Raw genomic sequence first — 43,117 nt, forward strand, 5'->3', positions numbered from 1 at the left:
GGGCGGGGCGCCGCGGGGCCTCCGCCGGGCGGCGTCAGCAGCACGCGGCCGATGCGCCGCTCGCTGACGTCGGTCACTTCCAGGCGCCAACCGCCCAGTTCCAGTGTGTCGCCCTTGGCCGGCAACCGGCCAAGGTGCTTGAGCGCCAACCCGCCAAGGGTCTGGTATTCCGCCGTCGGGCGGGCGTGGAAGCCGACCCGCTCGGCCAGCGCCGACAGCGTCACGGCGCCATCCACCCGGTAGGCGCCCGCCTCCACTTCGATATCGGTGCCCGACACCTCGCTGGCGTCCGGCAACTCACCGGCGATGGCCTCCAGCACGTCGGTCATGCTCAGCATGCCCTCGAAACCGCCGAACTCGTTGACCACGAAGGCCAGGTGGGTCGAGGCCTCGCGCATCAGCTCCAGCGCGCCGAGCACCGAGCTGCTGTCCGGCAGGCTCAGCGGCTCGCGCAGCAGCGGCAGGATATCCAGCTCGCGGCCCTGCAGCAGGGCGGAAAACAGCTCCTTCTTGTGTACGTAGCCCAGCGGCTCGTCGATATTGCCTTCGCGGATCACCAGCAGGCGCGAGTACGGCGACTCGAGCAAGGCGCGGCGGATGTTCTCCGGGCTGTCCGCCACGTCCACGCGGTGCACACGCTGGCGGTCGATCATCACGGCCTTCACCGGCCGCTCGGCCAGGCCCAGCACGCCGCTGATCATCACCCGCTCGCGGCGGTGGAACGGCGCGTCGGCGCCATCGTCCTCACCCACCAGGTCTGCGATGTCCTCGCCCACTTCGTCGGCGTCGACCTTGCCGCCCATCAGGCGCAGCACGGCATGGGCCGTGCGCTGGCGCAGGCCACGCTGACCGCGCTGGCCCTTCTGGCGCTTCCAGCGCACCAGCTGGTTGGCCATCTCGATCAGCAGGCTGAAGCCGATGGCGGCGTACAGGTACCCTTTCGGGATGTGGAAGCCCAGGCCTTCGGCGGTCAGGCTGAAACCGATCATCAGCAGGAAGCCCAGGCACAGCATGATCACCGTGGGGTGCTCGTTGACGAAGCGGGTCAGCGGCTTGCTGGCCACCATCATCAGGCCGATGGAGAAGATGACCGCGATCATCATCACTTCCAGCTGCTCGACCATGCCCACGGCGGTGATCACCGCGTCGAGGGAGAACACTGCGTCCAGCACCACGATCTGCGCGACCACCGGCCAGAAGGCAGCGTAGACACGCTTGCCATTGGAGGTGTGCACGCGGCCTTCCAGGCGCTCATGCAGCTCCAGGGTGGCCTTGAACAGCAGGAACAGACCGCCGAACAGCATGATCAGGTCGCGGCCGGAGAAACTCTTGCCGAAGACGTCGATCAACGGCTCGGTGAGCGTGACCAGCCAGGAAATGCTCGCCAGCAGGCCCAGGCGCATCAGCAGCGCCAGCGACAGGCCGATCAGCCGCGCGCGGTCGCGCAGATGCGGCGGCAGCTTGTCCGCAAGGATCGCGATGAAGACCAGGTTATCGATGCCGAGCACCAGCTCGAGCAGGATCAGGGTGAGCAGGCCGAGCCAGGCCGTGGGGTCCATCAACCATTCCATGTCGAACGACCTCGCAGGGCGCGCGCCAGGGCAGGCTGGGAAGGCTTATCCGCGAGCGCGGATGCCGGGGGAGGTTCGCTGACTGCCGGCTCTACGGGGGTAGGCACCGGGGTCAGCGTCATACTGTGACTGTCCATAAGGTCCGAAAAAAGGGAAACGGACGCCCATCCTAAGGGCAAAGTGGCGCCGCCCTAAGGGGACAATCTTTTCAAAATCTATCGGACCGGGCTTACCAATAGTTTTCCACGGCGATCTGGCCGGGCTTGCGCGTCAGCGCCAGGCTCATGCCGCGGGCCTTCAGCACGGCGCGGGTGTCTTCGATCATCTGCGGGTTGCCGCAGAGCATCACCCGCGAATGCTCCGGCGTGAGTTCCAGACCGGCGGCGCGTTCCAGCTCGCCGTTCTCGATCAGCGTGGTGATCCGCGCATTCAGGCAACCGGGCACCTGCTCGCGGGTGACCACCGGGATGAACTGCAGCTTGTGGATATGCTCGGCCAGATGCTCCATCGCGCCGAAGCTGGCGATCAGGTCGCGGTAGGCCAGCTCCTTCTCCTCGCGGGCGCTGTAGACCAGCTTGATGCTCTCGAAGCGCTCCCACACCTCGAAGTCCTGCAGGATCGACAGGAACGGCGCAAGGCCGGTGCCGGTGGACAGCAGCCAGAGGTCGCGGCCATCGGGGAAACGGTCGAGGGTGAGGAAGCCGAAAGCCTGGCGATCCACCAGCAGTTGATCGCCGACGCGCAGTCTGCTGAGCTCGCTGGTGAATTCACCGCCGGGAACGACGATGGAGAAGAATTCGAGGAAGTCGTCGTGCGGCGCCGAGACCATCGAATAGGCGCGCCAGACGATGCTGCCGCTGGGCTTGTACACGCCCAGACGGGCGAACTGCCCGGCGCGGAAGCGGTAGCCGCTGTCGCGGGTGGTGCGCAGGGTGAACAGGCTCGGGGTGAGCGTCTGCACCTCCAGCAGGGTCTGGCGGGTGAACTTCTCTTCGCTGGCGGTCATCGTCCGCTCCTTTGCAGGCAACGGCTCATTTTCCCGTATTCGCGGCGAGAGAAACACCCGCAAGGCTTGTGGCTATCCGGGCAGATCGCCACAAGCCTGCGCTGGATCAGTGCTTGCGGTTCACCACCTGGGCGGCGCGCAGCACGTCGGTGCCGATCTCGCCCTCGAACTGCTTCCACAGCGGCTGCATGGCGCTGCGCCAGGCTTCGCGCTCGGCGGGAGTGAGGGCGACGATGCGCGCCTTGCCGTTGGCCACCACGTGCTCGCGCTCCTTCTGGTTCAGCGCCTCGGCGTCCTTGTTCACCTCGACGGTGACCTCTTCGATGATGCTTTCCAGCTGGGTGCGCACCGGGTACGGCATGCTGTTCCAGAACTTCTGGTTGCTGATCACCATGTAGCTGAGCACACCGTGGTTGGTCTCGGTGATGAACGGCTGGGCGCTGTCGAGCTTCTGGCTGCCGATGTTCGACCAGGTGTTCTCGGTGCCCTGCACCTTGCCGTCCTGCAGCGCCTTGAGCGTCTCGGCGAAGGGCATCTTCACCGCCGTGGCGTCGAGCAGGCCGAACTGAGCGTTGATCACCGAGGACGGTTGGATGCGGAAGGCCAGGCCCTTGGCGTCGGCCGGCGCGCGCAGTTCGCGGTTGGCCGAGAGCTGCTTCATGCCATTGTTCCAGTAGGCCAGGCCGTAGATGCCCGAACGTGCCATGGAATGCAGCAGCTCGCGGCTCTTGTCGCGCTTCTGGAAGCGCTTCACCGCCTCCAGGTCGTCGAACAGGAACGGCAGGTCGAAGACTTCCAGCTGCTTGGTGTAACCCTCGAACTTCGACAGCGACGGCGCCAGCATCTGCACCTTGCCGTCCTGCAGCGCCTGCAGTTCGTCGGCGTCGCCGAACAGCGTGGAGTTGGGGAACACCTCGACCTTCACCTGGCCGGCCAGGCGCTCTTCCACCAGCTTCTTGAACAGCAGCGCGCCGCGGCCCTTGGGCGTGTCATCGGCGACGACATGGGAGAACTTGATCACGATCGGCTCTTCGGCGAAGGCCGGTTGAGCCACGAGGAAAAGGGCGGACAGAGCCACCCCGAGCAACGACTGGTACATCGACATCCTTATGCAATGGCAATAGCCCGGCGCGCGAACGGCTGTCGCGTGTCGAGGATTCGTGAAGACTTGGAGTGGTGGCCGTCGGTCGGCGGAGCGCAGCTCCGGGATCGGGCCCTACCGGGTCGCATGGACCGCCCGGTTATTATTGGGAAGCCGCCGCGCAGACGAAGGCGGGCGGATAGGTCATAATTTTTCGGCATAACGCTGGCCCGCACAAGCCATAGCGCGTCAACCACGTCTCAAATTGATGACAAACTCGTTGCAATCAGCCGTATCTCATTGCCAACGAAGCAGCGTATCTATCTCAGCCATTTCCGTCGTTTCGAGAGTCCCATGCCCGTCCTTGCCAGCCCCTTCGCCCAGCTCGACCTGGTCCGTCACCCTGAACAGCGCGAAGACCCGCTGCAGGCCTTCGATGCGGCCGACGAGTACCTGCTCAGTCATCTCCACGAGCAAGGCGTTGGCGCGCAAAGCCGTGTACTGGTGCTCAACGACAGCTTCGGCGCCCTCGCCGCCAGCCTCGCGCCCCACGTGCGCCTGACCAGCAGCGGCGATTCGCACCTGGGTTTCATCGCCCTCCAGCGCAACCTCGAACGCAACAGCCTCGCCGAAGCGGCGCTGACCTTCGTCCCGGCCAGCGAAACCCCGCAGGGCCCGTTCGATCATGTGCTGATCCGCGTGCCCAAGACCCTGGCGCTGCTGGAGGAACAGCTGATCCGCCTGCACGGGCAGCTCGCGCCGGGCGCGAAAGTGGTCGCCGCCGGCATGATCAAGCACCTGCCCCGCGCCGCCGGCGACCTGCTTGAAAAATACATCGGCCCGATGCAGGCCTCGCTGGCAGTGAAGAAGGCCCGCCTGCTGGTGGCCACGGCCGAGGAGCGCCCCGCGCCCTCCTCGCCCTACCCCAGCCGCTACCGCCTGGACAAACCGGCGCTGACACTGCTGAACCATGCCAACGTGTTCTGCCGTGAAGGCCTGGACATCGGCACCCGTGCCTTCCTCCCGCACCTGCCGCAAGTGCATCACGCCGTGCGCGCGGCGGACCTGGGCTGCGGTAACGGCGTGCTCGGCATCGCCTTCGCCCTGCTCAACCCGCAGGCCGAGCTGACGCTGGTCGACGAGTCGTACATGGCCGTGCAGTCCGCGCGGGAAAACTGGCAGGCCGCCCTCGGCGACCGTCCGGTGGACATCCACCCCGACGACGGCCTCGCCAGCCAGCCCGCCGACTCCCTGGACCTGATCCTGTGCAACCCGCCCTTCCACCAGCAGCAGGTGGTCGGCGACTTCCTCGCCTGGCGCATGTTCCAGCAGGCCCGCGCCGCGCTGGTCACCGGCGGCGAGCTGTGGATCGTTGGCAACCGCCACCTGGGCTACCACGCCAAGCTCAAGCGCCTGTTTCGCGGCGTCGAGCAGGTGGCGGCGAATCCGAAATTCGTGGTGCTGAAAGCGACCAGATAGTGGGCAGCGATTGCTCAATACTTGAGCAGACGGCAGAATACACACGCATACGTACACACAACGGAGGCGAGTACCCATGCCGACTTCCACCCTCACCACCCGCGTGTTCATGAATGGCAACAGCCAGGCGGTAAGAATTCCCCAGGAATTCCGCTTGGACGTCAGCAGTGTGGAGATCACGCGCAAGGATAACGGCGACCTGGTCATTCACCCCATTGCGCAGGATCGCGGCACCGCGCTGATGGAAGCGCTGCAGGGCTTCGATGACGATTTCATCGAAGCCCTGGAAGCAGAACAACGCGAACAGCCGCTGGCGCAGGACCGGGACGAGCTGTGAAGTACCTGCTCGATACCAACATCCTCATCTATCTCCTGAAGAACCGGCCGGAGTCGGTCGCGCAGCGCGTCAGCGCCCTCCCGCCCGAGGCTTCGCTGAACATGTCGTTCTTCACCTTTGCCGAACTCCTCAAGGGCGCCGAACGCAGTTCGCGCAAAGCCGAAGTGGTGCGCCAACTGGAGCGCCTGACCCGCCAGGTGCCGGTGATCTACGACGGCACGCCTCGTCTTTGCGAACACTACGCCGTGCACTTCACGCGGCTGAAACTGGCCGGTACGCCAATTGGCGCCAACGACCTGTGGATCGCCTGCCACGCCCTCGCCCTGGACGCCACGCTGGTCACGCACAACACCCGTGAGTTCGAGCGCATCGACGGTCTTGTCCTGGAAGACTGGGCTGACTGAGCCATCGCAGCGGATTGCCTTGTGCGCCGGCTGATAGCAGCATGAACCGCCCCCACCCGGATGCTCGCGATGACCGCCCAAGAAGCCGCCCTGCCTGAACTGATCCGCACCGCCGACGGTGTCGATCTGGCCCTGCGCCGCGTAGGCCCGGCGGACGGCGTGCCGGTGGTGCTGACCCACGGCACCTTCTCCAACCATCGCAGTTGCCTGGGACTGGCCAATTACCTGGGCAGCCAGGGCTTCGCCTGCTGGCTGTTCGACTGGCGCGGGCACGGCGACAGCGGGCGCAACGACTTCCGCCACAGCTTCGATGACGTGGCCGAGCAGGACGTGCCGGCGATCCTCGACGCAGTGAGCCAGCGCAGCGGGCAGGCGGCGCTGCACTGGGTGGGCCATTCCGGCGGCGGGCTGATCGTCTCGATGTGGGCGGCGCGCCATCCCGAACTGGCGCAGCGGCGGCTGCGCTCGCTGGTCCTGATCGGTTCGCAGGCCACCGCGGCAGGCGCCAGCCCGCGGCACTGGCTGATGCTCCAGGCATTCGAGTGGATGCTGCGCTGGCGGCGCATCGCGCCCAGCCGGGCGAAGAGCGTCGGGCCCGAGGCGGAGAGCGCACGCCTGATGCGCCAATGGTGTCAGTGGAATTTCCGTCGGCGTTTCGATTCGCTGGATGGCTTCGACTATCTGGCCGGGCTGGGCGGCGTCGAGCTGCCAGTGCTCGGTGTGGCGGGCGGCGGCGATATCTTCATCGCCCCGGTCGCGGGGTGCGAGGCGCTGGTGAAGGCTTTCGGCGGTGCAGAGGCGACGCTGGAGCTGTTCGGGCTGGCGACCGGCGCGCGAGAGGATTACAGCCATAACCGTCTGCTGCTGTCGCGCAATGCCAGCCTGGAAGTCTGGCCGCGCATCGCGCAGTGGCTGGCGCAGCGCCGATCAACGTAGGGCGCATGACCTGGAACAGGTGATCCGCCGATGGCTTTGGCGACGGATAACGCTGGGGCGTTACTCGCGCTACGGGGATGGGGTTCGGGTGTCGCCGGGGTTCGCGAGCAAGCTCGCTCCTACAGTTTGACGCCGGCGTTTCCCCTGTAGGAGCGAGCTTGCTCGCGAACCCGGTCAGGAGCGCAAGGCGTCCGGCGTGTCGACATCACGGAGCACGCCCGCATCGGCGACCTCCAGGGTGACGCAACGATCGCGGTTCGCCTGAACAACGGTCCGTGCGCCTTCATCGCCGGTGAGCTGCGTCAGCGCCGGCCAGAACTCGCGGCCGAACAACACGGGGTGCCCGCGCTGGCCGTCGAAAATCGGAAAAAGAATGCTCGAAGCGCTGGCTGCGTCGCTCAGCGCACGCAGGGTCTCAGGAGCGATCCACGGCATGTCGCCAAGCAGGATGGCCACGGCCTGAGCCTGGGATTCGCCCAACGAAGCCGCGCCCGCCGCCAGGCTGTGCCCCATGCCGAGCGCCGCTTCCGGGCTGTGGATAACCCGGCAACCGGCAGGTAGGCCAAAATCCTCAGCCCGCTCATCATCACGCAACACCACGCGCACTTCATCGAACACCGCCTGCGCACGTTCGACGCTATGGGCCAGCAGGCTGCGCCCGTCAGCCAAGGTCGCGCGGCGCTTGTCCGCGCCGAAGCGCGAGCCCTGGCCGGCAGCCAGGACCAGCGCCACGACGGTCACAGCGCCTCGCGGGCGATGCCGCTGCGGGTGCGCAGGATGTCGGCGAGCACGGCCAGGGCGATTTCCGCCGGGGTCTTGCTGCCGAGATTGAGGCCGATAGGGGCATGGATGCGCGCCAGCTCGGCTTCACCCAGGCCGCCGATGCGATGCAGGCGTTCGCGGCGCTTGTCGGAGGTGGTGCGCGAGCCCATCACGCCGATGTAGAAGGCCTCGGTGCGCACGGCTTCGAGCATCGCCAGGTCGTCGATCTTCGGATCGTGAGTCAGCGCGACCACGGCGGTGTCCGCGTGGCAGCCACCGTTGGCGATGAAGATCGACGGCAGTTCGCGGCGGATTTCGATGCCGTCCAGCACCACGCCGTCCAGCGCTTCTTCGCGCGGATCACAGAGGATGACTTCGAAGCCCAGGCCCTTGCCGAACTCCGCACAGAAATGCGCGACGCTGGAGTAGCCGGCCAGCAGCAGGCGCTGCGCAGCACCCACGCGTAGCAGCACGCGGGCTTCATCACGCTCGACACGCGGGCCGTGCTCATGGTCGTCGCTCAGGCGGCGGCTGCCGTCCTGCAGGTTCACTTCGCGCAGCAGGCGGCGCTGGCCGAGCAGAGCCGATTCCAGCTCGCGCAGGTGGGCCTGCACATCGCAATCGGGCGCGAGGTTTTCCACCAGCACGTCGAGGATGCCGCCGCAGGGCAGTCGGATGTTGCTGCGGGTATCGGTGCCGTCGCCGTAGCGCACGACGACTACCGGTTCGCTGAATTCGCCCTCGGCGACGCGTTCGAGGAAGTCATCCTCGACGCAGCCGCCGGACAGCGAGCCCACCCACTGGCCGCTGGCGTTGACCGCCAGCAGCGAGCCCGGCGCGCGGGGCGCCGAGCCGTAGGTGAAGAGCACGCTGCACAGCCACACACGCTGCCCGGCGTTGGACCACTGGAGCGCCTGCCGGACCACTTGCAGATCGAGATGCTGCACGACTCACTCCGCTTTGAGTTGAGCGACCTGTTGTACGCCCATGTCGCCCGGCAAGCCACCCCAGGCCTGACGCAGGTAGTTGATCAGGTCGGTGAGCTGCTCGTCGCTGAGCTTGTCGGCGAAGCCCGGCATCGGCTGCATGCGCTCGAAACCGGTGAACTGCTGCTCGCGGATGCCCTCGACAATCACCTTGGCCAGGTTGCGCGAATCGGCCAGGCGCAGGGTGGTGTTGCCCTGCATGGCCACGGCGATGTGCGGCTTGCCCTCGCCGTCGTTGCCGTGACAGCCGGCGCAGACGTTGAGGTACTGCTGGCGGCCACGCTTGGCGCTGTCGCTGAGCTGGTTCTCGGGCACCGCCTGCACCACCTTGGCCTGCGGTGGCTGCTCGCCGAGCAGGTAGGTGGACATGGCGGCCAGGTCCTCGTCACCCAGGTGCTGGGTGCTCAGGTGCATCACCGGGAACATCTCGTTGAACATGCTGCCCTGCGGGCTCATGCCGTGCTTGAGGAAGCCGGTGAGGTCGGCGCTGGTCCAGCCGCGCTCGGCCAGGTCCTGGGCCAACAGGCTTGGGGCGCTGTAGCCGTTGAGCAGGCCGCCGGTCAGGCGCTTGTCCTGCTGCAACGCGCCGATGCTGTTACGCGGGGTATGGCACTCGCCGCAGTGGCCGAGCACTTCCACCAGGTACTGCCCGCGCTGGTACGCCGCACTCTTGCCCTCGGCGTTCTCCAGCTGGACGCTCTTGCCGTAGAGCATGTTCCAGCCCGACAGGCCCATGCGCACGTTGAACGGGAAGCTCAGGCTGGTTTCCGGCGCGGCGCGGTGCACCGGCGTCTGGCTCATCAGGTAGGCGTAGAGGGCATCGCTGTCCTCGCGCTTGATGAGGTGGTACGAGGTGTAGGGCATCGCCGGGTAGAGATTGGCGCCGTCCTTGCGCTTGCCTTCGGTGAGGGCGGCGAAGAAGTCGTCGGCGCTGTAGTTGCCGATGCCGAAGTCCTTGTCCGGGGTGATGTTGCTTCCGTAGATGGTACCGAACGGCGAGTGGATCGGCAGGCCGCCGGCGAACGGCGCGCCGCCCTCGGCGGTGTGGCAGGCCATGCAGTCGGCGGCGCGGGAAACGTACTCGCCGCGTTTGACCAGCTCCTGGTCGGCTGCCTGGGCACTGACAGCAAGGCCGAGGCCGACAGCCAGCGTGAGGCCGGAAAGAATGCGCTGCATGCTCAGCCCTCCCTGACCAGGCCGAGATCGGTCAGCACTTCGCGGGTGGCGTCGTAGTAACGCACGTACCCGGTGCAGCGACAGATGTGGTGGCCGAGACTCGCCTCGATGGTCGACTCCAGTTCGCTCTTCTTCAGCGGCTGGCGCTGGGCCTTCTCCACCAGCACGGTGGCTGCGTTGACGAAGCCCGGTGCGCAGTAGCTGCACTGGAAGGCGAAGCGGTCGACGAACTTCTGCTGGATCGGGTTCAGCTCCTTCACCGAACCATCCTCTTCACGCTTGGCGTGGCCCTCGATGGTGCGCACCTTCTTGCCTTCGAAGTAGTGCGCGCCAGTGATGCAGGTACGCACTTCCTCGCTGGTGCCGTCGGGGTTGTCGACGATCACCACGCAGGCGTGGCAGATGCCCTGGCCGCAACCCAGGCGCGAACCGGTGAGGTTCTGGTATTCGTGCAGGTAGTCGATCATCGGCAGGTCCTCGGGAACCTCGACCGGACCGACGGTTTGACCATTCAAGGTCAGGTTGAGCTGACGGTTAGCCATTGAGGGCCTCCTTGATGCGAGCGGGGGTGATGGGCAGGTCGCGGACGCGCTTGCCGATGGCGTGGGCCACGGCGTTGCCGATGGCGCCGACCACCGGGATCATCACCACCTCGGCGATGCCCTTGGACGGGTCGCTGGGCGAGAGCGGCGGGAGGATTTCCGAGCTCTGCTGCCAGACGGCCACGTCTTTCGCCTTCGGGAGACGGTAGCGGTTGAAGTTCCAGTCGCCCTCGCCCGGGCCACCCTCGTACAGCGGCATGTCTTCGAGCAGCGCATGGCCGATGCCCATGGCGGTGCCGCCCTCGATCTGGCCTTTCACCAGTTCCGGCACCAGCACGCGGCCGCACTCGATCCAGCTGTGGTGGTTGAGCACGCTGACTTCGCCGCTGCCCTTGTTCACCTTCAGCTCGACGATGGTCGCCACCGGGCTGTAGTAGGTCACCGCGGCGTTGTTCAGCTGCACCGGCGGATAGGCCACGTTCTGGCGATCCAGCAGGTGGAAGCCGGCGCTGTTCATCTGCGCCTTCTTCACGCCCGGTGCGCCGTCGCCGTACTTCACGGCCAGGGCGTCCAGCGGCAGGCGGTCGCGCACGCCGTCGATGACGAAATCGCACTCCGCCCAGCTCCAGCGGTTGAAGCCGTGGACGCTGGCGCCGGTGACCAGGCCCTTCTCGTGGGCGACCTTGGCCAGCTCGGCGAACGACAGCGGCTCCAGGCCGTTGGCGGTGAGCTTGCCGTCGACCCAGTGGGCGTCTTCGCGGCGCACCACCAGCGGGTTGGCCGCGCCGTTGAACGGGCCGCGACGCCAGATTTCCAGGGCCGCCGGCCACAGGCCGTGGTTGAACAGCACGCGTGCCGCTTCACGGGTGGCGTGGCTGAAGTAGTAGGCCGAGTTGGTTGCCGAAGACGCCGAGGCGTACTTGCCGACCCAGCGCGGGTTGCGCAGCTTCTCGTCCTGGGTCGGCTGGCTCATGGTGTAGGGGTCCTCACCGCTCACCAGTTGCAGCTCGCCCCATTCGGTTTCGGCGGTCTTCATCTCGTCCGCCGGCTTGCCGAGGAAATCGGCCACCACCAGCGCCTGGGAGGTGGACATGCCGGTGCCGATCTCGATGCCGATGTGGCGCATGTGCACCTTGCCCTGCGCATCGAACTCGATGCTCGCCATGGGCGCTTCGGAGCCGGTGCCGAAGTCCTTCTGGCAGATGGCTAAGCCGACGCCGTACCAGTGGTCCGGGTCCTTGGCGTCCATCTCTTTCTTGCGCGCGTCGCGGGTCTTCCACCACTCGTGAGCGGCAGCCTTGTCGAGGATCTCGTGCAGGCGCAGGGCACCGGCAGGGATCGCGCCCTGGGTGTTCTTCATGCCGGATTTGAGCGCGTTGACGCGGCGCAGCTCGATGGCGTCGACGCCCAGGCGACCGGCGATCTCGTCCACCATCATCTCGGTGGCGGCCATGCTCTGCAGGGTGCCGTAGCCACGCATGGAACCGGCCTCGACGGCGCGGGAATGGTAGGCGGTCACCTGCAGGTCGTTCTGCGGCATGTAGTAGATCGACTGCGCAGCGGTGGCACCCACGGCGGCCACGGACGGGCTGTAGTTGATGCGACCGCCGCCATCCACGCTCATCTCGGTGCGGAAGATCTTGAAGGTCATGTCCTTCTTGTCCACCGCCAACTGGTAGCGAATGTCGAACGGGTGGCGCTTGATGCCGCTCTGGAACTGCTCGTAGCGGTCATTGGCCAGGCGCATCGGCACGCCGTTGCCGTACAACGCAGCCAGGGCCGCGTAGAAGACGAAGATGTTGTGGTCCTTGGAGCCGTAACCCACGGTGTAGCCGGGATGAATGTTCAGCTTGGCCAGCCCGAAGCGCGACGGGGCGATCATGTGCGCCGTCTCGTAGGCGGCCTCGAACGGGCACTGGGTGGCGACCACGAAGTGCAGGGTCTTGCTCGCCGGGTCGTACCAGCCGTTGCCGTTGTCCGGCTCCATGGCGGCCGGCTCGATGGACGGGGTCTTGTAGCGCTCGTCGAAGACCAGCCAGTTTTCCGGCGGGTTGTCGATCTGGTCCTTGATCTTCTGCGCGTAGAACAGGCCCTGCTCGGTGAGGTCGCCGTGCTGGTTGGGCTGCTGGTTCCACACCGGTTTGCGCTCGCGGATCATCGGGAAGAGGATCGAGTCCTTGAGGCTGGAGAACTCGTCCGGATCGGCCGAGGTCGCACCGCCGACGCGCACGTAGCGGAAGCTGCCGTAGGGATCGCCCTGGTACAGCGGGGCCTGGGCGCCGTAGCGGATCGCCTTGTCGTTGAACTTCATCTTCAGCTTGGCTTTGCGGAAGCGTTCGAAGTCGTTCCAGATCAGGATGGCGACCGGGTGGCCGATGAACATCGGCACCTTGCCGCGCGGCAGCAGCGGGTCCGGGGCGTGGGCTTCGGGGAAGACGATGCCGTCCTTGTCCAGGTCCTCGGCGGTGACGATGCGGTCGGGCTGCAGGTCGGCGCCCAGCCAGGCGAGGTCGATGCCGTCGAAGATGCGGTCGGCCTTGATGGTCTTGAGCAGCATTGCGTGGCCCTGCTGCTGCGGCCAGCCGGGCATGTCCCTGGAACGGATGTCGCGGGCGAACACCTTGTTGCCGCAGACCTTGGACAGCGCGTCGTTACGGAAACGCGCCTTGCCGTCGTGGCCCATCCACTGCTGGGGGGAGACGGTGACGGAGTTTTCCATCAGGGCAGCGAAGGCCCGGCTGCCGAGCGGCGCCATGGTCACGCTGACACCGGCAATCAGCCCGCCCTGCAGGAAGGCGCGCCGGGAAATATCACGGTTGGACATGGTTCATCCTTGGGACGGTGAAGGCCGCCCATGTGGTGTTTTTTCTGTGCTGGGGAGAGTTCGGAGGCCGCACAATCGCGGGCGTCTCGGGGATGGCGCCGAAGGAAGGATCCTGCAGTAAAACCTGACTCTTCTGTCAACTTTAACGCACCTCAATAGTGCGAAGCAAAGTCAATCGGGCAGCTTGTCGCGGCGATGAAAATTTTAGTCGACGGGTCGAGACTATTCGCCAATAGCGCAATCCGCCGACGACCAGCAGAAAAGTGTTACGCCGTGCTACGCTGCGCAGCCCTTGCTTAGCCCCCTAACGAACCCTCCGGACAAAGCCCTGAACATGAGCGCCGAAGCCACGTCCCTGCTGCGCCACCGCCCCTTCCTCGCCTTCTGGCTCGCCCGCGTCTGCACCGCCAGCGCCTTCCAGATGATCACCGTGGCCATCGGCTGGCACATCTACGAGCTGACCCACAACGTGCTCGACCTCGGCCTGGTGGGACTGGTGGAGTTCACCCCGCGCGTGCTGTTCATGCTGCACACCGGTCACGTCGCCGACCGCTACGACCGCCGGCGCATTGCCTCGCTCTGCCAGATCGGCCAGGGCCTGATCGCCGTGGCACTGGTGGTGGGTGCCAGCACCGACAACGTGACCCGCGAGATGATCTTCGTGATGGCCTTCCTGCTGGGTACCGCGCGGGCATTCGAGATGCCGACCACCCAGGCGCTGCTGCCGAACATCGTGCCCACCGCGCTGTTCCCCCGCGCGGTGGCGGCGTCCGCCTCGGCCATGCAGGCGGCGACCATCGCGGCGCCGGCCTTTGGCGGCTTCCTGTATGCCTTCGGCGCGTTCTGGGTCTACACGCCTACGGCGGTGCTCTACTTCATCGCCTGCGCCCTGGTGCTCACCCTGCCCTCGCGTCAGGCGCCGGCCGCGCAAGGCAAGGCCACACTGGAATCGCTGCTGGCCGGCATCCGCTTCATCCGCAGCCGCCCGGACATCTTCGGCGCCATTTCCCTCGACCTGTTCGCCGTGCTGCTGGGCGGCGCCACTGCGCTGCTGCCGGTATTCGCCAAGGACATCCTGCTGACCGGCCCCTGGGGCCTGGGCCTGCTGCGTTCGGCACCGGCGGTGGGGGCGTTGCTGATGTCCTTCTGGCTGGCGCGCTTCCCCATCGAGCGCAATGTCGGGCGGATCATGTTCCTCGCCGTGGGCATCTTCGGCGTCACCACCATCGCCTTCGGCCTGTCGACCTCCTTCTGGTTCTCCCTGGCGGTGCTGGTGGTGCTGGGCGCGGCGGACATGATCAGCATGGTCATCCGCGGCGCCTTCGTGCAGCTGGAAACCCCGGACGAGATGCGCGGCCGGGTCAGCGCGGTGAACGGCCTGTTCATCGGCGCCTCGAATCAGCTGGGCGAGTTCGAGTCCGGCCTCACCGCCCACTGGCTCGGCACCGTGCCGGCGGTGGTGCTCGGCGGCGTCGGCACACTGGTCGTCACCGGCGCGTGGATGAAGCTGTTCCCCACCCTGGCCAAGCGCGACAAGTTGCACTGACTGCCCCCGCTGCTTTTGTAGGAGCGAGCTTGCTCGCGAACCCTGGCTGATCGCGGACGGAGTCCGCTCCTGCAGTCACCGGATGCCACGTCCGTAGGATGGCGTGGAGCGAAGCGATACCATCGAGAGCGCCAAAACGCTGATGGGTATCGCAAGCTCCACCCATCCTACGGGCTGACCTGCCATTGTAGGAGCGAGCTTGCTCGCGAACATTCGCGCGAGGCGCGCCGCTCCGGCAGAAGAGGGTCGCGCAGGGTGAAGCCACAACACCAGCCGGCACGGATGGCCCCCTCTCCCTTCAGGGAGAGGGTTGGGGAGAGGGAAATACAGCGATGTCCCGATGTTAGGGCGACTGCCCCCTCCCTAGCCCTCCCCCTGAAGGGAGAGGGGACCGTTCGGTGCAGGGCTGCAAGATGGCGTTAGCCGGGAATTCCTGTTCGCGAGCGAGCTCGCTCCTACAGAAAGCACCGGAATCCCGGACAAAAAAATCCCCCGCTGGAAGCACCGGCGAGGGATGTGGGAACGGGCGCTGCGAGCAGCGCCCGGATGGGATCGATAGTGCGGCTAGTGCGGCGTGCCCAGCCCTGCCGCGCTCATGAACAGGCGCATCAGCCAGGCCGCCACGCCAAGGGCGGCGACGCTCAGTACCCAGATCAGCACCAGCCAGCCCAGGCGCTTGCGCAGCGGCGCCTTCTCCTGCTCTTCACCGGTCATCGCGCGCACCTCTAGTGGTAGCCATCGCCGTGCTTCACCTTGCCGCGGAACACGTAGTAGCTCCACGCGGTGTAGCCGAGGATGAAGGGGATGATGAACAACGCGCCCACCAGCATGAAACCCTGGCTCTGCGGCGGCGCGGCGGCGGCCCAGATGGACAGCGACGGCGGCACGATGTTCGGCCACAGACTGATGCCCAGGCCGCTGTAGCCGAGGAAGATCAGCACCAGGGTGAGCACGAAGGGTTTCACGTGGTCGTTGTTCGCCACCGAGCGCAGCAGGCTGTAGAAGGTCAGCAGCACCAGCAGCGGCACCGGCAGGAACCAGAACAGGTTCGGCAGGCTGAACCAGCGCTGGGCGATTTCGTCGTGGGCCAGCGGCGTCCACAGGCTGACGACACCGATCACCGCCAGCAGCACCAGGGCCAGCGGGCGCGCCAGGTCATGCATGCGCTCCTGCAGTTGTCCCTCGGTCTTCATGATCAGCCAGGTGCAGCCCAGCAGGGTGTAGGCCACCACCAGACCGAGGCCGCAGAACAGCGGGAACGGCGCCAGCCAGTCCAGCGCGCCGCCGGCGAAGGCGCGGTTCTCGACCGGGATGCCCTCGATGAAGGCGCCCAGCGCCACGCCCTGGAAGAAGGTCGCAACCAGCGAGCCGGCGATGAACGACTTGTCCCACAGGTGACGCTTGTTGGCCCGCGCCTTGAAGCGGAACTCGAAGGCCACGCCACGGAAGATCAGCCCGACGAGCATCAGGATCAGCGGCAGGTAAAGCGCCGAGAGCACGGCCGAATACGCCACCGGGAAGGCGCCGAACAGCGCCGCGCCGCCCAGTACCAGCCAGGTCTCGTTGCCGTCCCAGACCGGCGCGACGGTGTTCATCATCACGTCGCGGTCGCCCTCGTCCTTGAAGAACGGGTAGAGCATGCCGATGCCCAGATCGAACCCGTCCATCACCACGTACATCATGATCCCGAAGATGATGATGATCGCCCAGATCAGCGGAAGATCGATGCCCATCACTCAGTTCCTCCCTTCCAGGCTGTCGCTGTCGCCATCTTCCAAGCCCTCATCGGCCGCCGACAGCGGCCGCGCCGGAGTACGTTTCTGCCCGGCGCCGCCGTGGCTGGTTTCGCGGCCTTCGTGGGTGACCGGGCCCTTGCGTACCAGGCGCATCATGTAGCCGATACCCACGCCGAACAGCGTGAAATACACCAGCACGAACATCACCAGGGTCAGGCTCATCTGCGTGACGCTGTGGTTGGACACGGCATCGGCAGTGCGCATCAACCCGTACACGACCCAGGGTTGGCGACCGATCTCGGTGGTGAACCAGCCGGCGAGGATCGCGATCAGGCCGGACGGCCCCATCCACAGCACCAGGTGCAGGAACGCGCGGTTCTCGAACAGGCGCTTGCGCCAGCGCAGCCAGACGCTCCACAGACCCACCAGGATCATCAGCAGGCCCAGGCCGACCATGATGCGGAACGACCAGAAGATGATGGTCGAGTTGGGCCGGTCGGCTTTCGGGAAGTCCTTCAGCGCGGGGATCGGCTCGGTCAGGCTGTGGTTCAGGATCAGGCTGCCGAGCACCGGGATCTCGATCTTGAAGCGGGTTTCCTCGCGCTGCATGTCCGGCCAGCCGACCAGGATCAGCGGCGTCGGGCCGCCTTCGCTATTATCCCAGTGGCCTTCGATGGCGGCGATCTTCGCCGGCTGATGCTTGAGCGTATTGAGGCCGTGGGCGTCGCCCACCATGGCCTGGATGGGCGCAACGATCAGCGCCATCCACATGGCCATCGAGAGCATCTTGCGGATCGCCGGGTTGTCGCGGCCGCGCAGCAGGTGCCAGGCCGCCGAGGCGCCGACGAAGAAGGCGGTGGCGACGAACGAGGCGATCGCCATGTGCAACAGGCGATAGGGGAAGGACGGGTTGAAGATGATCGCCAGCCAGTCCACCGGCACCACGATGCCGTCGACGATCTCGTGGCCCTGCGGGGTCTGCATCCAGCTGTTGGAGGCGAGGATCCAGAAGGTCGAGATCAGCGTGCCGATCGCCACCATCACCGTGGCGAAGAAGTGCAGGCCCGGGCCGACGCGGTGCCAGCCAAAGAGCATGACGCCGAGGAAACCGGCCTCGAGGAAGAACGCCGTGAGTACCTCGTAGGTCAGCAGCGGGCCGGTGACGCTCCCGGCGAAGGCCGAGAAGGCGCTCCAGTTGGTACCGAACTGGTAGGCCATGACGAGGCCGGAGACCACGCCCATGCCGAAGTTGACGGCGAAAATCTTCGACCAGAAGTGATAGAGATCGCGATAGACCTCATCGCTGGTCTTCAGCCACAAGCCTTCGAGCACCGCCAGGTAACTGGCGAGGCCGATGGTGATGGCCGGGAAGATGATGTGAAAGGACACGGTAAAGGCGAACTGGATCCGAGCCAGGTCGAGCGCCTCCAATCCGAACATGACAATTCCTCTTCAGGCTGACGCCGACCTCACGTAAAGGGTCGGGCACCGTACCTTGCGCATGCGCAGGGCGTTCTTGCGTGACGTGTTTTCGAGCCCGCCGGTCTGCTGCCGGTTCGACTTCATTTCGCTACAGACAGAATGGCCTGCGTTGCGCATTGACGCCGCTCAATGAAGCAAACAGATATTACGCCGCAGCCCCGCGCCAGCCGCCGTGGTGGGTTGCCGCGCGACCGGGTGTCGCGCGACAGCTTGTCCCAGCCCCCCGCGGCGGCGAGCCATATGAACAAAATCGAATATGAAAATGAAAAATTAATATTTTATTGGAATAAAAAATCCCGCTAACTTTCGCCTCAACCGCCGCCATGTGAGCAGCGGAACAAGAATCCACCGCCCGTACGAAGGCCCCATCCCGGCCGGCCCGGACGCCAGCGGTCATCTGCCCCACAAGGACATCGCAATGAAAAAGCTGCTGCTTCTGACCGCCCTCGCCGCTGCCTTCACCACTTCTGCTTTCGCCAACGAGAAGCTGGTCGTCGCTGCCACTCCGATTCCCCACGCCGAGATCCTCGAGCTGATCAAGCCGACCCTGGCCAAGGAAGGCGTGGACCTGCAGATCAAGGTCTTCACCGACTACGTACAGCCCAACGTGCAGGTCGCCGAGAAGCGCCTGGACGCCAACTACTTCCAGACCAAGCCGTACCTGGACAACTTCAACGCCGGCAAGGGCACCAACCTGGTCACCGTGACCGGCGTGCACGTCGAGCCCTTCGGCGGCTACTCGAAGAAGTACAAGTCCATCGACCAGCTGCCGGACGGCGCCACCGTCGCCATCCCCAACGAAGGCAGCAACAGCGGCCGTGCCCTGCTCCTGCTGCAGAAGGCCGGCGTGATCAAGCTCAAGGACCCGAGCAACGCACTGGCCACCCCGAAAGACATCGCCGAGAACCCCAAGCACCTGAAGTTCAAGGAGCTGGAATCGGCCCTGCTGCCGCGCGTGCTGGACCAGGTCGACCTGGACCTGATCAACACCAACTACGCGCTGGAAGCCAAGCTCAACCCGGTGAAGGACGCGCTGATCCTCGAAGACCGCAACTCGCCCTACGTGAACTACCTGGTGGCGCGTCCGGACAACAAGGACAGCGATGCCCTGAAGAAACTTTCCGCCGCCCTGACCAGCCCGGAAGTCAAAGCCTTCATCGAGAAGAAGTACAACGGCGCCGTGGTGCCCGCCTTCTGATCCGTCGCCCCGCCGCGCGCCGGGCGCAACGACTCCCACGCTGGGCGCGCCTTGGGCGCACCCGCTTCGACGCCGGTGGGCAGGTTCCACCGGCGTTTTTCTTTCCCAAGGACCTGCCATGAGCGACCACGCCAAAGGCCCCTCCACCCGCTCCGTGCACGCCGGCCACGACGCCGACCGGCGCATGGTCACCCGCGCCAAGAGCCAGCCGATCTACCAGAGTTCGGTGTTCGTCTACGACTCCCTGGAACAGGTCGATGACTTCCTCGCCGGCAACCCCGACAACTACATGTACACGCGCATCGGCAATCCCAACCACAGCGCAGTGGAAGAGCTGCTGCGCGAACTGGAGGGCGGCGAGGATGCGCTGTTCTCCGCCTCCGGCATGGCGGCGATTTCCGCCGCCCTGCTGGGCGTGCTGGGCGCCGGCGACCACCTGATCGCCAGCCGCGAGCTGTACGGCACCACCCAGAGCCTGATCGAGAAGGAACTGACGCGCTTCGGCATCGCCTCCACCCTGCTCGACCTCAACGACCTGGCAGCGGTGGAAGCGGCGATCACCCCCACCACGAAGCTGATCTACACCGAGACCGCCTCCAACCCACTGGTGCGCGTGAGCAATGTCCCGGCGCTGGCCGACCTTGCCCACCGCTACGACCTCAAGCTGCTGGTCGACAATACCTTCCTCTCGCCGGTGCTCTACCAGCCGCTGCGCGACGGCGCCGACCTGGTGGTCCACAGCACCACCAAGTACCTCAACGGGCACAGCGATGCCATGGGTGGCGCACTGATCGGCGACGCGAAGTGGATCGCCGCCGCGCGGCGCTTCCAGATCAACGCCGGCGGCAGCGCCAGCCCCTTCGAGAGCTGGCTCAACTTCCGCGGCGCCAAGACCCTGGCCCTGCGCATGAAGGCCCACTCGCAGAACGCCCAGGCGCTGGCCGAAGCCCTCGAGGCGCATCCGCAGGTCGAGCGCGTGTTCTACCCCGGCCTGCCCTCGCACCCGGACCATGAACTGGCGCAGCGGCTGTTCCGCAAGGGCCATTCGGGCATGTTGAGCTTCACCCTCAAGGGCGGCCTCGACCAGGTCGACACGCTGATCGGCGAGCTGCAACTCGCCGCCTTCGCCCCGTCGCTGGCCGGAGTCGCCAGCAGCATCACCCACCCCGGCAAGACCTCGCACCGCGCGTTGTCCGCCGAGGCCCTGACCGCGCTGGACATCCACGACGGCACCATCCGTGTGTCGGTGGGCATAGAGGACAGCGAGGACATCGTCCGCGACTTCCTGCAGGCGCTGGACGCGCTGTAGAAGCAGAAGGAGAAACACCATGAATGCACCCCACGCGCCGCTACCGCTGCTGACCTTCCCCGACGCCGACAAGAGCCCGCTGAGCATCCGTGCCAAGGCCCTGGTGTTCTTCGACCCGCGCTCCCATGAAGTGCGCGACGAGGTGGAGCGCCTGGCGCCGTTGCCGCAGCCGGTGCTGATCCACGGCGAGACCGGCACCGGCAAGGAGCTGCTGGCCCGCCACATCCATCGCGCCAGCGAGCGCCCCGGCCTGTTCGTCGCGGTGAGTTGCAGCGCATTGAGCCGCAACTACGCTGACGCCGAGCTGTTCGGTTACGCGCCCGGTGCGCACAACGGCCCGGTGGGCAGCCGCGCCGGCTGGTTCGGCTCGGCCAACGGCGGCACCCTGTACCTGGACGAGATCGCCGACCTGCCGCTGTCGCTGCAACAGAAGCTGCTGCGCGTGCTGCAGGAGCGCGAGGTGCTGCGCGTCGGCGCGCGCGAGCCGGTCCCGGTGGACGTGCGCCTGGTTGCCGCCACCAGCATCGACCTGGGGCAGGCGGTGAAAGCGGGGAAATTCCTCGAAGGGCTGCAGCAGTACCTGCACGACGGCAACCTCACGCTGCCGCCGCTGCGCGAGCGCATCGGCGATATCCAGCCGCTGGCCGAATACTTCCTCGGCGTGCACGCGCAGCGCCTGGAACTGCCGGTGCCGCAGATCGCCAGCGACACCCAGCGCGCGCTGGAGGGCTATTCGTGGCCGGGAAATATTCGCGAGCTGGAGAATGTCATCCACTTCGCCCTGCTGGTCAGCCCGGACGAGGAGATTCTCCCGGAGCACCTGAACTTTTCCGGCGGCGTGGCCGAGTCAGGCGGCGTAACGGGAGTGAGCGAGGAGGCACTGGAGCGTCTGGTGCGCCAGCCCGGCGTCGAAGCGCAGCTGCGTGCGCTGCTGCAACGCCTGGAGCACGAGCGCGGCTGAGTCGCCGCGCCGCAGTCGCCAGCGCGACCCGACGGGCCGCGCAGGGGCGACTGTACGTCTTACTTGGTAGCGGTGTTCGAGTGCGCAACCACCGGGGTGCACGACGGGTTGGTCAGCTTGGCCGGATCGGTCAGCAGGCCCGGCATCATGCGCGAGGTGCAGTTGAACACGCGGCCTTTGGTGGTGGTGGCGACGTAGGAGAGTTCCTGGCCACCCAGGGCGTCCGGCTGACCGGCCTTGACGTCGCTGACGACCAGCTCGTCGGAGGAGGCCAGACCGATCATCTGAGCGGTAGCGGCCTGCAGCGGAACGATGGCCTGGTTGGTGGTCATGGTCTGGCAACCGGCCAGCGAAGCGAAGAGTGCAGTGGCAATAGCGATGCGTTTGAAGTCCATCTCGTGATGCTCCCTGTTGGTGGATTTTTGTCCTGCGGGTGGGAGACTAACGGAACCGACAAGTCAATCGCCATACTCGCTTCACAACTTTTTCACAAAATATTGCACGCGTGTTCAGGTTTTTCGGCGCTGCCCCGCTCTATTTCGGGAATTGTGCTACGCGAAGTGCTGTATCACCGTGCTGACAGCCGGTAAATCGCAGCAAGGCCAGCCGCGGCGCTGAACCGTTTCACCTTAAGCGACGAACGGTCGCAGTGAAAGGCTTCGCCGACCTGAAGATCCGCGAGAGGGAATCCTGAGCAACAAGTCAAAAACAGGACTATTTACCGAAACATTTCATGAAAGCAGTCTCATCGACCGCCTCAATACCTCTCATCAAGACCATTCACTTCTTTTTGTCACAATCTTCAGGGAAAATGGCTATTAGGCGGTCGGGACCCATTTTCCCCGGCGCCATTGGAGACTACCGTGACCAGCTTTGCCGCTCTTGCCAACTTCTTCGCCGCCACCGCTTTCCTGACCGCGCCCGCGAAGGCCGACCCGGAACGCCGTGAGATCCGTGAGGCGAAAAAGAACCGCCGCAAGTAAAGCAGTACCCGCTCCGCTCGGCCCTCGACCAGGGCCGGCGGCGGGACCATCGGTCCCGCTGATTGGCCTTTCAGGGCTCAATCGTGTTTTCATTGAATGCTTGTTCAAGGAAAATCTCGAGGGACCCCGCCCGTTTTGTCCGTTGCACAATCCTCCCCGTCCGTAACACCTTCCTCCGCCATGCGCATGAACCCGCCGGTCTTCTACGGTGCGGCCGCGCTGATCCTGCTCTTCGCCCTGATCGTCATCGCCCAGCCGCAACAGGCCGGTGAATGGCTGCTGGCCGCCCAGTCCTGGGCCGCCGACACGGTCGGCTGGTACTACCTGCTGGCGATGACGCTGTACCTGATCTTCGTGGTGGTCACCGCGCTTTCCGGCTACGGAAAGATCAAGCTCGGTGCCGACCACGACGAGCCGGAATTCAGCTACCTGTCCTGGGCCGGCATGCTGTTCGCCGCCGGCATCAGCATCACCCTGTTCTTCTTCTGCGTGTCCGAGCCGCTGACCCACTTCGCCCAGCCGCCGCAAGGCGAGGCCGGCACTCCGGAAGCCGCGCGCCAGGCCATGCAGCTGCTGTTCCTGCACTGGGGCCTGCACGGCTGGGGCGTGTTCGCCCTGGTGGCGATGGCGCTGGCCTATTTCGCCTATCGCCACAACCTGCCGCTGGCGTTGCGCTCGGCGCTCTACCCGCTGATCGGCAAGCGCATCAACGGTCCCATCGGCTACGCGGTGGACTGCTTCGGCATCATCGCCACGGTGTTCGGCCTGGGCGCGGACATGGGCTTCGGCGTGCTGCAGCTCAATGCCGGCCTGGATTTCCTCTTCGGCGTCGCCCACAGCCATCCGGTACAGATGACCCTGATCGCGCTGATGATGGGCGCGGCCATCCTGGTGGCCGTCTCCGGCGTGGACAAGGGCATCCGCCTGTTGTCGGACATCAACATGCTGCTGGCCTGCGCGCTGCTGCTCTTCGTGCTGTTCGCCGGTCCCACGCAGCACCTGCTCAACACGCTGGTACAGAACATCGGCGATTACCTAGGCGCCCTGCCAACCAAGAGCTTCGACCTCTACGCCTACGGCAAGGACGGCAGCGACTGGCTGGGTGGCTGGACGGTGTTCTACTGGGCCTGGTGGATCGCCTGGGCGCCCTTCGTCGGCCTGTTCATCGCGCGCATCTCGCGCGGACGGACGATCCGCGAGTTCGTCTTCGGCGTGCTGTTCATCCCGCTGGGCTTCACCCTGGCGTGGATGTCGATCTTCGGCAACAGCGCCCTGGACCAGGTGCTCAACCACGGCTTCAGCGAACTGGGCCGCGTGGCCATCAGCGATCCGTCCATGGCGCTCTACCAGATGCTGCAGAACTACCCGGCCAGCCGCGTAGTGATCGCGGTAACGGTACTGGTCAGCTTCGTGTTCTTCGTCACTTCGGCGGACTCCGGCACCGTGGTGCTCTCCACCCTGTCCGCCCACGGCGGCAGCGCCGACGACGACGGCCCGAAGTGGCTGCGGGTGTTCTGGGGCGTGGCCACCGCGCTGGTCACCGGCGGCCTGCTGTTCGCCGGCAGCATCGATGCGCTCAAGTCCGCGGTGGTGCTCACCTCGCTACCCTTCTCGCTGATCCTGCTGCTGATGATGTGGGGGCTGCACAAGGCCTTCTACCTGGAATCCCAGCGCCAGCGTGCGCGCACCCACTCCCTGGCGCCGCCCTCGGCCAAGCCCGGCGGCTGGAAGCGGCGCATCTCCCAGGCGGTGCACTTCCCCACCCGCGACGAGGTGTACCGCTACATGGTCGACGTGGTCAGCCCGGCGATCACCGAGGTCTCCGAGGTGTTCCGCGAGAAGGGCCTGCAGGTGGATTCCGACCTGGACCTGGGCAACCTGGAAATCGGCCTGGAGATCGGCCACGGCGCGCAGCATCCATTCCTCTACCAGGTGTCGATGCGCGGCTACTTCACCCCGTCCTTCGCCCGCGCCGGCATGGGCGGGCTGCACCTGAAGAACCGCCGCTACTTCCGCGCCGAGGTGCACCTCTCCGAGGGCAGCCAGGACTACGACCTGATGGGCTACAGCAAGGAGCAGATCATCAACGACATGCTTGACCAGTACGAGCGGCACCTGCAGTTCCTGCATCTGGTGCGCTGATCCCGACATGCTCTGGTAGGAGCGGACCTTGTCCGCGAAATCGGCGTGACCCTGCTGGACTTCGCGGACAGGGTCCGCTCCTACGCCGGGCAGGTACCCCTGTAGGAGCGAGCTTGCTCGCGAACGGATTCACCGGCAGCTCCGATGCTGGGCGGTTCGCGAGCAAGCTCGCTCCTACAGGTCGTCCTGGATACCGCAAATCCATACGCGACGAACAAGCGAATCCTCCGACAACGAAAAAGGCGCCCGCAGGCGCCTTTTTCACTTCAGGACGAAGGATCAGCCGCGAGTGCCGGTCAGGACCTTGCGGTAGAACAGCACGCAGATCGCCACGAAGACCACCAGGCCCAGCCACTGCGCGGAGTCCTCGAAGCCGCCGCCGACCAGCGCCAGCGGCGCGTCCTTGCCGGTGGTGCCGATCACCGCTGCGAGCAGGATGCCCATCAGGCTTTCGCCGACGATCAGCCCCGAAGCCAGCAGCACGCCCCGTCGCTTGGGCTCGTCGGAATACTTCTCGACGTCCTGGCCGGCGGCCTGTGCGCGCTTGGCCAGGGCGGCTTCCAGCAGCCAGGCGATGACCGCGCCGACCACCAGGGTCATGCCAATGGTCGGTGGCAGGTAGATGCCCAGGCCGACCGCCAGCACCGGCAGGCTGGCCTTGCCGGTGCGGCGCAGCAGCACGTCCACCAGGATCAGCGCGATGCCCAGCGCCACGCCGATCAGGATCATGTTCCAGTTCAGCGCGTTGTGGAAAATCCCGCTGGCGATCGCCGTCATCAGCGTCGCCTGCGGCGCGGCCAGCGCGGCGTTCGGGTCCATGCCCTCGCGCGGCAGGGCGCCGGTGAAGCCGTAGGCGTTGAACAGCAGTTCCAGCACCGGCGGGATCACCAGCGCGCCCACCAGGCAGCCGACGATCAGCGCCACCTGCTGGCGCCACGGGGTCGCGCCGACCAGGTAGCCGGTCTTCAGGTCCTGCAGGTTGTCGTTGGAAATCGCCGCGATGGCGATCACCACTGAAGTGGTGAACAGCGCCAGGGCGATGGCCAGCTTGCCGCCCTGCTGGTCGAGGAAGCCGGTTTCCAGCGAGCCGACGCCCAGGATCAGCAGCGACACCAAGATCACCGCGATGATGCCGATGCCGGAGATCGGGCTGCTCGACGAACCGACCAGGCCGGCCATGTAGCCGCAGGCGGCGGCGATCAGGAAGCCGAAGAAGAAGGCGAAGATCACGCAGACCGCCACCAGGCCCCAGAAGCCGAAGCCATGCAGGTCCGGCGCGGCCTCGCCGAGGAAGACCGAGAACACCACGAACAGCGCCACCAGCAGCAGGCCGGCGATGGCGACGATCCACTTCGCCGACAGGTCCTGCTCGGTGCGCAGGTCGCTCGCTTCACCGCGCCCGCGCACGGCGCTCAGCGACGACCAGACGCCCTGCACCATGGGCTTGAACAGGGTGGCCAAAGTCCACAGCGCGGCGATGCCGATGGTGCCGGCGCCGAGGAAGCGCACCTGGCTGCTCCACAGTTTGGTGGCCAGCTCCGGCAGGCTCTGCCCGGCGGCCAGCACGCTGTTCACCGAGAGCAGCGGCACGGCCACGCCCCAGGCAATGACCACGCCGATCAGGATGGCGATGCCGGCGGTAATGCCCATCAGGTAACCGGCGCCGACCAGCGCCAGGGAGAAGCCGGTGGACAGGCGGAACGCCGCCTGCCCGGCGGTGAGCCAGAAGCTGAAGCCTTCGGCGAGCACCTTGAAGCCGCTGCTGAGCAGGCTGAAGGCAGCGGCGACCACACCACCGGCGAGGATGTCGCGCAGGCCCGGCGCTCCGGCCTTGGCGGGCTTGCCGGCCTTCTCCTCTTCCTCGTCCTGGCTGCCGACGCGGAGGATCTCCGCGGCCGCCACGCCTTCGGGGTACGGCAGGTTGCTCTGCACCACCATCACCCGCCGCAGTGGAATGGTGTAGAGCACGCCAAGGATGCCGCCGATGGAGCAGATGGCGGCGGTCTGCCAGAACGGGAAACCGCTCCAGTAGCCGATCATCAGCAGGCCCGGAAGGATGAAGATGATCGAGGACAGGGTGCCGGCTGCCGAGGCCTGGGTCTGCACCATGTTGTTCTCGAGGATGTTGGAGCCGGAGAAGTAGCGCAGCACGGCCATGGAGATGACCGCCGCGGGGATCGACGAGGCGAAGGTCAGGCCGACCTTGAGGCCGAGGTAGACGTTGGAAGCGGTGAACACCACGGTGATCAGCGCGCCGAGGATCAGGCCGCGAACCGTCAGCTCGGCGAGGTTGGACTCGTCGGGAATCCGTTCTTGCATGTAGGCAATCTCTTTATGAAGCGAAACTGCCAAAGCGTAGGACAGTGAGCCATCCACCGCGACCCAGAATGGCGACGAATGCGGTCTGTGGTGCGGCTTTGTTGCCGCAAGTCACGGGGATGGTGGGAGATTTCGGGCCGAGCACGGGGCCCGGCATCCCTGTAGGAGCGAGCTTGCTCGCGCACGCATCCCCCAGAGGGTTCGGCGTTATGCGGTTCGCGAGCAAGCTCGCTCCTACGAAAAGCCTGTCAGTTCCGTAGGGCGCATAACGCCTAAGGCGGTATCCGCCACTAGCTCTTGCTCGCGAACGGATTCACCTATGAAGCCGGCTTCATGCGGTTCGCGAGCAAGCTCGCTCCTACGAAAAGCCGGTCAGTTCCGTAGGGCGCATAACGCCTGTGGCGTTATCCGCCACGGCGGCGGATAACCCGTTCCGGGTTATTCGCCCTACCCGAACAAAAGCCGTCAGAACGGCTTGTCGCCGAGAATCGTCGCGCGGTGCATCACCCGACGCTGCGGGCGGTAGTCGTCCACCGCGTAGTGCTGGGTCACGCGGTTGTCCCAGAAGGCCACGTCGTTTTCCTTCCAGCGCCAGCGCACGGTGAACTCCGGGCGGGCGAAGTGGGCGAACAGCAGGTCGAGGATGGCGCGGCTTTCCGCCGGTTCCAGCTCGTTGATGCGGGTGGTGAAGCCGTCGCTGACGAACAGCGCCTTGCGCCCGGTGACCGGGTGCGTGCGGATCACCGGATGGCTGCGTGGCGGGTTCTTCCTGCGCGCCTCTTCCAGCCTCGCGAGATCCGCGTCAGTGGCACCGAAGCGCTCCTGGGGGAAGGACTTGCTGATGTCGTGGGTCGCGGTGAGGCCGTCGAGCAATTGCTGCAGCGGCTTCGACAGCGCATCGAAGGCGGCAATGCCACTGGCCCACAGGGTGTCGCCACCGTAGGGCGGCAACTGCTTGGCGGCCAGCACGGCGCCCAGCGCCGGGGTTTCGAGGAAGGTCACGTCGGTGTGCCAGATGGCGTTGTCGCGCACGTCGGTGACGGCGGTGTCGAGGACGATGACTTCGCGCTGCTCCGGCGAGCTGGGGTAGATCGGATGGATGTGCAGGTCGCCGAAACGTGCGGCGAACTTCGCCTGCTGGCTCGGCGTCAGCGGCTGGTCGCGGAAGAACAGCACGTGATGATCGAGCAGGGCCTGTTCGATCTGGCGCTGCGCCGCGTCGTCCAGCGGATCGGCCAGGCGCACGCCGGAAACGATGGCGCCCAGGGCCGGGCTGATGGGTTCGATGCTCAGGGTGGTCATGTTCGTGTTCTCTCGTGAGGTTCACGGGGAGAGCCCCTCTCCCCAGCCCTCTCCCTGAAGGAAGAGGGGGTTGTTCGGTGTGCTCGGGAAGGACGGTCCAGTCCTTCAGCCATGCAGATTCATCAATGAGGCAGGGGTCTCGAAGCCACTCCGTACAGTCCCCTCTCCCTTCAGGGAGAGGGTTAGGGAGAGGGGCTTTTACCCTGCCTGGCAGAAAGTCACTCCCAGGAAGCAAACCGCCTCTGCAGCCAGCGCAGCCCCAGCTCGAAGCTCAGCGCAATCGCCGCGATCAGCAGGATCCCCAGCACCACCACATCGGTAGCGAGGAACTGCGCGGCGGACTGCACCATGAAGCCCAGGCCGCGGTTGGCGGCGATCAGCTCGGCGGCGACCAGGGTCGACCAGCCTACGCCCAGGGCGATGCGCAAACCGGTCAGGACTTCCGGCAACGCGCTGGGCAGGATCACGTGGCGTACCACCTGCAGGCGGCTGGCGCCCAGGCAGCGCACGGCCTGGATGCGCGACTTGTCCACACGGCGCACGCCGGCGGCGGTGGCGATCAGCAGGGGCGCGAACAGCGCGAGGTAGATCAGCAGCACCTTGGACAGCTCGCCGATGCCGAACCAGATGACGATCAGCGGCAGGTAGGCCAGCGGCGGCACCGGGCGGTAGAACTCCACCAGCGGATCGAAGGCCGCACCCACCAGCGGGTTGAGGCCCATCAGGATGCCCAGCGGAATTGCCGTCAGCACCGCTGCACCCAGCGCCAGCAGCACGCGCAGCAGGCTGGTACCGATGTGCTGCCAGAGCGATGCATCGACGTAGCCCTCGGCGAGCAGGCGCTGGAAGGCCTCCACCAATTGCTCCGGCGTGGGCAGGAACAGCGTATCGACCCAGCCCAGGTGCGTGGCCAGCCACCAGAGCACGAAGATGCCGGTGACGCTGCCGGCGGCAGCCCAGCGGCGGTAATCGCGCGGTACGCTGCGGGCATTCGGCGCGGCGGCCGGAAGTTTGCCGGCGAGGGTATCAGTGGGCATGTTCGGCCTCCGGTTCTTCGAGGAACTCATCCAGAAGGAGCTGGCGCAGGCGTGCGAACTCCGGGTCGGCCTTGATCGAGCGCACCGGCTCGCCAGCGGCGTAGCGACGGGCGAAGTCCAGCGGCAGGCGCTTGACGATGCGCGCCGGCGGGCCGTCCATCACCACCAGGTCGGTGGCCAGGAACAGCGCTTCATCGACGCTGTGGGTAATCAGGAACAGGCCCTTGCCGGTCTTGCGCCACAGGTCGAGGGTCAGCACCTGCATGCGCTCGCGGGTCAGCGCGTCGAGGGCGCCGAAGGGTTCGTCGAGGAGCAGGAAATCCGGCTCCACCGCCAGCGCGCGGGCCAGGCCCAGGCGCTGCCGCTGGCCACCGGAAAGCTGCGAGATGCGGTAGTCCGCGTGCTCGCCCAGGCCAACCAGCTTGAGGACTTCATGGGCGCGGGCATTGCGCTCGGCAGCGCCGACACCACGGATGCGCAAGCCCAGGGCGACGTTGTCCAGGGCGTTCAGCCAGGGCATCAGTGCGTCGTCCTGGAACACCACGCCGCGCTCGCCGCCGGGGCCGCTGAGGGTGCGGCCGTCGATCTGCACACGGCCGCTGTCCGGCGCCTGGAAGCCCGCCAGCACGTTGAGCAGGCTGGACTTGCCGCAGCCGGACGGGCCGAGCACGACCAGCGATTCGCCCTTGGCCAGGCTGAGAGTGAGGTCCTGCAGCACGACGCGCTCGCGTCCGCGCTGCTGGAAAGTGAGGCTGACCGCCTCGGCCGTCAGACGGCTCATGTTCTGCCCTCCGTAGGGTGAGAAGGATTACGTAGCGGCTCCCTGTAGGAGCGGGCTTGCTCGCGAACCAGCCGAACTTCACTGCAGCCCGGTGTTCGCGAGCAAGCTCGCTCCTACGAAGAACGAAGAGCAACGGCTCAGCGCTGCCCGACCTGCACGCTCTCCGCCTGGCGCACGTATTCGGCGCTGACGTAGGGCGAGTAGTCCTTGAGCACCGAAGGCACGCGCTTCTGCTCTTTCAGGAAGGCCGCGGTACCGGCGATGTCCTTGGCGGTGCCGCCACCGAGCAGGGCGGACGACAGCTGCGCCTGGGATTCGGGGAAGGCGGAGCCGGCCAGCAGCTCGGGCACGTCCTGCGGATCGGCGCCGGTCAGCTTGGCGATCTTCTTCACCTGCTCGGAATCGGCGGTCCACTGCGCCTTGTGGGCGTTGTAGTCGGCGAAGGAGTCCAGGCTCACCTTGGCGAACTTGGCGATGATTTCCGGGTGCTTCTCGGCGAAGTCCTTGCGCGCCACCCAGACCTCGAAGGTCGGTGCGCCCCACTGGCCGACTTCGGCGGCGTCGGTCAGCACCTTGCCGGACTTCTTGATCTCGCCCAGGGCGGGGGACCAGACGAAGGCACCATCGATGTCGCCACGGCGCCAGGCAGCGGCGATCTCGGTGGGGTTGAGGTTGACGATCTTCACCTTGGTCGGGTCGATCTTCCAGTGCTTGAGCGCGCCCAGCAGGCTGTAGTGCGAGGTGGAGACGAAGGGCGTGGCGATGGTCTTGCCGACCAGGTCTTCGGGCTTCTCGATCTTGCTGCCGTTACGCACCACCAGGGCCTCGGCGGCGTTGATCTGCGCGGAGACGATGAAGGCGACGATCGGCAGGCCGCGCGAAGTGGCGGCAGCCAGCGGGCTGGAGCCGAGGTTGCCCAGTTGCACGTCGCCCGAGGCGATGGCGGCGACCACTTCCGGGCCGCTGTTGAAGCGGCGCCAGTCGAGCTTCTCGCCGATGACTTTCTCGTAGGTGCCATCGGCCTGCGGAACCTTGGTCGGGTCGATGCCGGTCTGGTAGCCGAGGACGATGTCGGCCTGGGCGGCGCCTGCGACGCCGGCCAGGGCAAGCGCGGCCAGCAGGCGGCGCGGTGCACTGAAGTGTTTCATGTGGAGCTCCTGGGTATGCGTACAAAGGCGGCCGGCCGGGCCGTGACGGGCCGCTCCGGGGGAGCGGCGGAAAAGCTGGGTCAGTTGCGCGCCACGTCCGGCTGCCAGACCGGCACCGCGCGGGCGTCCACCGGCTTGGGCAGCAGGCCCTGGGCGTAGAAGGCGTCGGCGATGCGCTGCTGCTCGTCGAGGCCATCGGCACGCACCGGTTGCACGTCGTAGCTGCGGCGGGCGTTGGCCTGCTCGACGGTGGCGACATCGAGGTTGCCCCACAGCGGGCCGAGCACCTTGGCGGCGTCGGTGGGATGTTCCTTCACCCAGCGGCCGGTCTTCTGCAGCTCGGCGAAGACCTGCTTGAGCACTTCCGGGTGCGCCTTGGCGTAGGCCGTCGAGGCCAGGTAGTAGCGCTGGTAGCTGGCCAGGCCCTTGCCATCGGCGAGCACGCGGGCGTTCTGCTGGCGCTGGGCGCTGGCGACATAGGGGTCCCAGGTCACCCAGGCATCGATCTTGTGGTTCTCAAAGGCGGCGCGGCCATCGGCGGGCGTCAGGTATGCCGGCTGGATGTCGGAGAATTTCAACCCGGCCTTCTGCAGCGCGGCGATCAGCAGGTAATGGCTGCCGGCGGCCTTGGTCACGGCCACGCGCTTGCCCTTGAGGTCGGCCAGCGACTTGAGCGGCGAGTCCTGCGGCACCAGGATCGACTGCGCGGTGGGAGACGGGGTTTCGCGGGCGAAATAGGTCAGCTGCGCACCGGCGGCCTGGGCGAAGACGGGAACGGTGTCGGCGACGTCGGCGGACAGGTCGACGTTGCCGACGTTGAGCGATTCGAGCAGCGGCAGGCCGCTGGGGAACTCATGCCAGGTGACCTTGATGCCCTGCTTGCCCAGCTCGCGTTCCAGGTTGCCTTGCGCCTTGATGACGGTGAGCAGGGTGGAGGACTTCTGGAAGCCGATGCGCAGGGTCTCTTCGGCTTGCGCGCTGAGGGCGCCGAACAGGGCGACCGAGGCACTCAGGCCAACGGCGAAGCGGCGCAGGAAAAGGCTGCGGGACATGGTACGGCTCCTCGGATACGGGTTGGCCGCCCGCAGAGCGAGGCGGACCACTGGACAGGTCAGGTAGGGCTGGATGAGTCCGGTGGTCCGGTTGATGTGAAGATTACAGGTATAAAAAATCAGAAATAAATAATTTTTAGTTCTTAACTAATACCTGGCGGATGTACCGCACGATCAGTGCGCAGCCCCCAGCAGACGGGCCCTCACGCCCTCCGCGCGGAGGCTGCTCTGCGCCGCCTCGCGGGCCACCGCCAGCGCCTGGATGGCCAGGTTGGAGAAATAGCCGGCGCGACTGAAACTCAAGGCAGCGCCTGCCTGGATGTCTTCATCCAGTTGCGCCGCCGCCTGCTCGCTCAGCACCAGGCCCAGGCCAATCAGGCGCGACAGCGCCGAGGTCTCGGCCACCTCCAGGCGATCGGCGGCCTGGGTCGCCAATCCCAGGGCGACAGTGGCCTCCAGCAGCAGCGCCAGCCCGTCGCACAGGGTGCGCCGCGGCGTGATCGCCAGGCCCGGCGGCAACAGGATGTCCTCGGGATGCAGGCGCAGCTCGTTGCACTGCGCGCCGCTGCGCAGCACCAGACCCGCGCGGGTCGCGGGCAGTGCGGCGTAGAGATAATCGCGGCCGGGCTCGTACCAGGCGCGCAGCACCAGCCAGTCGGCGGCTTCGACGGTGAAGGCGTCCAGCTCCAGGCCATTGACACGGAAGCCGCCGCGCACATGCTCGGCCGCCTGCAGCGCCGGGCCATCGCCCAGCGCGCCCCACAGCGGCTCGCGCAACAGCGTCAGGTTGAGCAGGCGCTGGACCTGCTCGCGGCTGCCCAACAGGCTGACGCGGGCCAGTTGCAGATGATGCACGGCGAACAGCCGCGCCAGCCCGCCATCGCGCTCGCAGAGATCGCGCAGGGTCTGCAGGATGTCGCGCCAGGGATTGGCGCTGCCGCCCAGCTGGGCCGGCAAGGACAGGCGCAGCAGGCCGGACTCGCGCAGCGCGCGGGCCCAGTGCCCGGCAGCGCTGGGAACAGGTGGGGCGACCGGCCGGGCCGCGGCCAGCCGGAACGGGGCGACACTCATGCACACCTCGCAAAGGTCGGGAGGATCAGTGGCCTGGGCGTTGCGCGCGCGGGTGGACTGAGGCGGAAAAGGACTCGTGACAGGCTCCGTTACAGCGCCGTAGAGCGGCGGCGGGCAGAGCGGCACTTAGAACCATATCCAAGCGCCGCACCAAGGTTAAATAACCTTTTTGCCTTAGCTGAGAACCGTCACGGCTGCCGCGCACCGACCGTCGGGCCCTGCTCCACGGCGAAGCCGCTGGCGAAAGTCGGGCCCACCTCGAGGCGCTTGGGGATCAGCCCATGGGCCTGGTAGAAATCCGCGGTGTCCTGCTGCTGGGCGCGGGTTTGCGCGTCGAGCGCCTGCCAGCGCAGCTGCCGTCGCTCGAATTGCAGACGCGCGGCCGCCTCGGGGAAGCCGATGATCTTCGCCAGGCTGCGCGAGTAGTCGTCCAGGTGCTCGTAGGCCCAACGCTGGGCGCCAGCCAGGCGTTGCAGATAATCCTGTAGGGCGACGCGCCGGGCAGGATCGGCCAGTGCCTGGTCGGTAGCAGCGAGGAAACTGTTGCCCGCCCAAAGGCCGCGGCCGTTGGCCAGCACGCGGGCCTTGTCGGCGGTCTCGGCCAGCGCGGTATAGGGCTCCCAGGTCGCCCAGGCATCCACCGAGCCATTGGCCAGCGCCATCTTCGCATCCACCGGCCCGAGGAAGCGGAACTCCACGTCCTTCTCGCTCAACCCGGCTGCCGCCAGCGCCTTGAGCGCGACGAAGTGGCCGATGGAACCGCGCCCGGTCGCGATGCGCTTGCCCTTGAGATCGGCGGCCGAGCGCAGCGGCGAATCCTCGCGAACGATCACCGCCGTCCCGTAGGGGTCGGACTTGTCCACGGCGATGGCCTTCACCTGCGCCCCGGCGGCCAGGGCGAACAGCAGCGGCGCATCGCCGATGATCCCGGCGTCCACGGCGCCGGCGTTGAGCGCCTCGGCCAGGGGCGCGGCAGCGGGGAACTCGAACCACTGGATCTCATAATCCAGGTCCTTCAGCGCACCGGCGGCTTCCAGCTGGGCACGCATGTTGCCCTTCTGGTCCGCCAGGCGCAGGGTGACGCGCTCGGCAGCAGAGACAGGACCGGTCGCCAGAAACAGCAGGACGAACAGACTCAGGAAAGTACGCATGGAAACGCTCCTCAACGCTGACCGACGGTAAGGTCGGCGGGCAGGCTGCGGGACACCTCGGAGGCGCCGCGCGACAGGCTGAAATCGAAGGCCGGGGCGACGTCCAGCGCCTTGGGCAGTACGCCTTCGCCATGGAAGAAATCGGCGGCCTTCTGCAGAGTCGCGGCGATGCGTTCGTCAAACACGATGGGGCTGATGCGCGCCTCGCCGACCCAGCGCCGGGTGACTTCGGCGGGCATGTTCAGGTCCTTGGCCAGCGCGGCGGCGAAGACATCCGGATGCTGCAGCGCCCAGACCTGGGCGCGCGCCAGGCGCGTCATCAGGTCCGCGATGGCGTCCTTCTTGCCGGCGATGGCGGCGTCGCTGGCCAGCGCATAGGAGTAGCCGGTCATGATGCCGTCGCCGTTGTCGATCACCCGCGCCTGGTCGAGCAGCACGGCGCTCGAGGTGTACGGCTCCCAGGGCACCCACGCGTCCACCGAGCCACGTACCAGGGCGGCGCGGCCGTCCACCGGGCCGAGGAAGGAGAAGGTCACGTCCTCCGGCTTGAGCCCGGCGCGGCGCAAGGCGCCGAGTGCCATGAAGTGCCCCCAGCCGCCGCGGTTCACCGCGATGCGCTTGCCCTTGAGGTCGGCCACCGAGTGGATCGGCGAGTCCTTGCCGACCACCAGCGCCACCGTCGCCGGGTTGAAGTGCCAGGCGCCCACCGCCTTGAGCGGCGCGCCGGCGGCATAGACGAACAGGAAGGGAATGTCGCCGGTGAAGCCGATGTCCAGGGCGCCGGCATTCAGCGCCTCGAGCACCGGTGCGCCGGAGGGGAAGGCGGAAAGCTCCAGCTTGTAGGGCAGGTTTTCCAGCTCGCCGGAGGCGCGCAGGGCGGCGTAGCGGTCGCCCTTCACATCGCCCAGGCGCAGGGTGACGGGTTCGCCGGCATGGGCGGCGCCGGCCAGCAGGGTCGCGGCCAGCAGGCCGGCGAGAAGTCTCAGGGATCGTTTCATGGGGCAATCTCCATAGGGCTGCGCACGCAAGCGAAAGGGGTGTGCTGGGGCTATCCGTTCCGCCGGTGCGGTCGCCGATATGGCCGTTGTTTCTTTTCGGTGATCGATCCGCTCAGGGCGACAGCGCCGCCCTCCCCGCCGCGATCCAGACGCTGTCCTTCTGCGGCGTGTGGACGCGTCCGCAGAGCACGTCGCGGTAATGTCGTTGCAGCGGGTTGTGGCGGCTCAGGCCATGGTTGCCGGTCAGCTCCAAGGCTTTTTCGACCGCCGCGATCGCGTTGTCGGTGACCGAGACCTTGATCAGGCCGGAGTCGCTGGCGCTGAGCCAGTCGCGGCAGGCCGCATCCAGCAACAGGCGGTTCTGCAGCAGCAGGCCTTCGATGTCGCCGAGCGCTTCCTGCATGCGCGGCAGGCTCGCCAGGGGCGCACCGAGGCTGGCCGGCACCCGCTCGCGCAGCCACTGCACGAGCCAGTCGCGGGCCGCGCGGGCAACACCGTCGTACAGGGCGCCCAGCAACGCCGCACTGGCCTGGGCGAAGTCGCGGGTAACCGCCTCGTCCGGCGCCGGCGGCTGGTCATGGGGATACAGGCCGATGGCGTGGTCCAGCGGCACGGGCACGTCCTCGAAGATCACCTCGTGGCTGCCGGTGGCGCGCATGCCCAGGTGGTCCCAGCTTTCCACGATGCGGATGCCGGGGCTGTCGCGGTGCACCAGCCAACTGCCCACGCGTGGGGTCGGCTCGTCGCTGCGCGCCCACACTGCCAGCCAGGTCAGGCCGGGAATACCGGTGGTGTAGAGCTTGTGGCCGGACAGTCGCCAGCCATCGGCGTGGCGCCGGGCGATGGTCTGTGGCAGGCCGCCGCGGGCGGGAGAACCCAGCTCCGGTTCCACCCGCAGGCTGTTGATCAGTGCGCCTTGCTCCAGCGCCTCGCGAGCGACGCGGCGCTTGAGGCTTTCGGGCCAGGCGGGGTTGTCGGCCAGCCGGCGCAGGTGCAGGTACTGCATGCACAGCACCAGTGCGGTAGAGGGTTCGCCACGGGCCACCGCGCCGACCGCCTGGCGCAGTTCGCCCAGGCTCGCCCCGGGACCGCCCAGCGCGGGAGGCAGGGCCAACCCGAGCAGACCGTGGCGTTGCAGCAGGGCCAGGTTGGCGTGGGGAAACTCACCGCTGCGATCCACGGCCGAAGCGCCTTCGGCCAGTTGCCGGGTCAGTTCCGGCAACTGCGCCAGCGCCACGGGAAGACTCTGCAGGACAGTCACCGGATCAGGCCGTGGCACGCTGGCGCTCGCGTTCGGCGACCTTGGCGCGGGTCAGCGGAATCAGCTCGCGGCCGTATTCGACGGCGTCATTGAGCGGATCGAAGCCGCGAATGAGGATGCTGCGCACGCCCAGGTCGTAATACGCCAGCAGCGCATCGGCGACCTGCTCGGGCGTGCCCACCAGGGCGGTGGAGTTGTGCCCACCGCCGACCAACTTGGCAATGCCGGTCCACAGGCGTTCGTCGACCCGGTCACCCTGCTCCACCGCGCGCAGCAGGCGTTGAGCCCCGACGCTCTGCGGCTTGCCCTTGGGGAAACCGGCCTCGCCCAGGCGCGCGCCGGCAGTGGCGCGGATCGCCTCGGCCTTGGCCCAGGCCTCCTCTTCGGTACGCCCGAGAATGGGCCGGAACGACAGGCTGAATTCCACCTCGCGGCCGTTCAGGCGTGCCTGCTCGCGCACCGCCGCGATGGTTTCGGCGGCTTGCGCCAGCGGCTCGCCCCAGAGCATGAACACGTCGGCCTGCTTGCCCGCGACCTTCAGCGCCGCCTCGGAGGAGCCGCCGAAGTACACCGGAATGTGCGGCTTCTGCTGCGGGCGGATGGCCGCGAAGGCCTGCTCCACGCGGTAGTGCTCGCCGTGGAAGTCGAAGGGCTTGTCGGAGGTCCAGGTGCGCTTGAGCACCTCGATGAACTCCTCGCTGCGGGCATAGCGTTGGTCGTGGTCGAGGTAATCGCCGTCCTTGCGCTGGTCGGCGTCACTGCCGCCGCTGATGATGTGCACCGCCAGGCGCCCGTCGAGCAGGTGCTCGAGGGTTGCCAGCTTGCGCGCGGCCAGGGTCGGGGCGACGAAACCGGGACGGTGCGCCAGCAGGAAGTGGATCTTCGAGGTGGCCAGCCCGGCGGTGGCCGCCACCAGGAAGCCGTCGGGCTGGTCCGACCAGTAGCCGACCAGGATGCGGTCGAAGCCGGCGTCCTCGTGGGCGCGGGCGAAGGCGGCGATGTATTGCTTGTCGAGGATGGGGCCCGCCGGGGCGATGGTTTCCGAGGCCAGGCGATGGCCGATCATGCCGAGGAACTGGATGCTCATGGTGGCGCTCCGTGCTCAGTCAGTGACTTTTAGTGAAAGGACTTGGCGAACGAGCTGTCGATCACGCTGGAGGTATCGAAGGCCTTGGGCAGCGCGCCGGTCTGCAGGAGGAAATCGGCGGTGCCCTGGTAATCGGCGGCGGCCTGCTGGTCCACCGGGCCGACGCTCATCGCCGCCTGGCCGATCCAGTGACGCGAGACGGACTGGTCCAGGTTGGCCTTCTTCGCCCAGATGTCGGCGTACTGCTCCTTGTGCGCCTCGACCCAGGTACGGGCCTTCTGCAGGCGGCCGAGGAAGTCGGCGATCTGCGCGCGCTTGGGCTCGATGGAATCGGCGTTGGCGGCGATGCTCGACAGGCCGGGCATCAGGTTGCGGGCGGTGAGGATCGGGCGCGCGCCGGAGAACACGATCTGCTGCGAGATGTAGGGTTCCCACACCGGGAAGGCGTCGATGCTGCCACGCGGCAGCGCGGCGGCGGCGTCGATGGGCATCAGCTTGACGAACTCGACGTAGTCGCTGGGCAGGCCGGCCTTTTCCAGCGCGCGCAGGGTCAGCTGCTGGCTCCAGGCGCCCGGCCAGTAGGCGACCTTCTTGCCCTTGAGGTCGGCGATGGTCTTCACCGGCGAGTCCTTGGGCACCAGCAGCGCAATGGTGTCGGGGTTCTGCCGGGAGATGCCGATCAGCTTGACCGGCGCGCCCTTGGCGGCCAGGAAGATGAAGCCCGAATCGCCGAGGAAGCCCAGGTCCAGCGCGCCGGCCTGCAGGCCCTCGGCCACCGGCGCGGCGGACTGGAAGTGCTTCCAGTCGACTGTGTAGGGCGCGCCCTCCAGCACCCCGGAGGCTTCCATGGAGGCGCGCACGTTGTAGTAGTTCTGGTCACCCACGCGCAGGGTCGGCAAGTCCGCGGCGTGGGCCAGCGGCGCCCCCAGGATCAGCGCGGCGACGGTGGCGCGCAGGCGTTGCTTCAGGTTCATCGAAAAGCTCCTCAGCCGGCGCGCCGCAGTTGCGGCAGACGGGCGATCTGTTCATGGATGGCGGGAATCAGGCCCTGGCCGTAGCGCACGGCGTCGCCGAGCGGGTCGAAGCCACGGATCAGGAAGGTGGAAACGCCCAGGCGGTAGTACTCGCCCAGCGCGGCGGCGACCTGCTCGGGCGTGCCGACCAGCGCGGTGGAGTTCCAGCGCGCCCCGGTCAGGCGGGCCACGCCGGTCCACAGGCGCGTGTCGAGGACCTCCCCCTGCTGCGCGGCCGCCAGCAGACGCTGCGAGCCGACGTTCTCGGGCTTGTGGTCGTTGAGCGGCAGGCCCAGGCGGGAGCGGTTCTCGCGCACTTGCTCGAGGATTTCGGCAGCGCGCTTCCAGGCGGCTTCCTCGGTGTCCGCGACTATGGGCCGGAAGGACACCGAGAAGCGCGGATCACGCCCCTGCGCCTGGGCAGCGGCGCGCACGCGGCGGATGTGTCCATCGACCGCAGCCAGCGGTTCGCCCCAGAGCATGTAGGTGTCCGCGTGCCGGGCAGCTACGTCGATGGCAGCCTCGGAGGAGCCGCTGAAGTAGATCGGGATGTGCGGTTTCTGCCGTGGGCGCACGGCGGGCGAAGCGCCCTGGAAGCGGTAGAACTCGCCATTGAAATCGACCGGGGCCTCGGCGGTCCAGATCTGCCGCAGGGCTTGCAGGTATTCGTCGGTGCGGGCGTAGCGGCGGTCGTGGTCGAGGTAGTCGCCGTCGCGCGCCAGGTCCTCGTCGTTGCCGCCGCTGACCACGTTGAGGGCCAGGCGGCCATCGCTGAACTGGTCGAGGGTGGCGAGCTGGCGGGCGGCCAGCGGCGGTGCGATCACGCCAGGCCGGTACGCCAGCAGGATGCCCAGCCGGGTAGTGGCGGCGGAGACGAAGGAGCTGACCACCGCGCCCTCGGCGGCATTGCTGAAGTAGCCCACCAGCACGCGGTCGAAACCGGCGTCTTCATGGGCCTGGGCGAAACGCCGGACGAACCCGGCATCCACCGCATCCCCCAGCGGCTGATCCACCTCCGAACTCGGAGTGGCGGTGATCATGCCGAGAATTTCCACGCTCACTGTGCTGCCCTCGCCTGGGCCGCGGCATAAGACCGGCGGCTCCCGTTATAAGAAAAACGCCTTGTCTGGCGTTGTTCTTAGAAGCTATAGGCAAGCAGTTCATGATGGAAATTCATTTTTGTCATATCCTAATATGCTAATTGTGCATATTCAGGCGCGATCAACTTGCGCGCCGCGCTTTCCGCTATCGGACCTAGGGCTCTTCGTAGGAGCGAGCTTGCTCGCGAACGGGCCCAGGATGGTTCCCCCGGCGGGCAAAGGCGTGAAGCGGTTCGCGAGCAAGCTCGCTCCTACAGGGGAAAGCCGTACGGAATTGGGACCGTAGGGCGCACAACGCGCCAGCGTTATCCGCCGCGAGGCAATCGGCGGATAACCCATTCCGGGTTATCCGCCCTACGTCGGACCTCCGGCTCTTCGTAGGAGCGAGCTTGCTCGCGAACGTGTCCACGACGAATCCTCCGGCGGGCAAGGCGTAAAGCGGTTCGCGAGCAAGCTCGCTCCTACAGGGGAGGTGCCGTGCGGAGTCAGGCCGGAGAAATATCCAGCCCTTCGGCCACCGCCGCGCCGAACAGCCGCGCCGGTGTTTCCAGGTTGCCGAGCAGGCGCGGGCGCACCAGCCAGAGCTGGATCAGCGGCTGGAAGTCCTCCAGCTGCAGCACCCGGAGCTGGTCGCGATAACGGCTGCGCCCCAGGGCAGGCGCCGGCACCAGGCCCAAACCGCGGCCTTCCGCCACCAGGCCGAGCTGCAGCTCGCTGCCGAAGGTCTCCAGGTTCAGTTGCAGGCCCAGCCCCTGGTCGGCCAGGGCACGCTGCAGGCCGGCGCGGAAACCGCAACCGTCCGGGTTGAGCACCCAGCCGTGCTGGTAGCAGTCGAGCAGGCGGCGGGCCTGCACGTCGCTGTCCTTCGCTGCCACCACGCACAGCTCGACCCGTCCCAGCGGCGTCGCACCCAGGTCATCGGGGAACACCTTGCTCGGCGGGAACAGCACCACGGCGGCGTCCAGCTCGGCATTTTCCAGGCGCGCCAGCAGGTGGCTGCCCCAGCCACTGCTGACCTGCGCGCGCAGCTCCGGGTACTCGCCGGCCAGCCGGCGCAGGGCTTCGAGCAGTACCACTTCGCCAATGCTCTGCGGCACGCCCAGGCGCAGCACGCCGCTCGGCGCGCTGTCGGTGGCCACCAGTTCACGCAGGCCGTCGACCTCGCGCAGCACCCGCAGGCACTGCTCGAACACCCGGCGCCCCGCGGCGGTGGGCTTGAGCGGCTTGGTGTTGCGGTCGAGCAGTTCCACCCCGAGGGATTCCTCCAGGCTCTGCACCCGACGGGTAATAGCGGACTGGGTCAGGCCCAGGCTTTCCGCGGCCTGGCTCAGGGATGCGTTGCGGATCACCGCGACGAAGGCGTCGATGTCATCGATCTTCATGGGCTGGCACCAATTGCGTTCTCCGCATATTAGCTTAGATTCAAAATGCATTTCATGAATAAAAAAGCGTTTGCTACCGTAGCGCCAGAACCTTCCGGAGTGAATCCCCCACATGCCAGCTGCCCTGCGCCTCGACCGCCTGCGCCAATTCATCGGCGATCTCGCGGCCCTGATCGACACCCAGCCCGACGAGGCCACGCTGCTCGCCCACGCCTCGCCGCTACTGGCCGAACTGGTGCGCCACGACGACTGGCTGCCCGAGGACTACGCCCGCCCCGACCCGCAGCGCTACCAGCAATACCTGCTGCACGCCGATTCCCAGCAGCGCTTTTCCGTGGTCAGCTTCGTCTGGGGCCCCGGCCAGCGCACGCCGGTGCACGACCACCGCGTCTGGGGCCTGATCGGCATGCTGCGCGGCGCCGAGTATTCGCAGCCCTTCGCCTTGGCTGCCGACGGCAGCCTGCGCGAGTCCGGCCAAGCGCATCGCCTGGAGCCGGGCGAGGTGGAAGCGGTATCGCCGCGCATCGGCGACATTCACCAGGTGAGCAATGCCTTCACCGACCAATCCTCCATCAGCATCCACGTCTACGGCGCCAACATCGGCGCGGTGCGACGTGCCGTATTCAACGCCGAAGGCGAAGAGAAGCCCTTCATCTCCGGCTATTCCAACAGCCAGTTGCCCAACATCTGGGACCTGTCGAAAGAGAACCCCGCATGAGTCAGATCGCCCGCCGCTCCTTCCACGATATCCGCGCCGCCCTCCTCGCCCGCCAGGAACTGGCGCTGCTGGACGTGCGCGAGGAAGACCCGTTCGCCCAGGAACACCCGCTGTTCGCCGCCAATATCCCGCTGTCCAAGCTGGAGCTGGAGATCTACGCCCGCGTGCCGCGCCGCGATACTCCGATCACCGTCTACGACGATGGCGAAGGCCTGGCCGAGGTTGCCGCGCAACGCCTGCTCGATTTGGGCTACAGCGACGTCGCCCTGCTCGAAGGCGGCCTGGCCGGCTGGCGCGCCGCCGGCGGCGAGCTGTTCAAGGACGTCAACGTGCCGAGCAAGTCCTTCGGCGAGCTGGTCGAAGCCGAGCGCCACACCCCGTCCCTGGCGGCGGAGGAAGTCAAGGCCCTGCTCGACGAGAAGGCCGACGTGGTAGTGCTGGACGCCCGCCGCTTCGACGAATACCAGACCATGAGCATCCCCGGCGGCATCAGCGTCCCCGGCGCGGAACTGGTGCTGCGCGTCGCCGAGCTGGCGCCCGACCCGGCCACCCGGGTGATCGTCAATTGCGCCGGGCGCACCCGCAGCATCATCGGCACCCAGTCGCTGGTGAACGCCGGCATCCCCAACCCGGTCTCGGCGCTGCGCAACGGCACCATCGGCTGGACCCTGGCCGGGCAGCAGTTGGAGCACGGCCAGGCGCGGCGCTTCGCCGAGGTCTCCGACACCGCCCGTGACTCCGCCGCGCAGCGCGCCCGCGCCGTGGCGGACCGCGCCGAGGTCGCGCGCATCGACATCGCCGGGCTGCGCCAGTGGCAGGCGGATGCCTCGCGCACCACCTACCTGTTCGACGTGCGTACCCCGGAGGAATACGAGGCCGGCCACCTGCCCGGCTCGCGCTCGACGCCGGGCGGCCAGTTGGTGCAGGAGACCGACCACGTCGCCAGCGTGCGCGGCGCGCGCCTGGTGCTGGTGGACGACGACGACGTGCGCGCCAACATGAGCGCTTCCTGGCTGGCGCAGATGGGCTGGCAGGTCGCAGTGCTGGACGGCCTGGGCGCCGCCGACTTCAGCGAGCCAGGCGCCTGGAGCGCGCCGCTGCCGCAGTACCAGAACTTCCTGCTGCGGATCGGCTCGGTGTTTGCCCCGCTGTTCGGCGGGGTGCTGGTCGACCACTTCGTCCACCGCCGCCGCGCGCCGACCGCGATTGCCCACGGCCTGCGCTGGGGCTCGCTGC

37 protein-coding genes are annotated in these 43,117 nt (G+C 66.9%); 11 read left to right on the forward strand and 26 right to left on the reverse strand.

Annotated elements, in window-relative coordinates; translation table 11 throughout:
• From ACCC94_RS07690 to ACCC94_RS07700, 3 genes are all read right to left on the reverse strand, one after another.
• On the reverse strand, positions 1–1,571 hold a 1,571-nt coding region (locus tag ACCC94_RS07690), incomplete at its 3' end, for a TerC family protein (protein ID WP_413348719.1).
• Between the two features lie 229 nt (positions 1,572–1,800).
• Positions 1,801–2,577: a ferredoxin--NADP reductase gene (locus tag ACCC94_RS07695; RefSeq protein WP_413348720.1), complete on the reverse strand. Its 777-nt coding sequence runs from the start codon at positions 2,575–2,577 to the stop codon at positions 1,801–1,803.
• A gap of 106 nt (positions 2,578–2,683) precedes the next feature.
• Positions 2,684–3,676: a TRAP transporter substrate-binding protein gene (locus ACCC94_RS07700; protein WP_413348721.1), complete on the reverse strand. Its 993-nt coding sequence runs from the start codon at positions 3,674–3,676 to the stop codon at positions 2,684–2,686.
• Between the two features lie 336 nt (positions 3,677–4,012).
• Between ACCC94_RS07700 and ACCC94_RS07705 the strand changes: the two genes are divergently transcribed.
• The 4 genes from ACCC94_RS07705 (at position 4,013) to ACCC94_RS07720 (ending at position 6,814) form a co-directional block, all read left to right on the forward strand.
• Positions 4,013–5,137, forward strand: a complete 1,125-nt coding sequence (locus ACCC94_RS07705; RefSeq protein WP_413348722.1) for a methyltransferase — start codon at positions 4,013–4,015, stop codon at positions 5,135–5,137.
• A 76-nt stretch (positions 5,138–5,213) separates the two neighbouring features.
• A complete protein-coding gene (locus tag ACCC94_RS07710; protein ID WP_413348723.1) occupies positions 5,214–5,474 on the forward strand; it encodes an antitoxin in 261 nt (86 codons plus the stop codon).
• A complete protein-coding gene (locus ACCC94_RS07715; protein ID WP_413348724.1) occupies positions 5,471–5,878 on the forward strand; it encodes a type II toxin-antitoxin system VapC family toxin in 408 nt (135 codons plus the stop codon). The genes ACCC94_RS07710 and ACCC94_RS07715 overlap by 4 nt, the downstream gene beginning before the upstream one ends.
• 69 nt (positions 5,879–5,947) lie before the next feature.
• The gene (locus ACCC94_RS07720) at positions 5,948–6,814 is read left to right on the forward strand and encodes an alpha/beta fold hydrolase (RefSeq protein WP_413348725.1); all 867 of its coding nucleotides are present in this window, start codon (positions 5,948–5,950) and stop codon (positions 6,812–6,814) included.
• A 174-nt stretch (positions 6,815–6,988) separates the two neighbouring features.
• Here the strand turns inward: ACCC94_RS07720 and ACCC94_RS07725 are convergent, their stop codons facing one another.
• The 5 genes from ACCC94_RS07725 to ACCC94_RS07745 are packed head-to-tail and all read right to left on the reverse strand — an operon-like array spanning position 6,989 to position 13,104.
• The gene (locus ACCC94_RS07725) at positions 6,989–7,555 is read right to left on the reverse strand and encodes a nucleotidyltransferase family protein (protein ID WP_413348726.1); all 567 of its coding nucleotides are present in this window, start codon (positions 7,553–7,555) and stop codon (positions 6,989–6,991) included.
• On the reverse strand, positions 7,552–8,523 hold the full coding sequence (locus ACCC94_RS07730; protein ID WP_413348727.1) for an XdhC family protein: 972 nt from the start codon (positions 8,521–8,523) through the stop codon (positions 7,552–7,554). Before ACCC94_RS07730 ends, ACCC94_RS07725 begins: the two co-directional genes overlap by 4 nt.
• A gap of 3 nt (positions 8,524–8,526) precedes the next feature.
• Positions 8,527–9,738: a c-type cytochrome gene (locus ACCC94_RS07735; RefSeq protein ID WP_413348728.1), complete on the reverse strand. Its 1,212-nt coding sequence runs from the start codon at positions 9,736–9,738 to the stop codon at positions 8,527–8,529.
• 2 nt (positions 9,739–9,740) lie between these two features.
• Complete coding sequence (locus ACCC94_RS07740; RefSeq protein ID WP_413348729.1) at positions 9,741–10,280, reverse strand: (2Fe-2S)-binding protein; 540 nt, start codon at positions 10,278–10,280, stop codon at positions 9,741–9,743.
• Positions 10,273–13,104: a xanthine dehydrogenase family protein molybdopterin-binding subunit gene (locus tag ACCC94_RS07745; RefSeq protein WP_413348730.1), complete on the reverse strand. Its 2,832-nt coding sequence runs from the start codon at positions 13,102–13,104 to the stop codon at positions 10,273–10,275. Before ACCC94_RS07745 ends, ACCC94_RS07740 begins: the two co-directional genes overlap by 8 nt.
• Before the next feature lie 334 nt (positions 13,105–13,438).
• Between ACCC94_RS07745 and ACCC94_RS07750 the strand changes: the two genes are divergently transcribed.
• Positions 13,439–14,650, forward strand: a complete 1,212-nt coding sequence (locus tag ACCC94_RS07750; protein ID WP_413348731.1) for an MFS transporter — start codon at positions 13,439–13,441, stop codon at positions 14,648–14,650.
• Positions 14,651–15,214: 564 nt separating this feature from the next.
• On the opposite strand, the gene ACCC94_RS07755 is transcribed toward ACCC94_RS07750, so the two are convergent.
• Genes ACCC94_RS07755 through ACCC94_RS07765 form a run of 3 tightly spaced genes read right to left on the reverse strand, consistent with a single transcriptional unit; the run spans position 15,215 to position 17,826 of the window.
• Positions 15,215–15,364 carry a DUF2474 domain-containing protein gene (locus ACCC94_RS07755; RefSeq protein WP_413348732.1) on the reverse strand — a complete coding sequence of 50 codons (150 nt, stop codon included), beginning with the start codon at positions 15,362–15,364 and terminating at the stop codon, positions 15,215–15,217.
• Positions 15,365–15,375: 11 nt separating this feature from the next.
• Positions 15,376–16,383, reverse strand: a complete 1,008-nt coding sequence (cydB, locus tag ACCC94_RS07760; protein ID WP_413348733.1) for a cytochrome d ubiquinol oxidase subunit II — start codon at positions 16,381–16,383, stop codon at positions 15,376–15,378.
• 3 nt (positions 16,384–16,386) lie between these two features.
• Positions 16,387–17,826 (reverse strand): cytochrome ubiquinol oxidase subunit I, encoded by a 1,440-nt coding sequence (locus ACCC94_RS07765; protein ID WP_413348734.1) that lies wholly within the window; start codon positions 17,824–17,826, stop codon positions 16,387–16,389.
• Positions 17,827–18,286: 460 nt separating this feature from the next.
• Between ACCC94_RS07765 and ACCC94_RS07770 the strand changes: the two genes are divergently transcribed.
• The 3 genes from ACCC94_RS07770 to ACCC94_RS07780 all read left to right on the forward strand — a co-directional run bounded on the left by ACCC94_RS07770 (position 18,287) and on the right by ACCC94_RS07780 (position 21,336).
• Positions 18,287–19,066, forward strand: a complete 780-nt coding sequence (locus ACCC94_RS07770) for a MetQ/NlpA family ABC transporter substrate-binding protein (protein ID WP_413348735.1) — start codon at positions 18,287–18,289, stop codon at positions 19,064–19,066.
• A 118-nt stretch (positions 19,067–19,184) separates the two neighbouring features.
• Positions 19,185–20,375, forward strand: coding sequence for a trans-sulfuration enzyme family protein (locus ACCC94_RS07775; RefSeq protein ID WP_413348736.1), 1,191 nt, complete (start codon positions 19,185–19,187; stop codon positions 20,373–20,375).
• A gap of 19 nt (positions 20,376–20,394) precedes the next feature.
• The gene (locus tag ACCC94_RS07780; RefSeq protein ID WP_413348737.1) at positions 20,395–21,336 is read left to right on the forward strand and encodes a sigma 54-interacting transcriptional regulator; all 942 of its coding nucleotides are present in this window, start codon (positions 20,395–20,397) and stop codon (positions 21,334–21,336) included.
• A 59-nt stretch (positions 21,337–21,395) separates the two neighbouring features.
• Here the strand turns inward: ACCC94_RS07780 and ACCC94_RS07785 are convergent, their stop codons facing one another.
• Positions 21,396–21,731, reverse strand: coding sequence for a hypothetical protein (locus ACCC94_RS07785; RefSeq protein ID WP_015478994.1), 336 nt, complete (start codon positions 21,729–21,731; stop codon positions 21,396–21,398).
• 774 nt (positions 21,732–22,505) lie between these two features.
• On the opposite strand from ACCC94_RS07785, the gene betT reads away from it, so the two are divergent.
• Positions 22,506–24,461 (forward strand): choline transporter BetT, encoded by a 1,956-nt coding sequence (gene betT, locus ACCC94_RS07790; protein WP_413348738.1) that lies wholly within the window; start codon positions 22,506–22,508, stop codon positions 24,459–24,461.
• Between the two features lie 279 nt (positions 24,462–24,740).
• On the opposite strand, the gene ACCC94_RS07795 is transcribed toward betT, so the two are convergent.
• The 14 genes from ACCC94_RS07795 to ACCC94_RS07860 all read right to left on the reverse strand — a co-directional run bounded on the left by ACCC94_RS07795 (position 24,741) and on the right by ACCC94_RS07860 (position 41,163).
• Positions 24,741–26,780, reverse strand: a complete 2,040-nt coding sequence (locus tag ACCC94_RS07795) for an OPT family oligopeptide transporter (protein WP_413348739.1) — start codon at positions 26,778–26,780, stop codon at positions 24,741–24,743.
• Positions 26,781–27,245: 465 nt separating this feature from the next.
• Positions 27,246–28,082 (reverse strand): taurine dioxygenase, encoded by an 837-nt coding sequence (tauD, locus tag ACCC94_RS07800; protein ID WP_413348740.1) that lies wholly within the window; start codon positions 28,080–28,082, stop codon positions 27,246–27,248.
• 218 nt (positions 28,083–28,300) lie between these two features.
• Complete coding sequence (locus ACCC94_RS07805; protein ID WP_413348741.1) at positions 28,301–29,119, reverse strand: ABC transporter permease subunit; 819 nt, start codon at positions 29,117–29,119, stop codon at positions 28,301–28,303.
• Positions 29,109–29,900, reverse strand: coding sequence for a taurine ABC transporter ATP-binding protein (locus tag ACCC94_RS07810; protein WP_413348742.1), 792 nt, complete (start codon positions 29,898–29,900; stop codon positions 29,109–29,111). The genes ACCC94_RS07805 and ACCC94_RS07810 overlap by 11 nt, the downstream gene beginning before the upstream one ends.
• 137 nt (positions 29,901–30,037) lie before the next feature.
• The gene (gene tauA, locus ACCC94_RS07815) at positions 30,038–31,048 is read right to left on the reverse strand and encodes a taurine ABC transporter substrate-binding protein (protein ID WP_413348743.1); all 1,011 of its coding nucleotides are present in this window, start codon (positions 31,046–31,048) and stop codon (positions 30,038–30,040) included.
• 80 nt (positions 31,049–31,128) lie between these two features.
• Positions 31,129–32,100 (reverse strand): aliphatic sulfonate ABC transporter substrate-binding protein, encoded by a 972-nt coding sequence (locus tag ACCC94_RS07820; protein ID WP_413348744.1) that lies wholly within the window; start codon positions 32,098–32,100, stop codon positions 31,129–31,131.
• A gap of 174 nt (positions 32,101–32,274) precedes the next feature.
• Positions 32,275–33,171: an acyl-CoA dehydrogenase gene (locus ACCC94_RS07825; RefSeq protein ID WP_413348745.1), complete on the reverse strand. Its 897-nt coding sequence runs from the start codon at positions 33,169–33,171 to the stop codon at positions 32,275–32,277.
• 188 nt (positions 33,172–33,359) lie between these two features.
• On the reverse strand, positions 33,360–34,322 hold the full coding sequence (locus ACCC94_RS07830; RefSeq protein WP_413348746.1) for an ABC transporter substrate-binding protein: 963 nt from the start codon (positions 34,320–34,322) through the stop codon (positions 33,360–33,362).
• Positions 34,323–34,333: 11 nt separating this feature from the next.
• Positions 34,334–35,320 carry an aliphatic sulfonate ABC transporter substrate-binding protein gene (locus ACCC94_RS07835; RefSeq protein ID WP_413348747.1) on the reverse strand — a complete coding sequence of 329 codons (987 nt, stop codon included), beginning with the start codon at positions 35,318–35,320 and terminating at the stop codon, positions 34,334–34,336.
• A gap of 112 nt (positions 35,321–35,432) precedes the next feature.
• Complete coding sequence (locus ACCC94_RS07840) at positions 35,433–36,581, reverse strand: acyl-CoA dehydrogenase (RefSeq protein ID WP_413348754.1); 1,149 nt, start codon at positions 36,579–36,581, stop codon at positions 35,433–35,435.
• Positions 36,582–36,585: 4 nt separating this feature from the next.
• The gene (locus tag ACCC94_RS07845) at positions 36,586–37,668 is read right to left on the reverse strand and encodes an LLM class flavin-dependent oxidoreductase (RefSeq protein WP_413348748.1); all 1,083 of its coding nucleotides are present in this window, start codon (positions 37,666–37,668) and stop codon (positions 36,586–36,588) included.
• Between the two features lie 29 nt (positions 37,669–37,697).
• Positions 37,698–38,642 carry an ABC transporter substrate-binding protein gene (locus ACCC94_RS07850; RefSeq protein WP_413348749.1) on the reverse strand — a complete coding sequence of 315 codons (945 nt, stop codon included), beginning with the start codon at positions 38,640–38,642 and terminating at the stop codon, positions 37,698–37,700.
• Between the two features lie 11 nt (positions 38,643–38,653).
• Positions 38,654–39,721: an LLM class flavin-dependent oxidoreductase gene (locus ACCC94_RS07855; RefSeq protein ID WP_413348750.1), complete on the reverse strand. Its 1,068-nt coding sequence runs from the start codon at positions 39,719–39,721 to the stop codon at positions 38,654–38,656.
• 545 nt (positions 39,722–40,266) lie between these two features.
• Entirely contained in the window at positions 40,267–41,163 is an 897-nt protein-coding gene (locus tag ACCC94_RS07860) for a LysR family transcriptional regulator (RefSeq protein ID WP_413348751.1), read from the reverse strand.
• Positions 41,164–41,275: 112 nt separating this feature from the next.
• Between ACCC94_RS07860 and ACCC94_RS07865 the strand changes: the two genes are divergently transcribed.
• Positions 41,276–41,881, forward strand: a complete 606-nt coding sequence (locus tag ACCC94_RS07865) for a 3-mercaptopropionate dioxygenase (protein ID WP_413348752.1) — start codon at positions 41,276–41,278, stop codon at positions 41,879–41,881.
• Positions 41,878–43,117, forward strand: a 1,240-nt coding sequence (locus tag ACCC94_RS07870) for a rhodanese-like domain-containing protein (RefSeq protein ID WP_413348753.1), incomplete at its 3' end; no start/stop codon positions are given. The genes ACCC94_RS07865 and ACCC94_RS07870, both read left to right, overlap by 4 nt.

Origin of the sequence: Pseudomonas sp. Pseusp97, assembly GCF_047304025.1 — a bacterium.
Taxonomy (GTDB): Bacteria; Pseudomonadota; Gammaproteobacteria; order Pseudomonadales; family Pseudomonadaceae; genus Pseudomonas.

Bases quoted from the DNA above. Each gene is read 5' to 3' on its own strand.
- ACCC94_RS07695 (WP_413348720.1), bottom strand. From the start codon at position 2,577: ATGACCGCCAGCGAAGAGAAGTTCACCCGCCAGACCCTGCTGGAGGTG.
- ACCC94_RS07700 (WP_413348721.1), bottom strand. From the start codon at position 3,676: ATGTACCAGTCGTTGCTCGGGGTGGCTCTGTCCGCCCTTTTCCTCGTG.
- ACCC94_RS07705 (WP_413348722.1), top strand. From the start codon at position 4,013: ATGCCCGTCCTTGCCAGCCCCTTCGCCCAGCTCGACCTGGTCCGTCAC.
- ACCC94_RS07710 (WP_413348723.1), top strand. From the start codon at position 5,214: ATGCCGACTTCCACCCTCACCACCCGCGTGTTCATGAATGGCAACAGC.
- ACCC94_RS07720 (WP_413348725.1), top strand. From the start codon at position 5,948: ATGACCGCCCAAGAAGCCGCCCTGCCTGAACTGATCCGCACCGCCGAC.
- ACCC94_RS07735 (WP_413348728.1), bottom strand. From the start codon at position 9,738: ATGCAGCGCATTCTTTCCGGCCTCACGCTGGCTGTCGGCCTCGGCCTT.
- ACCC94_RS07740 (WP_413348729.1), bottom strand. From the start codon at position 10,280: ATGGCTAACCGTCAGCTCAACCTGACCTTGAATGGTCAAACCGTCGGT.
- ACCC94_RS07745 (WP_413348730.1), bottom strand. From the start codon at position 13,104: ATGTCCAACCGTGATATTTCCCGGCGCGCCTTCCTGCAGGGCGGGCTG.
- ACCC94_RS07750 (WP_413348731.1), top strand. From the start codon at position 13,439: ATGAGCGCCGAAGCCACGTCCCTGCTGCGCCACCGCCCCTTCCTCGCC.
- ACCC94_RS07755 (WP_413348732.1), bottom strand. From the start codon at position 15,364: ATGACCGGTGAAGAGCAGGAGAAGGCGCCGCTGCGCAAGCGCCTGGGC.
- cydB (WP_413348733.1), bottom strand. From the start codon at position 16,383: ATGGGCATCGATCTTCCGCTGATCTGGGCGATCATCATCATCTTCGGG.
- ACCC94_RS07765 (WP_413348734.1), bottom strand. From the start codon at position 17,826: ATGTTCGGATTGGAGGCGCTCGACCTGGCTCGGATCCAGTTCGCCTTT.
- ACCC94_RS07770 (WP_413348735.1), top strand. From the start codon at position 18,287: ATGAAAAAGCTGCTGCTTCTGACCGCCCTCGCCGCTGCCTTCACCACT.
- ACCC94_RS07775 (WP_413348736.1), top strand. From the start codon at position 19,185: ATGAGCGACCACGCCAAAGGCCCCTCCACCCGCTCCGTGCACGCCGGC.
- ACCC94_RS07780 (WP_413348737.1), top strand. From the start codon at position 20,395: ATGAATGCACCCCACGCGCCGCTACCGCTGCTGACCTTCCCCGACGCC.
- ACCC94_RS07785 (WP_015478994.1), bottom strand. From the start codon at position 21,731: ATGGACTTCAAACGCATCGCTATTGCCACTGCACTCTTCGCTTCGCTG.
- betT (WP_413348738.1), top strand. From the start codon at position 22,506: ATGAACCCGCCGGTCTTCTACGGTGCGGCCGCGCTGATCCTGCTCTTC.
- ACCC94_RS07795 (WP_413348739.1), bottom strand. From the start codon at position 26,780: ATGCAAGAACGGATTCCCGACGAGTCCAACCTCGCCGAGCTGACGGTT.
- tauD (WP_413348740.1), bottom strand. From the start codon at position 28,082: ATGACCACCCTGAGCATCGAACCCATCAGCCCGGCCCTGGGCGCCATC.
- ACCC94_RS07805 (WP_413348741.1), bottom strand. From the start codon at position 29,119: ATGCCCACTGATACCCTCGCCGGCAAACTTCCGGCCGCCGCGCCGAAT.
- ACCC94_RS07810 (WP_413348742.1), bottom strand. From the start codon at position 29,900: ATGAGCCGTCTGACGGCCGAGGCGGTCAGCCTCACTTTCCAGCAGCGC.
- tauA (WP_413348743.1), bottom strand. From the start codon at position 31,048: ATGAAACACTTCAGTGCACCGCGCCGCCTGCTGGCCGCGCTTGCCCTG.
- ACCC94_RS07820 (WP_413348744.1), bottom strand. From the start codon at position 32,100: ATGTCCCGCAGCCTTTTCCTGCGCCGCTTCGCCGTTGGCCTGAGTGCC.
- ACCC94_RS07825 (WP_413348745.1), bottom strand. From the start codon at position 33,171: ATGAGTGTCGCCCCGTTCCGGCTGGCCGCGGCCCGGCCGGTCGCCCCA.
- ACCC94_RS07830 (WP_413348746.1), bottom strand. From the start codon at position 34,322: ATGCGTACTTTCCTGAGTCTGTTCGTCCTGCTGTTTCTGGCGACCGGT.
- ACCC94_RS07835 (WP_413348747.1), bottom strand. From the start codon at position 35,320: ATGAAACGATCCCTGAGACTTCTCGCCGGCCTGCTGGCCGCGACCCTG.
- ACCC94_RS07845 (WP_413348748.1), bottom strand. From the start codon at position 37,668: ATGAGCATCCAGTTCCTCGGCATGATCGGCCATCGCCTGGCCTCGGAA.
- ACCC94_RS07850 (WP_413348749.1), bottom strand. From the start codon at position 38,642: ATGAACCTGAAGCAACGCCTGCGCGCCACCGTCGCCGCGCTGATCCTG.
- ACCC94_RS07855 (WP_413348750.1), bottom strand. From the start codon at position 39,721: ATGATCACCGCCACTCCGAGTTCGGAGGTGGATCAGCCGCTGGGGGAT.
- ACCC94_RS07860 (WP_413348751.1), bottom strand. From the start codon at position 41,163: ATGAAGATCGATGACATCGACGCCTTCGTCGCGGTGATCCGCAACGCA.
- ACCC94_RS07865 (WP_413348752.1), top strand. From the start codon at position 41,276: ATGCCAGCTGCCCTGCGCCTCGACCGCCTGCGCCAATTCATCGGCGAT.